The following is a 57,216-nucleotide window of genomic DNA, read 5'->3' as shown; positions in this document are numbered from 1 at the left end:
TACCATGCCGACGCCCGCAGCGCGGGAATCATCAGGGCAGCGTGAGGAGGCAATCGGTGGTGTATCTGCGGGCGGCGATGCTGCTGCTGGTCCTCCTGTGCTGCCTGTCACCCGCTGCCGCACAGCCGGTGCCACCGAGCCCGCGGCAGGTGACGGTGTTCGATGGCCTGCCATCCAATACCGTCAACCGCATGGCCGAGGACCGCTACGGCTATCTGTGGATCGCCACCAACGATGGCCTGGCCCGTTACGACGGGCGCAATTACCGGATCTGGCGCTCGGAGGATGGGCTGCGCGACAACCGCATCTGGACGGTGCTGGTCGATGCGCGCAACCAGCTCTGGATCGGGACCGAGAACGCGGGCCTGGTGCGGATGTCGGCCGACCGCCGCCAGCTGCATTTCTACGACCGCAGCAGCCAGCCGCTGATGGGCACCAACACGGTCTGGAGCCTGGCGACCACGCCGGATGGTTCGATCTGGTTCGGTACCCATGAAGGCGGCCTGTACCGGCTGGACAGCAATGACCGCCTGCAGCGTTTCCTGCCCGAAGCCGACAATCCGCGCAGCCTGCCATCGGCATCGGTGCCCTACCTGGCCACGCTGGCCGATGGCAGCCTGTGGATCGGCACCAAGCATGGCATAGCGCGCTGGACCGGCACCGATTTCGAGCGGGTCGGCGCCGATATCATTCCCAGCCTGCTGATCAATGGCCTGACCAGCGAACCCGATGGCAGCCTGTGGATCAGCACGATGGCCGGCGCCACGGTGCGTCGCCCCGACGGCCGCTTTGAAGCGCTGCCGTGGACGTTGCCGCCGGGCGAGCAGGTGCTCGGCATGATGCTGCGCGATGAGCAGGGCGGGCACTGGCTGGATACCCGCAGCGGCCTGGGCCGTGCCGTGGACGGCCAGTACCAGACCGTGCCGCTGTACAGCGCGGTTGCACGCGGGCCGGTCAGGCCGAACTGGACCGGCGCTTACGAAGACCGCGAAGGTGGCATCTGGCTGGCCAGTACCAACGCCGGCCTGTGGCATCTGTTGCCGCGCTGGTGGCAGTTCTCGGTGTTGTCGCGGTTGGAGGATGACCCCCGTTCGTTGCGCAATGCCTTTGTGCTGGGCACCAGCCCTTCCAGCAATGGCGGCATCTGGACGGTTGGCAGCCACGGTGCGCTGGATCGCTTCGATCCCAAGACCGGAAAGATCGAGCAGCACCGTACCTGGGTCAACGGCATGCACTGGCTCTCGTCGGTGCGTGAAGACCGCCACGGCCAGGTCTGGATCGGTTCGAACGATGCGCTGCTGCGTTATGACCCCAAGCGCCGCGATCTGCGCCGCTGGGGACGTGACGCGGGTGCCGATGCGACCATGGAAGGGGTCGTCGAATCGATGATGACCTGCGACGGCGACAGCCTGTGGTTGATGCTCTCGGCCGGCCTTCAGCAACGCGACCTGGACGGGCGCGTGCTGCGCCAGATGGACAACGGCCAACGGGGCCTGCAGCAGGGCCAGCTCAACCTGGACGTCGAGTGCGGGCCGCAGGACCACATCTGGCTGGCCAGCAGCCGCGGCCTGTTGCAGTGGGTGCCGGAAACCGAGCGTTTCCAGCCGGTGCCGGGGGCTCCCGCGGCGGCGATCCATGCACTGCACGTGGGCGGCGATGGCCAGGTCTGGCTGTCCGAGGATGGCCGCCTGTCGCGTTATCGCTGGAGCCAGGGCCGCCTGGAACGGCAGGCGGTGGTCGGCGCCGAGCAGGGCTATCCGGTGATTTCGGCGTCGGGACTGGTGGTCGACGCGCAGGGCGTGGCCTGGGCCACCAGCGCACGTGGCCTGGTGCGGGTCGGCGCCGATGGGCAGAGCGTGCGCCTGTACGGCGTGCATGACGGCCTGCCCAGCCAGGAATTCCGCGAGCACACGCTGGCGATGTCCGGCGACGGTCATCTGGTGGCCGGCACGCCGGCCGGCGTGGTGGTGTTCGATCCAGAGCAGGTGCGACCCTCGGTGCGACGTGCGCCGCTGGTGATCGAACGGGTCGAGGTGCGCCGCAACGAGCAGGTGTTGGACCTGACCCACGACGCGCCGCTGCAGATCGCCGATGGTGACCGTGACCTGCGCATCGTTGCGCGGCTGCTGTCGTTCGCCGATTCCGCATCCAACACCTACCGCTACCGGTTGGCTGGCTATGACCCGGATTGGGTGGAAGTGGGGCCGGCCGGTGAGCGCCTGTTCTCGCGACTTCCGCCCGGCAGCTATCGCCTGGAGGTGCAGGCGCGGTCGGCCGACCATGTCTGGTCACGGGTGCAGAGCCTGGAATTCCGCGTGCAGCCACCGTGGTGGCGCAGCCTGTCCGGGCTGCTGGTGCTGGCCTCGATCGCGCTGCTGCTGACCAGTTGGTTCGCCTGGCTGTACCGGCGCCGCCTGCAGCGTCGCCATGCCTATCAGCTGGCACTGCACAAGCAGGAACTGGCCGAGCAGGCCTCGGCGGCCAAGACCCGTTTCCTGGCCAACCTCGGCCATGAGATCCGCACGCCGATGACCGGTGTGCTGGGCATGAGTGAACTGCTGCTGGCCTCACCGCTGGACCCGCAGCAGCGCGGCTATACGCAGTCGATCCGCCATGCCGGCGAACACCTGCTGCATCTGGTCAATGATGCGCTGGACCTGGCCCGGATCGAATCGGGACGGCTGGAGCTGCAGTCCAAGCCGTTCGCGCTGAGCTGCCTGCTGCACGATCTGGCAGCACTGATGGGACCGCTGGCCGCGCAGAAGGGCCTGCGTTTCAGCCTCGACAACCAGTTGCCTCCCGGCCTGGAGGCCACCGGTGACGCGATGCGGGTGCGGCAGATCCTGCTCAACCTGCTCTCCAATGCGGTCAAGTTCACCAGTCGAGGCACCATCACCCTTCACGCGCGCTGCGACAGCGAACTACGCGCACTGCAGTTCGAAGTGCGCGACACCGGCCCCGGCATCAGCCAGGAACAACAGCAGCGCCTGTTCCGTCGCTTCGAACAGGCCGACGGCGCGCGCACTGCCGCGCAGTACGGTGGCAGCGGCCTGGGCCTGGCGATCTGCCGCGAACTGGCGCAGGCCATGCAGGGGCGGATCCAGGTCGAGAGCCAGCTCGGTCGCGGTACCTGCTTCGGCGTGAGCCTGCCGTTGCCGATGCGGGTGCAGGCCGGTACCGATGCCGAAGCGACGGATGCAGCGCATCGCGAAGAGGCCGCGAACATGCCGCCGCTACGCGTGCTGCTGGTGGAAGATGACGCCACCGTTGCCGACGTGGTGCGTGGCTTGTTGAATGCGCGGGGCCACGAGGTGGTACATGCCGGCCACGCGCTGGCGGCGCTGCGCGAGATCAGCGCCGGTGACTTCGACGTGGGCCTGCTCGACCTGGACCTGCCGGGCCTGAGTGGTTTCGAGCTGGCCCAGCACCTGCGCAACCAGGGCTACATGCTGCCCCTGCTGGCGGTGACCGCACGGACCGATGCGGACCTTCAGCAGCAGGTGGAAGCGGCCGGTATCGGCGGCTTCCTGCGCAAGCCGGTGACCGGTGAGCTGCTGGTGGAAGCGATCGCCCGGGTGATGGGCAGGTAGGTTCGGCAGGGCCGTAGGCCCTGGTACACGCCGTCGCATGCGCGCTGTCGCTCCCACGCTTCGCTGCGCGAAACGCGGGGCCCCCTTACCAGCACCCATACCCCCGTCGCTTCGCGGCCGCCCCCTGACTCAGGGGGCTCTCCCCCAGACCTGTCCCGGTCGCCCGTAGATCCACGCCATGCGTGGATGCCTTTCGGTTTCAATTCGAAACATTCGATTTCGACGAATATTCATCCACGCATGGCGTGGATCTACCGTGTCGACCAAGGTCGACACCTACCAACAGCCACCGGAATCTGTCAGAGGTGGGGCGGTGTCGGAGTGCGGGGTGTCAGCCGCATGGATGCGGCTGCCAAGCCTACAAGGACGTACTCGCGGCGTCCCCGCACTCCGACACCGCCCCGCCACCCCACGGAATGCCGCTTTGGCTTTGGCCGTTGCCGTTGCTTGCAGCAGGTGCAGCGCCGCAGGCCCTGCCGACCCCCTCACTCCGCGACGTGCTCGACCTGCCGCGGTTCGGGCTTGGTATCGGGCAGCTGCCAGAAGATCATCGTCGACGTCAGCGTGATCGCACCGACGCACAGGAACGTCGCATGCAGGGCGGCGGTGGCATCGGTGCTGTCCAGATGGGTGCCGAACGCGGCCAGCAGGCTGCCCGCAGCGGCGGCGCCGAAGCCGGCGGCGAGCATCATCACCATCGACAGCAGGCTGTTGCCGGAACTGGCGAACTCGCGGTCGAGGTCGCGCAGGGTCACGGTGTTCATCACGGTGAACTGCAGCGAATTGACCGCGCCGAAGAATGCCAATTGCAGCAGCCGCCACGCCAGGTGCTGGCCCGGTGTCATCAGGATGAAGCTGGCCATCGCCAAGCCCACCAGCACGGTGTTGACCATCAGCACGCGGCGGTAGCCGTAGCGCTCGACCAGCTTCACCGCCAGTTGCTTGGACACCATGCCGGCGGCGGCTACCGGCACCATCATCAGGCCGGCGTTCATCGGGCCCAGGCCGAGGCCGACCTGCAGCAGCAGTGGGATCAGCATCGGCATGGCGCTGCTGCCGATGCGCGAGAACAGGTTGCCAAGAATGCCGATGCGGTAGCTGGGCACGCGGAACAGTGCCAGCGAGAACAACGGCGCGGTGGAGTTGGCGGCGTGCAGCCAGTAGCCGACCAGCGCCGCCAGGCCGGCAACGGTCATCAGCATCACCAGCGCGTGCGGCGTACCCAGCCCGGAGATGCCGTCCAGCGCCAGCGACAGCACCACCATCGCGAAGGCCAGCATGATGTAGCCGCGCAGGTCGAAGCGGGTGCGATGGCTGGCGTAATGGTCGGGCATGATCTTCATCGCTGCGATGAAACCGATCACGCCGATCGGCAGGTTGATCAGGAACACCCAGTGCCAGGATGCGATCTCGACCAGCCAGCCACCCAGGGTCGGGCCGATCAGCGGGCCGACCAGCGCGGGAATGGCGATGAAGCTCATCGCGCGCAGGAAGTCCTCGCGCGGTACCGAGCGCATTACCGCCAGCCGGCCGACCGGTAGCAGCATCGCGCCGCCGATGCCCTGCAGCACGCGCGCACCGACCAACTGGTGCAGGTGCTGGGCCAGCGCGCAGGCCAGCGAGCCGAGGGTGAACAGGATGATCGCCACCAGGAAGGTGCGCCGCGTGCCGTAGCGGTCGGCGATCCAGCCGGAGGCGGGGATGAAGGTGGCTACCGCCAGCGCGTAGCTGAACACCACCGACTGCATCTGCAGCGGGCTTTCGCCCAGGCTGGCCGCCATCGCCGGCAACGCCGTGTTGACGATGGTGGAGTCCAGCATCTGCATGAAGATCGCCAGGGACACCAGCCACAGCAGGGGGCGCTGGCGGGTGTAGGTCGATGGCGATGTGGACATGGCGTGCGGCCGGTGCTGCGTGGGGAACGCCATGATCGCGCAATGCGGGTCACGGCGCGATCAACATCGCGCCGTGACTGCCTGCGCAATGCTCAGCGCTGGCTGTGCGCGTGCACGGCGTCGACCAGTACCTGCACGTGCGCCGGGTCCATGTCCGGCGACATGCCGTGGCCGAGGTTGAACACATGCCCCTCGCGCGAACCGCCGTTGCCGGCGGCATAGGTGTCGAGCACGCGTGCGGCAGCAGCGGCGATCGCATCCGGCGAGGCGTACAGCGTGGTCGGGTCGAGATTGCCCTGCAGGGCGACACGACCACCGGTACGGCGCAACGCTTCGTCCAGGTCCAGTGTCCAGTCCAGGCCCAACGCATCGGCGCCGGTCTGCGACAGCGCTTCCAGGTGCAGTCCGGTGCCCTTGCCGAACAGGATCAGCGGCGTGCGCTCGCTGCCCTCGCCGCGCTCCAGGCCCTCGGCAATCCGCTGCAGGTAGCGCAGCGAGAACTCGCGGTACATCGCCGGCGACAGCACGCCGCCCCAGGTGTCGAACACCTGCAGGGCCTGCGCACCGGCCGCGCGCTGCGCACCGAGGTAGGCAATCACCGCCTCGGTGGTCACTTCCAGCAGGCGGTGCAGGGCCTGCGGGTGGTTCAGCGCCATCGCCTTGATGCGCGCGAAGTCCTTGCTGCCGCCGCCTTCCACCATGTAGCAGGCCAGCGTCCACGGGCTGCCGGAGAAACCGATCAGCGGCACCTGGCCGTCCAGCTCGCGGCGGATCAGGCGTACCGCGTCCATCACATAGCCCAGGTCCTGTTCCATGTCCGGCACTGCCAGCCTGGCGATGGCGGCTTCATCACGCACCGGGTGGCGGAATTTCGGGCCTTCGCCTTCGACGAAATACAGCTCCAGGCCCATCGCATCGGGAATGGTGAGGATGTCCGAGAACAGGATCGCCGCGTCCAGCGGGAACCGGCGCAGTGGCTGCAGGGTGACTTCGCAGGCGATCTCCGGGGTCTTGGCCATGGCCAGGAAGCTGCCGGCCTTGGCCCGGGTCGCGCGGTACTCCGGCAGGTAGCGGCCGGCCTGGCGCATCAGCCAGACGGGGGTGCAGTCCACCGGTTCGCGGCGCAGGGCGCGCAGCAGGCGATCGTTGCGGAGAGGGCTGGTCACGATGGGCATTCCTTGGACGAAAGTTGGCAGCGGCGTCAGTCGCCGTGCGAAAGGATCTGGAAGCCGCGATGCAGTTCGGCATCGCGGGCCTTTTCGAAGGCGTGGCGCGCTTCATCGGCCTGCAGGAACAGCTCGCGCCGCAGCTGCGAGCGGCCACCGACGCGGCCGCTCTCGCGCAGCAGTTCCCAACCGCCGAACAGGTCCGGCTGCAGGCTCAGGCGCAGGAAGCGCGGTGCCTGCGCACCGGCATCGGGATGTTGCAGGTAGACGTGCATGGCGCTGATTGTAGCGGGGCCAGGGTGAGCCTCGCCGCAACGCGGTAATGCAGGCCACTGGCCGGCACTGTCAGCATTGGCGAAGCCGGCCAGCGGCCGGCACTACCGGGCTGCGCGCCACGATTGCCGGCCAGCGGCCGGCACTACCGGGCTGTGCGGCAGGATTGCCGGCCAGCGGCCGGCACTACCGGGCTGCGCGGCAGGATTGCCGGCCAGCGGCCCGCATTACCGGACCGACAGCACCTTCAGCACCGCCGCCTCATCCACGTCCGGCACCACCTCGGCACGGCCCATGCCCCGCCACAGCACCAGGCGCAGGCGGCCGGCCACGTTCTTCTTGTCCAGCCGCATGCGGCCGAGCAGGGCCTGCGGGTCCAGTCCGGCCGGGATTGCCACCGGCAGGCCCAGGCGTTCAAGCAGTGCCTGCAGGCGCACGCGGTCGGCGTCGTCGGCCAGGCCGAGATCGGTGGACAGCTTCGCCGCCAGCACCATGCCCACCGCAACCGCTTCGCCGTGGTTCAGTGCATCGCGGCCGGGGGCCGAGTAGCCCTGCTCGGTCTCGATGGCGTGGCCGAAGGTGTGGCCGAGGTTGAGCAGGGCACGCTCGCCCTTCTCGAACGGATCGCGTTCGACAATCGCGGCCTTGTGTCGGCAGCTGCGCGCGATGGCTTCGGCCAGTACCGCATCCTCGCCGGCCAGCAGTGCATCGGCATGGTGTTGCAGCCATTCGAAGAACACCGCATCGCCCAGCGCGCCGTATTTCACCACTTCGGCCAGGCCGGCACGCAGTTCGCGCGGTGGCAGGGTGGCCAGCACGCGGGTATCAGCGATCACCGCGCGTGGCGGGTGGAAGGCGCCGACCAGGTTCTTGCCGGCCGGAATGTCCACCGCGGTCTTGCCGCCCACCGACGAATCGACCATCGCCAGCAGGGTGGTCGGCAACTGCACGCAGTCCACGCCACGCATCCAGCATGCTGCTGCGAAACCGGCGAGGTCACCGACCACGCCGCCGCCGAGCGCGAATACGCAGGCATCGCGGGTGGCACCCAGTGCGGCCAGCGCTTCGATGGCGCGGCCGAACTCGGCCAGGGTCTTGGAGGCTTCGCCCGCGGCCAGCACGTGCTCGCCGATGATCAGGTCGGGACGTGCCGCCAGCAGCGTCTGCTTTACCGACGCCAGATAGCGCGGCGCCACTTCACTGTCGCTGAGCAGCAGCACGTGGCGGCCACGCACGTGCGACGCCAGTGCGGCGCCGTCGGCGTGGGCGCCAGCGCCGATGGTGATGGTGTAGGGGCGGTCGCCGCCAACGGCGACCTGCAGCAGGGCGGGGGAGGTCATGCGGTCAGGTCCTGGCGCTGCCATTGCGAGGCCAGCTTGACCACCAGGTGGGCGGTCGCGTCGGCAGCGGTGTACGGGTCGGTATCGAGGGTGAGGTCGGCCAGCTCGCGGTACAGCGGATCGCGGTGCGCGGCCAGTTCATGCAACACCTGCTCGCGGTCCGGACGCTGCAGCAGCGGCCGGGCCTTGTCGCGGGCCAGGCGTTCCAGCTGCGCGGCCACGCTGACCCGCAGGTAGACCACGAAGCCGCGCTTGGCAATGAGTGCGCGATTGCCGGGATCCAGTACCGCGCCGCCCCCGGTGGAGACCAGCCGGCCGCGCCCTTCCAGCACACGGGCCAGCGCCTCGCGTTCATGGGTGCGGAAGCCGGCCTCGCCGGAATGCTCGAAGAGGGTCGGGATGCTGGCGCCAGCGGCATCGACGATGGCCTGGTCGACATCGACGAAGTCCAGCGTGAAGCGCTCGGCCAGGCGGCGGCCGATGCAGGTTTTGCCGGCGCCCATCGGGCCGATCAGGATCAGGTTCGGAGCAGGATTCATGCCCTCTGATGCTAACACCTCCGTGCCCCGGCCTTTACGTTCTTCACGTCAGGGTGGGCGTTCCTGCGGGGTCCCCCGCGCCAGCTGGAGTACAGGCCATGACGGTCGCCAAGGTCATCGAAATCACCGCCTCCTCGCCGAAGAGCGTGGAGGACGCCGTGCGCAGCGGCTTGAAGAAGGTCTCCGAGACGGTCAAGGGCATCCAGGGCGCCTGGGTCAACGAGACCAAGGTCGTCACCAACGGCAGCGGCGAGATCACCGAATGGCGGGTCAACCTGCGGGTCACCTTCCTGGTGGAATAGGCGCCTTCAGCGCACGTCCTGCACCTGGCGCTGGCCGTCCAGCACCACCACGTGGTCGGCCAGCGCGGGCAGGGCCTGCAGCGCCTGCCGGCTGACCCGCTCGTAGTACTGCACGAAGCGCTCCAGCTGCGGTCGGCTCATGCCGTGCCGGCCCGGCTGTGCCGCCTGCATGTTCTGTTCCTGCTGCCAGCGCCAGCGCGGTACCACCGAGAAGTCCGGTGGCTGCAGGAACCACAGGCAGTCGCAGCGCTGCCACAGCGCCGGGTAGTCGCGGGCCAGGGCCTGGTTGCACCAGCGCCGCCAGCGCCCATCGGGGTCGGCCTCGCGTTCGAGGGCGTTCAGCGGACTTTCCAGCGCCTCTTCATCCTGCGCGGGCGTGCCGAGGAACCAGCCTTCGAATACCAGCAGGTCGAGCGGCAGTTGCAGGTGCGGCCACTGCGCCTCGGGCAGGCGCTCATCGGCGAGCTTGTCGAAGCGTGGCATCGCGAAGGGCTGGCGCGCGGCCACGGCGTCGAGCACGGCGTGGGCCAAGGGCAGATCGTGGGTGCCGGGCGGGCCACGGGTGATCAGCAGCGGGTGTACCTGGCGGGCCAGCCGTTGGCGCTGCGCACGGGTCAGGTAGACATCATCGATCGACAGGGTGGCCGCGTTCAGGCCGCGCGCCTGGGCGCGGGCCACCACCTGCGCGGCCAGCGTCGATTTGCCGCTCCCCTGCAGGCCACTGATCGCCAATACTGGAACCGCCGTGCTGCTGCCCAGCACATCGTCCAGAACCTGCTCGGCCAGTGTTTCGGGGAATCCTTTCACCTGGGGCATATACGCAGCAGCGACCATGCAGCCACAATAGCCCAAACCGTGTGAGAAGAACGCAATCATGAGCGACCTGTACGCCGAAGCCCTGTCCACGTTTGCCGGCCTGTTCGAAGAGGCCAAGCAGAGCCGCGAGGTCGAGCCGAACGCGATGACCGTGGCCACTGCCGATGTCAACGGCCGGCCGTCGGCGCGCACCGTGCTGCTGAAGGCGTTCGACGAGCGCGGCTTCGTGTTCTACACCCACCTCGACAGCCACAAGGGCCAGGAGCTGCAGGCCAACCCGCAGGCCGCGCTGCTGTTCCTGTGGCGCAGCCTGCGCGAGGCGGGCATCCAGGTGCGCATCGAAGGCCGTGTCGAGCAGGTCGCCGACGCCGAAGCCGATGCCTATTTCGCCAGCCGCCCGCGCATGAGCCAGATCGGCGCGTGGGCCTCGCAGCAGTCGAAGACGCTGGCGACGCGTGAGGAATTCGACGCGCGCGTAGCCGAGGTCGAAGCCCGCTTCGAGGGCAAGGACGTGCCACGGCCGGAAGGCTGGAGCGGCCTGCGCGTGGTGCCCGACCGCATCGAGTTCTGGTACGGCGCGCAGTTCCGCCTGCACGAGCGCTGGTGCTACGAGGCCGGTGCCGAAGGGCGCTGGAGCAAGCGACTGCTGTACCCGTGAATGATGCGGCCCGGCTGACGTGTCCTCTGTAGGGCCGAGCGATGCTCGACTCTACGAAAGCGGGTTGTCGTGTTCGGACTGGCCCGCTTCATCTGCGAGAAGGCGGCCAACCGGCACACTCCGATCGATGCCCTCGACTTCCGGAGTTGCCATGCGTTTCTGGCGTTGCCTGTTTGCCGTGCCATCACCGCGCCGTGGCGTGGAGGCGTCCCTTCTGCTGCTTGCCCGCATCGTGGCCGGGGTGATGTTCTGCGTGTCCGGCTGGAACAAGGTGTTCACCGAGGCCGGCCGCGAACGCATGGTGCACACGCTGGTCGATGCCGGCATTCCGTTCCCGGTGTTCAGTGCGCCGGTACTGGGTGCGATCGAATGGATCGCCGGCGGACTGCTGGTGCTGGGGCTGTTGAGCCGACCGTCGGCGCTGCTGTTGGCGGCAATCTGCGCCGTGGCGGCACTGACCGATGGCATCGCGCGCATTCCGGCCGGGCTGAGCGTGCCGGACTGGCTGAGCTGGTTCTTCTACCTCAGCGAAGTTCCGCTCGGGGTGCTGTTGTTGTGGATTGCGGCGGTAGGCAGTGGCCGCTTCGCTTTCGACGCGCGGGGTTCGGTGAGTGCTCCTCGTCGGTAGATCCACGCCATGCGTGGATGCGGTGCTTGACGGAAGAGCAGTGCGAACCAAGGTTCGCACCCACCAGGCGTCGGTTCGAATCCACCAGACAACGAATGGTTACAACCCTTCCGCGCGCAGCCATCGCCATAGCGTAGTGCGTGACACGCCCAGCGCCTGCGCCATGCCTTCACGGTCATTGCGGTGTTCCTGCAACAGCGTTTCCAGCTGCGCACGCGGCGGGCGCTTGCCGTTGCTTTCCACCGGCAGGGTAGGGGTGCCCTCGCGCATCAGCTCCGGTGCCAGCTGCATCAACCGCGCGGTGTTGATCAATTCTTCGCCCGGCTGCCAGTGGATGCGCAGGCGATCCACCAGGTTGCGAAGCTCTCGCACGTTGCCGGGCCATTCGGCGGCGGTCAGCACGGTCATCGCGTCCTCGCCCAGCGGTGCGTCGATGCCGCGCAACTGGCGGAAGAAATGCTGCGTCAGCAGCGCAATGTCACTGCGCCGGGCTCGTAGCGAGGGCAGGGCGATGCGCAGCGCGGCCAGCCGGTAATACAGATCGCGGCGGAAGCTGCCGGCCGCCGCGCGCTGTTCCAGCGACTGCAGGGTGGCAGCGACCACGCGCAGGTCCACCGGGGTCGGTTCGGTGGCGCCCACGCGCAGCACTTCGCGTTCTTCCAGCACCCGCAGCAGGCGGGTCTGCAACGGCAACGGCAGCTCACCGATTTCATCGAGGAACAGGGTGCCGCCGTCTGCCGCTTCGACCAGGCCGACGCGGCCACCCCGGCGCGCGCCAGTGAAGGCGCCATCGCTGTAACCGAACAGCTCGGCCTCCAGCAATGATTCGCTGATCGCACCGCAGTTCAGTGCAACGAAGCGGCCGCGACGACCGCTGGCCGCATGCAGCTGGCGCGCCACCAGTTCCTTGCCGGTGCCGGTTTCGCCGGTGACCAGCACGGTGCTGTCGTGTGGTGCGTACAGCGCGATCTGCGCGCGCACCTGTGCCATTGCATCGCTGTCGCCGAGCAGCTCATGCGCATCGCTGCGTGGTGCGGCACGGCGGCGCGGGGCCGGCCGGTGGCCAGCGGAGCGGGCCAGGGTCTGGGTCAGTTCCAGTGCGTGCTCGAATGCCTGTCGTACCGAATCGGCGGAGTACAGCAGCACGCCGGGCAGCCCGGCCTGCTCGGCGTGATCGATGGCCATGCCAGTGCCGACGATCACCTCGATGCCGTTGGCGCGCAGGTCGGCAATGCAGTCGCGCGCGTCCTCGCGGGTGACAAAGCGCCGATGCTCGATATCCAGGCCGAAGCTCTGCTGGAAATTGCTGAACACCGGTACGTCACTGGCGTGGGTGACCAGGCCGATGCGGCTGGCGATGCGCCGCGCACGTGCCAGCGCTTCCATCAGGTCGAAGCCGTTGGCCTGGATCGGCACCAGCGGCAGGTCGAGCCGGCCGCGCAGCCAGGCGGCGTTGGAGCCGCCGGCAATCACCACGTCGCAGTGTTCACGGCGCAGGCGCTGGCCGATCACCTCCACCGCTTCCTCGAAGCCGAGATTGATCTGCTCGATGCGCGCACGGCGGTCGAACTCGGGAATGACGTCGCCCAGCAGGCCGGTCAATCGCGAGACGCTGACCGTCCAGATCACCGGGCGACCGGGGTCGGCATCGGCATGGCGCAGCGGGGAGCGGGGCAGGTACATGGCGGCAAGGGGCGGACGGGGTGTTTCATGATACATCTGTTTCAATGTTTCATATGTTCCACCTTTGCGGGCCGGTCATCCTCGTGAAATCAATCGCTTGCAGCTTGGCATGGTGCTTGCGCCTACCTATCCGTTCTTCAACCTGGATTGCCGCATGACCGCTTCCGCCCCTTTCTCCGCCGGTGCCCGCTTCCGTGAGGCGCTGGCTGCCGAATCGCCGCTGCAGGTGATCGGCGCGATCAACGCCAACCACGCCCTGCTGGCCAAGCGCGCCGGCTTCCGCGCCATCTATCTGTCCGGTGGCGGCGTTGCCGCCGGCTCGCTGGGGCTGCCGGACCTGGGCATCAACACCCTGGAAGACGTGCTGGTGGACGTGCGTCGCATCACCGACGTCTGCGACCTGCCGCTGATGGTCGACATCGACACCGGCTTCGGACCGAGTGCGTTCAACATCGCGCGCACCGTGAAGTCGCTGATCAAGGCCGGCTCCGCCGCCTGCCATATCGAAGACCAGGTCGGCGCCAAGCGCTGCGGCCACCGCCCGGGCAAGGAGATCGTCTCGCAGGGTGAAATGGTCGACCGCGTGAAGGCCGCAGCCGACGCCAAGACCGATCCGGACTTCTTCCTGATCGCCCGCACCGACGCCATCCAGGTGGACGGCGTGGACAAGGCCATCGAGCGGGCCATCGCCTGCGTCGAGGCCGGTGCCGATGGCATCTTCGCCGAGGCCGCCTACGACCTGGAGACCTACCGTCGCTTCGTCGACGCGGTGAAGGTGCCGGTGCTGGCCAACATCACCGAGTTCGGCGCCACCCCGCTGTTCAGCCGCGATGAACTGGCCTCGGCCGGCGTCGCCATCCAGCTGTTCCCGTTGTCGGCGTTCCGCGCGGCCAACAAGGCCGCCGAGAACGTCTACCAGGCGGTGCGGCGCGATGGCCACCAGCGCAACGTGGTGGAGACCATGCAGACCCGCGAGGAACTCTACGACCGCATCGGCTACCACGCCTTCGAGCAGCAGCTCGATGCCCTGTTCGCCGCCAAGAAATAAGCAGTACCCTGCACCATCAGTTTTCGGAGGGAAAACATGAACGATACGACCGCAACCCCGACCTTCAAGCCGAAGAAGTCCGTCGCCCTGTCCGGCACCGCTGCCGGCAACACTGCGCTGTGCAGCGTCGGCCGCAGTGGCAACGACCTGCATTACCGCGGCTACGACATCCTGGACCTGGCCAACACCAGCGAGTTCGAGGAAATCGCCTACCTGCTGGTGCACGGCAAGCTGCCGACCCGCGCCGAGCTGGTTTCGTACAAGGCCAAGCTGAAGTCGCTGCGTGGCATTCCGGCTGCGGTGAAGGCCGCGCTGGAGGAACTGCCGCCGTCGGCGCACCCGATGGACGTGATGCGCACCGGCGTGTCGGTGCTCGGCTGCGTGGCGCCGGAGAAGGACGACCACAACCACCCGGGCGCGCGTGACATCGCCGACAAGCTGATGGCCTGCCTCGGGTCGATGCTGCTGTACTGGTACCACTGGAGCCACAACGGCCGCGCCATCGACGTGGAAACCGACGATGACTCGATCGGCGGCCACTTCCTGCACCTGCTGCATGGCGAGAAGCCGCAGGATTCGTGGGTGAAGGCGATGCACACCTCGCTGATCCTGTACGCCGAGCACGAGTTCAACGCCTCGACCTTCACCTGCCGCGTCATCGCCGGCACCGGCAGCGACATGTACAGCGCGATCTGCGGTGGCATCGGCGCGCTGCGCGGCCCGAAGCATGGCGGCGCCAACGAAGTGGCGTTCGAAGTGCAGAAGCGCTACGACAACCCGGATGAGGCCGAGGAAGACATCAAGGCCCGCGTCGAGCGCAAGGAAGTGGTGATCGGTTTCGGCCACCCGGTCTACACCGTCTCCGATCCGCGCAACAAGGTGATCAAGGACGTCGCCCGCGAGCTGTCCGAAGAACAGTCGAGCATGAAGATGTACGACATCGCCGAGCGCCTGGAATCGGTGATGTGGGACATCAAGAAGATGTTCCCGAACCTGGATTGGTTCAGCGCCGTCAGCTACCACATGATGGGCGTGCCGACCGCCATGTTCACCCCCCTGTTCGTGATCGCCCGCACCGCCGGCTGGAGCGCGCACATCGTCGAGCAGCGCATCGACGGCAAGATCATCCGCCCGAGCGCCAACTACATCGGCCCGGAAGACCGCGACTTCGTCGCCATCGACAAGCGCGTCTGATCCACCTGCTGTATCCATCCGGCCGGCCGTGCGCCGGCCGGGTGCTTTCGCCGCCGCACCGCCGGCACCCGGCCCGCCCCAAGTACTCCGCCAGCCCATGAATACCGATTACCGCAAGAACCTCCCCGGCAGCGCGCTGGATTATTTCGACGCGCGTGCCGCTGTCGATGCGATCCAGCCCGGCGCCTACGCCACCCTGCCGTACACCTCGCGCGTGCTGGCCGAGAACCTGGTGCGTCGCTGCGATCCGGCCACGCTCAGCGATTCGCTGACGCAGCTGATCGAGCGCCGTCGCGATCTGGATTTCCCGTGGTTCCCGGCCCGCGTTGTGTGCCACGACATCCTCGGCCAGACCGCGCTGGTCGATCTGGCGGGCCTGCGCGATGCGATCGCCGACAAGGGCGGTGATCCGGCCAAGGTCAATCCGGTGGTGCCGGTGCAGCTGATCGTTGATCACTCGCTGGCGGTGGAATGCGGTGGATACGACCCGCAGGCGTTCGAGAAGAACCGCGCCATCGAGGATCGCCGCAACGAAGACCGCTTCCACTTCATCGACTGGACCAAGTTGGCGTTCGAGAACGTGGACGTGATTCCGCCAGGCAACGGCATCATGCACCAGATCAACCTGGAGAAGATGTCGCCGGTGGTCTACGTGCAGGACGGTGTTGCGTTCCCGGATACCTGCGTGGGCACCGACAGCCACACCCCGCACGTGGATGCGCTGGGCGTGATCGCCATCGGTGTGGGCGGCCTGGAGGCGGAGAACGTGATGCTGGGCCGCGCCTCGTGGATGCGCCTGCCCGATACCGTGGGCGTGCAACTGAGTGGTCGCCCGCAGCCGGGCATCACCGCCACCGACGTGGTGCTGGCGCTGACCGAGTTCCTGCGCAAGGAGCGCGTGGTCGGCGCGTGGCTTGAATTCTTCGGCGAGGGTGCGGCGGCACTGACCATCGGTGACCGCGCCACCATCTCCAACATGTGCCCGGAATACGGCGCGACCGCGGCGATGTTCTACATCGACGCGCAGACCATCGACTACCTGCGCCTGACCGGCCGCGAGGAGTCGCAGGTGGCGCTGGTGGAAAACTACGCGCGCACCACCGGCCTGTGGGCCGATGACCTGGCCACCGCGCAGTACGAGCGCGTGCTGCGTTTCGACCTGTCCAGCGTGGTGCGCAACATGGCCGGGCCGTCCAACCCGCACAAGCGCGTGGCCACCGCCGAGCTGGCCGAGCGCGGCATCGCCGACGAAGCCAAGCTGGAAGCGGGCAAGGCCGAGCAGGCCCAGGGCCTGATGCCCGATGGCGCGGTGATCATCGCGGCCATCACCAGCTGCACCAATACCTCCAACCCGCGCAACGTGATCGCCGCCGCATTGCTGGCGCGCAATGCCAATGCGCGTGGCCTGCAGCGCAAGCCGTGGGTGAAATCCTCGCTGGCGCCAGGTTCCAAGGCCGTGCAGCTGTACCTGGAAGAATCCGGCCTGCTGCCGGACCTGGAACAGCTGGGCTTCGGCATCGTGGCGTTTGCCTGCACCACCTGCAACGGCATGAGTGGCGCGCTGGACCCGACGATCCAGCAGGAAATCATCGACCGTGACCTGTACGCCACGGCTGTGCTGTCGGGCAACCGCAACTTCGATGGCCGCATCCATCCGTATGCGAAGCAGGCCTTCCTGGCATCGCCGCCGCTGGTGATCGCCTATGCCATCGCCGGCACCGTGCGCTTCGATATCGAGAAGGATGTGCTGGGCGTGGATGCCGAAGGCAACGAGGTGCGCCTGAAGGACATCTGGCCGAGCGATGCCGAGATCGACGCGGTGGTCAAGGCTTCGGTGAAGCCCGAGCAGTTCCGCAAGGTCTACAACCCGATGTTCAACGTGCGCGTGGAGCATGGCGCCGCAGTCAGCCCGCTGTACGACTGGCGCCCGCAGAGCACCTACATCCGTCGTCCGCCGTACTGGGAAGGCGCGCTGGCCGGTGAGCGCACGCTGGCCGGCATGCGCGCGCTGGCGGTGCTGCCGGACAACATCACCACCGACCACCTGTCGCCGTCCAACGCGATCATGGCCTCCAGCGCCGCCGGTGAATACCTGGCGAAGATGGGCCTGCCGGAGGAAGACTTCAATTCGTACGCCACCCACCGCGGCGACCACCTGACCGCGCAGCGCGCCACGTTCGCCAATCCGAAGCTGTTCAACGAGATGGTGCGCAACGACGACGGCAGCGTGAAGCAGGGTTCGCTGGCGCGCGTTGAGCCGGAAGGCAAGGTCATGCGCATGTGGGAGGCGATCGAGACCTACATGGACCGCAAGCAGCCGCTGATCATCATCGCCGGTGCCGACTACGGCCAGGGCAGCTCGCGTGACTGGGCCGCCAAGGGCGTGCGCCTGGCTGGCGTGGAAGCGATCGTGGCCGAGGGCTTCGAGCGGATTCACCGTACCAACCTGATCGGCATGGGCGTGCTGCCGCTGGAGTTCAAGCCGGGCACCACCCGGCTGACCCTGGGCATCGATGGTACTGAAACCTTCGACGTGGTCGGCGCGCGCACCCCGCGCGCCGAGCTGACCCTGGTCGTCCATCGCCGCGATGGCCAGCAGCTGATCGTGCCGGTCACCTGCCGCCTGGACAGCGACGAGGAAGTGGCGATCTACGAGGCTGGCGGCGTGCTGCAGCGCTTCGCCCAGGACTTCCTGGAAGGCGCCAAGGTGGCGTGAGGCAGCGGCTGGCTGCCTTGTGTCGAGTTGCCGCCATGCTGGCTTCGGCCCGCATGGCGGTGGTCACGAAGGAGAGGGGCGTTGCCCCATCTGCATGGGAACGGCGTTCTACAACATCGCAGGTACGGTCAACACCGCCTTCATCCTGCTGAGCCTGTTGGGTGTGGGTGCGCAGTTGCGCCTGGTGCGCAACCGTCGGGAGCGTGCGGACGCGACTGACAGCGCCACTGCAGTGCTGTCGCTGAATCAATTCACGGTCAGCTTCCTGGCGTACCTGTCCTTCTTCGTCTATGGCTACAGCGTCACGCCGTTCAATCACTTCATTGTCTGGCCGCGCCTGCTCGCGTCGGTGCTGGTCATGGCCATCCTGGTGGAGATCTGGTGCGACCGACGGAGTCGCTCCGCCACGACCAGCGTGTTGGCAGCCGCGCTGCTGCTGATCTGCGCGCTGGCCGGCTTGGCCTGGGGTAACCGGCATGTGGACGAGGGCAGGGTAGTCGCCAGCGCGATGATCGTGGCCATTACTGCCTTGCTGGCGCAGGGCTACACGCATCAGATCCTGCTGATCCTGCGCAATGGCCATACCGGTGCAGTCTCGCTGCGGATGAGTCAGTTGATCCTGCTGATGGACCTGTCCACGATCGTATTTGCCTTCGCCATGGGCCTACGGATGGGATGGCCGTTGCTGCTGCTGGCAGTGGTGAGTGGCAGTACCAAGCTGGTCATCCTGTATCTGTTCCGATGGCAGCAAGGAACGTCCGCGCGGGCGCGGCGAAGTCATGCTGGAGCGCCTGCGTGATGGCGAAGACCTCTTCAAGCAAAGACTGGCGATTTCTGCCCTTGTCGTTGCCTTTGGTGCCTCGCAGACTGTCGCGTGACAGTTCCGCAGTGGAGGTCTGTATGGTCAATGTCAATGTGGTGCTGACTGATGAGCTCAAACAGTTCGTGGACCAGGAGGTCCGTGAAGGCGATTACGCCAGCGCTTCCGAGTACGTTTGCGACCTAATCCGTCAGCGTCGGCGAAGCAAGGCTGAAGACCTGCTACGCCATTTGATTGCGGAAGGCCTTGCTTCGGGGCCTCCGGCTCCTCTGCCTCTGGGGCACTTCCAGAAACTGCTTGAGCGCGCATCGAATCGAAAATGAAGCCAGTACATCCGGCCCACCATAGGGCGGTGCACGGCTCCCCGAGAGTTGTTTCACTGCACACAGGAACCCGATCCATGACCTTCCTTCCCCAACTCCGCATTCCCGCCACCTACATGCGCGGCGGCACCAGCAAGGGCGTGTTCTTCCGCCTGCAGGACCTGCCCGAAACCGCGCAGCTGCCGGGCGCCGCACGCGATGCACTGCTGATGCGCGTGATCGGTTCGCCCGATCCGTATGGCAAGCAGACCGATGGCATGGGCGGTGCCACCTCCAGCACCAGCAAGTGCGTGATCATCTCCGCCGCTTCGGTGCCGGACCATGATGTCGATTATCTGTACGGCCAGGTCTCGATCGACACGGCCTTCGTCGATTGGAGCGGCAACTGCGGCAATCTCAGCACCGCGGTCGGCCCGTTCGCGATTGCCAACGGCCTGATCGATCCCGCCCGCGTGCCGCGTGATGGCCTGTGCACCGTGCGCATCTGGCAGGCCAACATCGGCAAGACCATCATCGCCCACGTGCCGATGCGCGATGGCCAAGTGCAGGAGACCGGCGATTTCGAGCTGGATGGCGTGACCTTCCCGGCCGCCGAAATCCAGCTGGAATTCATCGATCCCTCCGACGACGGCGATGCCGGCGCGATGTTCCCCACCGGCAATCTGGTGGACACCCTCGATGTGCCCGGCGTGGGCAGCTTCGAGGTGACGATGATCACCGCCGGTATTCCGACCATCTTCCTCAACGCCGCCGACCTGGGCTATACCGGTACCGAACTGCAGCCGACGATCAACGAAGACAAGGCAGCATTGCAGAAGTTCGAAACCATCCGTGCGCATGGCGCGCTGCGCATGGGCCTGATCTCGAAACTGGAAGACGCGGCGACCCGCCAGCACACGCCGAAGGTGGCCTTCGTGGCGCCGGCGCAGGACTACGTGTCGTCCAGCGGCAAGGCCATTGCGGCCTCGGCCATTGACCTGCACGCGCGTGCGCTGTCGATGGGCAAGCTGCATCACGCGATGATGGGTACCGCCGCCGTGGCGATCGGCACCGCGGCGGCGATTCCAGGCACGCTGGTCAATCGTGCCGCCGGTGGTGGCGAACGCGAGGCGGTGACCTTCGGCCATCCCTCCGGCACCCTGCGCGTGGGCGCGCAGGCCGGCCGCGTTGACGGCCAGTGGACGGTGACCAAGGCCATCATGAGCCGCAGCGCCCGCGTGCTGATGGAAGGCAAGGTGCGGGTGCCGGCCGAATAGTGCTCTGCTAGCTGCCAACCCTGGTTGGCATGGTGCACGGGCAACCGTGCACCGCAACGAGGAGATCAACGATGTCCAGCAACGCGCCCCCATCCAACGAACGTGCAGCGTGGGATGCGCTGCTGGTGGACATTGTCGATTACGTGCGCGACGCGCGCATCGACTCACCGCTGGCGTTCCAGACCGCGCATCACTGCCTGCTTGATACGCTGGGCTGCGGGCTGGAAGCGTTGTCTTTCCCGGCCTGCAGCAAGCTGCTCGGGCCACTGGTGCCGGGCATCAGCGTGGTCAACGGTGCGCGCGTGCCGGGTACGCACTACGTGCTGGACCCGGTGCAGGCCGCCTTCAACCTCGGCGCGATGGTGCGCTGGCTGGATTTCAACGACACCTGGTTGGCCGCCGAATGGGGGCATCCGTCGGACAACCTCGGCGGCATCCTCGCCGTCTGCGATTGGTTGGGTCGCAACGCACAGGCCCTGCGTCGCCCGCCGCCGACGCTGCACGACGTGCTGCTGGCGATGATCAAGGCGCACGAGATCCAGGGCGTGCTGGCCCTGCAGAATTCGTTCAACCGGGTCGGGCTGGACCATGTGGTGCTGGTCAAGGTGGCCACCACGGCGGTGGTCGCGCACCTGCTCGGGCTGGATCGCGAGCGCATGCTCAATGCGCTGTCGCTGGCCTGGGTCGATGGCCAGGCGCTGCGGACCTATCGCCATGCGCCCAACACCGGCTCGCGCAAGAGCTGGGCGGCCGGCGATGCGACCAGTCGGGGCGTGCGCCTCGCCTTGATGGCGGCCAGCGGCGAGATGGGCTACCCCAGCGTGCTGAGTGCGCCGACCTGGGGCTTCGAGGCGGTGTCGATGCATGGCCAGCAGCTGACGCTGGGGCGGCCGCTGGGCAGCTATGTGATGGAGAACGTGCTGTTCAAGATCAGCTACCCGGCCGAGTTCCACGGCCAGACCGCGGTCGAGGCCGCGATCGCGCTGCACCAGCAGCTGCGCGCAATGGGGCGCCGGATCGAAGACATCGCGCACATCGCGATCCGCACTCAGGAAGCCTGCATCCGCATCATCGACAAGCAGGGCCCGCTGCACAATCCGGCCGACCGCGACCACTGCGTGCAGTACATGGTCGCCATCGCGCTGCTGCATGGGCGGCTGGTGGCCGAGGACTACGAGGACGACGTTGCCGCCGATCCGCGCATCGACGCGCTGCGCGCGAAGATGGCCTGCCATGAGGACCCCCGCCTCAGCGCCGATTACCTGGACCCGGACAAGCGCAGCATCGCCAACGGCCTGAGCGTACGCTTCACCGATGGCAGCGAACTGCCGGAGGTGCTGGTGGAGTACCCGCTCGGTCACGCCCGGCGCCGCGAGGAAGGCATCCCGCTGCTGATGGACAAGTTCCGCCGGCACCTGGCCCACCGTTTCCCGACCACCCAGCAGCAACGCATCCTGGCCGCATCGCTGGACCCGGTGACGCTGGCGGCGATGCCGGTGACCGACTACGTGGACCTGTACCTGCCGGGGTAGGAGCTGGGGTAGTGCCGGCCGCTGGCCGGCATTCGGGTTGCCGGCCAGCGGCCGGCACTACCCGCGCGGGGGCGTTCCTGCCGAATCCGCGTCAACACCTTGACGCGGCGCGCCTATAATGGCCGCCTCGATCAAGGAGTGACGACATGAGCGGTCCGGCGCGGCGGAAGCGGTGGGGATGGGCGGCGGCGGTACTGGCAGGAGGCCTGTTGCTGGGCCTGGCCGGCTGCCGCAACGACAGTGGGCAGTTGCCCAAGGCCAGCGGTGAAGCGATCACCACCAAAGCCGAACAGGTGAAGGAATTCACCCTGCTGCGCGCCTACCCGGACCAGAAGAATGACGGCCTGTCGCTGGCGTTGGAGTTCTCGCGCCCGCTGGTCGGCACCCAGGACTTCGACAAGCTGGTGCGCTTCGAGGAGAAGGTCGGCACCGATGACAGCAGCTGGACGCTGTCCGACGACGGACTGACCCTGCGTTACCCGTTCGTCGAGGCCGGCAAGGAATTCAGCCTGGTGGTCTCGGCCGACCTGCTGGCCGCCGATGGCAGCCGCCTGGGCAAGGAACTGAAGCAGAAGGTGTTCAGCGGCGAGCTGAAGCCGGTGGTCGGTTTCGCCTCGCAGGGCAGCGTGCTGCCGGCCAAGGACAGCCGCGGCCTGCCGGTGGTCTCGGTGAACGTGCCGGAGGTCGACGTCGAGTTCCTGCGCGTGCGCGAGAAGGACCTGCCGACCTTCTTCAGCCAGTACCAGCGCGGCGGCCGCCGTGGCAGCTGGGAACTGAGCAGCGACTACGACCGCAGCCCGATCAACAAGCTGGCCGAGCCGGTCTACGTCAACCGCTTCATCCTCGGTGGCAAGCAGAACGAGCGGGTGCTGACCTACCTGCCGACCCAGGACATCAAGGAACTGCAGGAGCCGGGCCTGTACTTCGCCCTGCTCAAGCGCACCGGTGACTACGAAGGCGAGTTCGATACCGCGTTCTTCTCGGTCAGCGACATCGGCCTGCATACGCGTGCCTACAAGGACAAGCTGTTCGTGCACACCGCCGGCCTGAAGGACGGCGCGCCGCTGAAGGGCATCGACCTGCGCGTGCTGGATGCCAAGGGCGAGGTGGTGCTGAAGGGCAGCACCGACGGCAACGGCAATGCGCTGCTGAACTACACCCTGGATGCGACCCACGTGCTGGTTGCCAGCAGTGGCAAGGACACCAGCTTCCTGCCGTTCAACCAGCCGGCGCTGGACCTGAGCGAGTTCGCCGTGGCCGGCCGTGACAACGCGTGGTTCGACGTCTACGCGTGGTCGGGCCGTGACCTGTATCGCCCGGGCGAAACCGTGCGCCTGTCCGCGCTGCTGCGCGACAACGACGGCAAGCCGGTGAAGGCGCAACCGGTGTTCCTGCGCCTGAAGCAGCCCGACGGCAAGACCTTCCGCGAGACCCGCCTGCAGCCGGGCGACCAGGGCTACATCAACTTCGAGCAGGTGATTCCGGCCGAGGCGCCGACCGGGCGCTGGCAGGTCGAGTTCCGCACCGACCCGGCCAGCAAGGAAGCGATCCAGGGCATGACCCTGCGCATCGAGGAGTTCCTGCCCGAGCGCATGAAGCTGGACCTGGACAGCGCACAGAAGACCCTGAAGCCGGGCGAAGAGCTACGCCTGCAGGCCAATGGCGCCTACCTGTATGGCGCGCCGGCCGATGGCAACCGTTTCACCGCACGCATGGCGGTGGCGGCCGAACAGAAGCCGGTGGACGGCCTGCCGGGCTACTTCTTCGGCGACCCGACCCTGCAGCTGCCGCGCGAAGCCAAGGACGTGATCGATACCACGCTGCCGGCCAATGGCCAGCTGCGCGAGGACGTGGCATTGCCGGAAGAGGCGGCCAAGGCCAAGGCGCCGATTGCGGTGGTGCTGTCCGGCAGCCTGTACGAGACCGGTGGCCGCACGGTCACCCGTACCCTGAAGCGGGTAATGTGGCCGGCCAATGCGCTGGTCGGCGTGCGCCCGCTGTTCAACCCCGATGATGGCGCCGATTCCAACGGCAATGCACGCTTCGAGCTGATGCGCGTGGACGCCGCCGGTAACCCGCAGCCGGCCAAGGGCCTGAAGGTCACCCTGGTGCGCGAACTGCGCGATTACCACTGGACCTTCAACGACAACCGCTGGGACTACGATTTCACCCGCCGCTTCGAGAACAAGGAAACCCGTACCGTCGACGCCGGCAGCAGCGCGGTCGCCTTCGATTTCCCGGTGGAGTGGGGCGAATACCGGGTGGACGTGTTCGATCCGTCCACCGGCCTGACCAGCCGCTATCCGTTCCGCGCCGGCTGGAGCTGGGGCGATGACAACCGCGGTCTGGATGCACGCCCGGACAAGGTCAAGCTGGGCCTGGACAAGACCGGCTACAAGGCCGGTGACACGCTGGAAGTGACGGTGACCCCGCCGCACGCCGGCAAGGGCATCCTGATGGTCGAGACCGACCGCATGCTGTACGTGCAGGACATCGAGGCCAAGCCGGGTTCGACCTTCAAGATTCCGGTCACCGCCGACTGGGAGCGGCACGACGTCTACATCACCGCGCTGGTGTTCCGGGGCGGAAGTGCGCCGAGCAAGATCACCCCGGCCCGTGCCGTGGGCGTGGTGCATGTGCCGATGGACCGCAAGGGCCGCACCGTGGCCGTCGGCCTGGTCGCGCCCAAGCAGATGCGCCCGGAACAGGACCTGCCGGTAACGGTCAGTGCGCCGCAGCTGGCCGGCAAGACCGCGCACGTCACCGTCTCGGCGGTGGACGTGGGCATCCTCAACATCACCCGCTTCCCGGTGCCGGATGCCGGCGCGCACTTCTTCGCGCAGCGTCGCCTCGGCATTGATGCCTACGACATCTACAGCCGGGTGATCGAGAGCTTCGACGGTGGCGCCGGCAAGCTGAAGTTCGGCGGTGACATGGCCTTGCAGGCGCTGCCGCAGGCCAAACGCCCGACCGCGCGCGTGCAGACCGTGGACCTGTTCTCCGGCCCGGTGCAGCTCGACGCCAAGGGCATCGCCCGCATCCGCCTGAAGGTGCCGGACTTCAACGGCACCCTGCGCGTGTCGGCGCTGGTCTACAGCGATGACCAGTACGGCAAGCGCGATGTGGAAACCGTGGTGCGCGCGCCGATCCTGGCCGAGGCCAGCATGCCGCGCGTGCTCGCCCCGGGCGACCGCAGCACCGTGACCCTGGACGTGCAGAACTTCACCGGCAAGCCCGGCCAGTTCAACGTGAAGGTGGAAAGCGAGGGCCCGCTGAACCTGGGCGAGGGCAGCCGCAGCGTGCAGTTGAATGCCGATGCCAAGACCACGCTGAGCTTCCCGCTGTCGGCACGCGAGGGCCACAGCGTGGCCAAGGTGCGGGTGCGCGTGGACGGCAACGGCTTCAAGGCCGATCGCCGCTACGACCTGCCGGTGCGTGCGGCGTGGCCGCAGGTGCTGCGTTCGCAGGTGCGTACGCTCGATCCGCTTGCCGCGGTCAGCCTCGACAACAGCCTGACCGATGGCCTGATGTCCGAATCGGTGAACGCGCGGCTGCTGGTCAGCCCGCTGCCACCGATTCCCTTCGCCAGCGCGCTGCAGGGCGCGCTGAACTACCCATACGGCTGTGCCGAACAGACCACCAGCAAGGGTTACGCCGCGCTGATCCTGGATCAGGCCACGTCGTCGATGCTTGGCGCCGACGGCCTGGATGCCAAGACCCGCCGCGAACGCATGGAAGGCGCGTTCGGTCGCCTGGCGTCGATGCAGGTGGCCAACGGCAACTTCTCGATGTGGGGTGACGACGGCTACGTGAACCCGTGGCTGACCCCGTACATCACCGAGTTCCTGCTCGACGCCAAGGACGCCGGCTTCGCGGTGCCCGACAATGTGCTGCAGAAGGCGCTCAACCGCCTCAGCGAGGACCTGCTGTCCGGTGGCAATCAGTTCTACGGCCAGGAAGACCGCGAGAAGCTGAAGTTCGCCAACCAGGCGTATTCGGGCTACGTGCTGGCTCGGGTGAACCGCGCGCCGCTGGGTACCCTGCGCACGCTGTACGACAACGAGCGCAGCAAGGCGGTCGGCGGCCTGTCGCTGGTCCACCTGGGCGTGGCGCTGTCGTTGCAGGGCGATGCCAAGCGTGGCCAGGCCGCGCTGGCCGCAGCCTTCGCCAAATCCAGCAGCGAACGCCCGTCGTACTTCGGTGACTACGGCAGCGCGATCCGTGATGACGCGCTGATGATCGCGCTGACCCATGAAAACAAGCTGGCCAAGCCAGCGTGGGACGCGCGTGCGGTGGATCTGGGCCGTGGCCTGGATGCCCGCCGCAATGCTGGCTGGATGTGGCTGAGCACGCAGGAACAGGTGGCCATCGCCCGCCTCGGCAAGGCCCTGGCTGCCAACCAGAAGGCGCTGGTGGCCGGTGAGCTGGTGATCGGTGGCAGCACCGAAGCGATCAGCGAACGCAAGCTGTTCGGCCGCAACTTCAGTGCCAGCGAGCTGGCCAGTGGCGTGCGCTTCACCCCACAGGGCCAGCCGCCGATGTTTGCCAGCATCGACGTGGCCGGCATTCCGCGCAGTGCGCCGGCACCGGACAACAGCGTGCTCGGCATCGAGCGCAGCTACTACGGCACCGATGGCAAGCCATGGTCGCCGCGTCCGCTGAAGGAAGGCGAAGCGCTGATCGTGCGCGTCACCGTCACCGCCGATACCACGATGCCCGACGCGTTGCTGACCGACCTGCTGCCGGCCGGCCTGGAGATCGAGAACTTCAACCTGGGCGACGCCAAGCAGTGGGCCGATGTGGTGGTTGATGGCATCACCATCAGCGACCGCGGCGAAGCGGCCGATACCAAGCACGAGGAGTTCCGCGACGACCGCTATGTGGCCGCGCTCAAGCTCTCGCGTGGCAGCAAGGCCAGCGTGTTCTACCTGGTGCGCGCGGTGACCCCGGGTACCTACTCGGTGCCGCCGCCGCTGGTGGAGGACATGTACCGCCCGCAGCTGCGTGGCGTCGGCCGCAGCAACCCGACCACGATCACGGTGGTGCAGCCGTGACCGCGCGGACGGGCCGCGACGGCGCGGCCCGTCCCACTGGCAACCTGCAATGAAGCACACGATGAAGACCCGGCTGGCGGCCCTGCGCCGCTGGCTGCGGCCGCTGTGGCCGTGGCTGCGATGGGGCACGGCGGCCATGCTGGTACTGCTGCTGGTGCTGGATTTCGCCTTCCCGCCACCGCTGCCGAAGCAACGCGATACCAGCACCCTGGTGGTGGCCGCCGACGGCACGCCGCTGCGCGCATTCGCCGATGCCGAGGGCGTGTGGCGCTATCCGGCATCGATCGACAGCGTCTCGCCGCTGTACCTGCAGGCGTTGCTGACCTACGAAGACCGCTGGTTCTGGCAGCATCCGGGCATCAACCCGCTGGCGATCCTGCGTGCCAGCGGCCAGCTGCTGCGCGGCGGCCGCATCGTGTCCGGCGGTTCGACCCTGACCATGCAGGTCGCCCGCATCCTCGACCCGCACACGCGCACGCCCTGGGGCAAGCTCAAGCAGATGCTGCGCGCGGTGCAGCTGGAAGTGCACCTGAGCAAGCGGCAGATCCTGGCCCTGTACCTTGAGCGCGCGCCTTACGGCGGCACCATCGAAGGCGTGGAAGCGGCCAGCTGGGCCTATCTTGGCAAGCCGGCGGCGCAGCTGTCGCATGCCGAGGCCGCGCTGCTCGCGGTGCTGCCGCAGGCGCCGAGCCGGCTGCGCCCGGACCGCCACCCGGAAGCGGCGCAGAAGGCGCGCGACAAGGTGTTGTCACGCATGGCCGAACTGGGTGCGTGGACGCCGGACGAAGTGGAGGATGCACGCATCGAGAATGTGGTGGCGCGCTCGCTGCGGCCGCCGCTGCATGCCGCATTGCTGGCGCAGCGCCTGCATTCGGCGCATCCGGGCCAGGCGCGCATCCAGAGCAGCATCGACATCGGCCTGCAGCGCACGCTGGAAGAACGCGTGGCCAGCTACTTCTCGACGTTGCCGGAACGTACATCGGCCGCGCTGTTGGTGGTCGACAACCAGACCCTGCAGGCGCGCGCCTATGTCGGCACCCTGGCGTTCGGCGATCGCCAGCGGCTGGGCCACGTGGACATGGTGCAGGCCTGGCGCTCGCCGGGCTCTACGCTCAAGCCGTTCCTGTACGCGATGGCGCTGGATGATGGCCTGATCCATTCGGAAAGCCTGCTGGTCGACGCACCGCAGAGTTTCGGCAGCTACCGCCCCGGCAATTTCGACATGGCGTTCAACGGGCCGATCGGCGCCGCCAGCGCGTTGCGGCTGTCGCTGAACGTGCCCTCGGTGGACCTGCTGCAGCGGGTCGGCGCGGCGCGCTTTGCCGCGCGCCTGTCGCACGCCGGCATCCAGCTGCGATTCCCGCCCGGCAGCACGCCCAACCTGTCGTTGATCCTGGGTGGCACCGGCGCGCGCCTGGAGGATCTGGTCGGCGCGTTCGCTGCGCTCAACCGTAATGGCATCGCCGGCCGCGTGCGTTACACCGATGACGAGCCGATGATCGAGCGCCGCCTGGCCTCGCCGGGCGCCAGCTGGATCGTGCGCGAGATGCTGGAGTCGAATCCGCGCCCGGGCTACAGCGTCGGCACCTTCGACGTCGGCGGCCGGCCGCGCGTGGCCTGGAAGACCGGCACCAGTTATGGCTACCGCGATGCGTGGGCGATCGGCAGCACCCGCCACTACACCGTGGGCGTGTGGGTGGGGCGTCCGGACGGCACGCCGCTTCCCGGCCAGTACGGTGCGGTCACCGCGCTGCCGCTGATGTTCGAAGTGGTGGACAGCCTGCCGCGCCAGCGCGGTGACTCGGCTGCCGCACCGATGCCGGCCAGCGTCAGCCAGGAAGACATCTGCTGGCCGACCGGCGAGCGGGCCGAAGGCCTGCCGGCCGCACTCTGCCAGCGGCGGATGCCGGCCTACCTGCTTGAGGGCGCGGCACCGCCGACCTTCCCCGAGCGCGAAGCACGGCGCTGGCAGCCGGGCCGACAGCGCTACCTGGCCGATGCGCGCAGTGGCCTGCGTGTATCGGCCGATTGCAGCGCGCCCCATGAAGAAGTGGCGCGAGAGATCGCGCGCTGGCCGGCGCTGCTGTCGCCCTGGCTGTCCAAGGCCACGCGCGAGGCCTCGCAGCTGCCGCCGCTGTCGCCGGATTGCCGAGATGATGGCCGCGAGGCCAGCGTCGCACTGCACATCGACGGGCTCAATGACGGCGCCACGCTGGCGCGTGCGCCGAATGCCGAACATGGCGTGCGCCTGCAGCTGCGCGCACTGGGCAGCGAGCAGGCGGTGGACTGGCTGCTGGATGGACGCTGGATCGCACAGACCCGTGGCGCGCAGCTGATGCAGCGCGAGTTCGCCGAACCGGGCGCACATACGCTGACCGCGTTGGCGGCAGATGGGGCATGGACGCAGGTGCGGTTCAACGTCCTGCGGTAGGTGCCGACCTTGGTCGAAGCTCGGTGCAACGCCAACGACACCGTCGTGCTCTGGTAGGTGCCAACCTGGGTTGGCACGCGGCAAAGGCGCCCACCAAGGTGGGCATCTACCAGATCATTCCCCGATCCACCCATCCAGCAGGTCGGCGAATTCGTCGGCGTGTTCCTCTTCCTGCGCCAGGATCTCTTCGAGGATGCGCTTGGTGGTGGTATCGCGGTCGCCGATGAAGTTGATCATCTCGCGGTAGCTGTCGATGGCGATGCGCTCGGCCACCAGGTTCTCGCGGACCATGTCGCGCAGGTCGCTGCCTTCCTTGTACTCGGCATGCGAACGCGCGGTCAGCGTATCGGGGTTGAAATCGGGTTCGCCTCCGAGCTGGACGATGCGTTCGGCCAGCTTGCCGGCATGTGCCTGTTCCTGCTGTGCATGTTCGAGGAACTCGGCTTTCACCGCGTCGGCCAGCATGCCCTTGGCCATGAAGTAGTGCCGGTAGTAGCGCAGCACGCACACGTACTCGGTGGCCAACGCGTCGTTGAGCAGCTTGATCACCACCTTGCGGTCGGCACTGTAGCTGTCGGTGATCGCGCCGTCCTCGATATTGCGCCGGGCACGGTCACGCAGAGTCTTGCGGTCGCTGATGCCGGGAACCTTCGCGGCGGGCTTGCTGGCTTTGGCTGGCTTGCTGGACATGGCTGGCCGTTTCCTCTTGCGGTGGGGAATCAGGTGGGCAGGTGCTCCAGCACGTACTCGGCTGAAGAGACTTCGAACTGGCCGGGCTGTTCGATCCAGGCCGCGCGCACCACGCCATCGACCACGTACAGCGCGAAGCGGCGCGAGCGGATGCCCATGCCCGAGGCACTGGCATCCAGTTCCAGGCCGAGCGCGCGGGTCAGTTCGGCATTGCCGTCGGACAGCATCAGCAGGCCGTCAGGCACGCTTTGGTCGGCGGACCAGGCCTTCATCACGAAGGGGTCGTTGACCGCCATGCAGTAGACGTCGATGCCGCGCTGGCGGAACGCCTCGAACTTCTCGACGTAGCCGGGCAGGTGTCGGGCCGAACAGGTCGGGGTGAACGCACCGGGCACGGCAAACAGCACCACCTTGCGCGCGTCGAACAGCGAATGCGTGTCGAGCGTTTCGATGCCCTCGCGGATGCGCTTGAGGGTCACTTCCGGGATGCGGTCGCCAACGTGGATGGTCATGGTGAACTCCTTGCAGGGGCAGGCTAGTGGCCCGCATGGGACAGCGACGTCAAGACATTGGAAAACCGGTGTGCAGGCCCCATCTTCAGGCTTTGCCGGACGGCCTTCCAGCCATAGCCTGGGGCAGGGGGATGGCAAGCGCATTGCGCAGGATCAGTCGGCCTCACCGGGGCCGCACGAGCAGCGGCGTAGCATCGCCGGCGCGTAGAATGAACCCGGGGCGGCGCCACCGGCGCGGCCGAAGCGAATCGAGGTAGCTGGATGGAATTCAAGGATTACTACGCCACCCTGGGGGTGGAACCGAGCGCGGGCGAGGCGGAGATCAAGACCGCCTACCGCCGGCTGGCACGCAAGTACCACCCGGACGTCAGCAAGGAGGCCGGGGCCGAAGACAAGTTCAAGGCGGTCAACGAGGCCTACGAGGCGCTGCGCGATCCCGAGAAGCGCGCGGCCTATGACCAGCTGCGCGCGCAGGGCTACCGCCCCGGTGAGGAATTCAACGTGCCGCCGAACTATGGCGGCGCCGGTGGCTTCAATTTCGAGGAAGTGTTCGGCGGTGGCGGCCCCAATGGCGGCTTCAGCGACTTCTTCGAAAGCCTGTTCGCGCGCCAGCGCGGTGGGGCGGGCGCGGGCCCCGGCCCGGGCTTCAGCAGCCATGGCCACGCGCCCAATCGTGATACCCGCGCCAAGCTGTCGGTCCCGCTGGAGGCGGCGTACAACGGTGACAGCCTGCGCATCACCGTCAACGGCAAGCAGCTTGACGTGCGCGTGCCCAAGGGCATCCGTCCCGGCCAGGTGATCCGGCTGGCGGGGCAGGGCAACCAGGGCGGCAACCTGCTGCTGGAAGTGGAGTACGCCGCGCACCCGCAGTTCGAGGTCGATGGCCGCAACATCCTCTACACGCTGCCGGTCACGCCGTGGCAGGCCGCGCTGGGCACCAGCATCAGCGTGCCGACCCTGGGCGGTGCGGTGGAGCTGAAGATTCCGGCCGATTCCGATGCCGGCCGCAAGCTGCGCCTGCGCGGTCGAGGCCTGCCGGGCAATCCGGACGGCGACCAGATCGTTGAAATCGAGATCGTGGCCCCCGCCGCGACCGACGAGGCGCAGAAGAAGGCCTATCGGAACCTGGCCAAGGCCTTTGGCGAAAGCATTTGAAGGTAGTGCCGGCCGCTGGCCGGCACCCACCAAGCAAAAGCGTGCCAACCAAGGTTGGCACCCACCGGAGCAGGCTTCAGCCCTGCCCGGCGAACACGCGCTCCAGCACTTCGGACAGTTCGTCTTCCGAGAACGGCTTGGTGATGTAGGCCTTGGCGCCCTGGCGCATGCCCCACATGCGGTCGGTGTCCTGGTCCTTGGTGGTCACCAGGATCACCGGAATGTGCCGGGTCGCCTCGTCGCGGGCGAGGGTGCGGGTGGCCTGGAAGCCGTTGAGGTTGGGCATCACCACGTCCATCAGGACCAGGTCGGGCAGCTCGGCCTTGGCGGTTTCGACCCCGGCGGCGCCATCGGTGGCGGTCAGGATCTGGTGCCCGAGCTTCTCGACGATGCGCTGTATCCCCAACAGCTGCGACGGTGAGTCGTCGACAATCAGAATGCGTGCCATGTTGTTCCCCATGTAATGCCCGCAGTGTAGTGCGGGCACATTACCGGCGGGAGGGGCGCGCGTGCCGTCCGTCGCCTGCCTGCGACGTTCAGTCGATCCGCACCACGGTGCGGCCCAGCGAACCACCGGCCAGCATCCGTGCGAACACCGCTGGCAGGCCATCGAGGCCGACCTCGGCGGTGCAGATGCGGTCCAGGTGCTGCGGCTTCCACTCGCTGCCCAGGCGTGCCCACACTTCCTCGCGCAGCGCGCGTGGTGCGTTCGCCGAGGACACGCCCAGAAGCGACACGCCGCGCAGGATGAACGGCATCACCGTCATGTCCAGCGTGGGGCTGGCGGCCAGGCCGGCGCTGACCACGCTGCCATAGGGCACAGTCTGTGCCAGCAGGCTGGCCAGCATCGGGCCACCGGCGTTGTCGAGGCCACCGCCGAAGCGCGCCGACTGCAGCGGGCCGGTGTCGGCCAGCGCCGCGCGCGGCAGCACCTCGCTGGCACCGATGCCGCGCAGGAAGTCAGCCTGGTCTGGCTTGCCGCTGACCGCGTGCACGCTGTAGCCAGCCCGGCTGAAGATCGACAGCGCCAGCGCACCGACGCCACCACTGGCGCCGGTGACCGCCAGCGGGCCGAAGTCCGGGGTCTGGCGGTTGTCCTGCATGCGCAGCAGGGCCAGCGCCGCGGTGAAGCCGGCGGTGCCCAGCACCATCGCCTCGCGCGGGCTCAGCCCGGCCGGCTGCGCGATCACCGCGCGCGACTCCAGCCGCACGTACTGGCTGTAGCCGCCGTCGCGGGTCTCGCTGAGGCCGCAGCCGGTGGCCAGTACCGCGTCGCCTTCACGCCAGTCCGGGTCGGTGCTGGCGACCACGGTGCCGGCCACGTCGATGCCGCCCACCAGCGGGAAGCGGCGCAGGATCTTCCCTTTGCCGGTGCCGGCCAGGGCGTCCTTGTAGTTGACCGAAGACCAGTGGGCGCGGATCAGCACCTGGCCGGGGTTGAGGTCGTCGACACTGAGCTGGGCCAGGCCACTGCGGTAGCCGGCGTCGTCGTTTTCGATGCGGAAGGCGGTAAACGGGGTGGTGGGGGCCATCGGCGTTGCCTGACTTCGAGGAAAACGCCACCTTACCCCGTTGCCCCCCTTTCGATCCTGCCGATCCGCCCCATCTTGTATGATCGGTAATGGTTTCACGGCTGGCGCCGCGGGAAGGGCCCGCGCCGCAGCCCACATCTTGATGGAGCGTGCATGGCCTGGAATACACCCGGCGGCAACAAGGGCGGACAAGGCCCCGAGGACAATCGACGCGGGCCGTTCGGGTCGCGCGGCGGTGGCAATGGTGGTGGCTGGGGCGGATTGCCCGGGCCGCTGAAGGACCTGTTCGACGGCGGCATCATGCGTTGGGTGGTGGCAGCCGTGGTGCTGCTGGTGCTGTTCTCCAGCTTCCAGCTGATCGGCGAACAGCAGCGTGGCGTGGTGCTGCGCTTCGGCCAGTTCTCGCGCATCCTGCAGCCCGGCCCGAACTTCAAGCTGCCGTGGCCGATCGAATCGGTCACCAAGGTCAACGCCACCGAGATCAAGACCTTCTCGATCCAGGTGCCGGTGCTGACCCGCGACGAGAACATCGTCAACGTCTCGCTGAACGTCCAGTACCGCATCGACGATCCGCAGCAGTACCTGTTCGGCACTGTTGATGCCAACCAGGTGCTGGAGCAGTCGGCGCAGAGCGCCGTGCGCGAGGAAGTCGGCCGTGCCGACCTCAACGCCGTGCTGAACAACCGTGGCCCGCTGGCCGTGGCTGCCGAGGAGCGCCTGCAGGCGCTGCTGAAGGCGTTCAAGACCGGCCTGACCGTGACCGGCCTGACCCTGCAGGACGCCCGTCCGCCGGAGGAAGTGAAGCCGGCCTTCGACGAGGTCAACGGCGCCCAGCAGGTCAAGGAACGCCTGATCAACGAAGCCCAGGCCTACGCCGCCAAGGTCGTGCCGGAAGCCCGAGGCCAGGCCTCGCGCGCCCGTACCACTGCCGAAGGCTACAAGCAGGCCGTGGTGTCCAAGGCCGAGGGTGACGCGCAGCGCTTCAGCCTGTTGCAGGCCCAGTACAAGGACGCCCCGGAAGTGACCCGCAAGCGCCTGTGGCTGGAGACCGTGCAGCAGGTGCTGAGCGAGAACCGCAAGGTGATTGGTGGCGATGGTCGCCAGCTGATCTACGTGCCGATGACCGGCGATACCCGTCCCACCACGTCGGCCCCGCCCGGCATTACCAACCCGGAGGTGGTGATGCCGTCGCTGCCGGGTACGGCGGTGGAACAGTCCCGCGATCCGGGCCGGCCGGTAGGCCGCCCGACCGGGCGACCAAGCGGCCGTGAGGAGGGCAGCCGATGAAGAGTCCAATCTGGATCGCCGTGATCGTGGCGGTGGTGCTGGGCCTGCTCGGCTCGGTGTACGTGGTCCGTGAGGACCAGACCGCCATGGTCCTGAACCTGGGCAAGGTAGTGCGTTCGGACATCAAGCCGGGCCTGCACTTCAAGGTGCCGGTGGTGGAAACGGTGAAGGTCTTCGACCGCCGCTTCCAGGTGCTCGACACTGCCCCGGCGCGCTACTTCACCGCCGAGCAGAAGGACGTCAGCGTCGACTTCTTCGCCATCGGCTACATCTCCAACGTGGGTGACTACTTCCGTGCCACCGGCGGCGATCCGCGCATCGCCAATGCCCGCCTGGCCCCGATCATCACCGACTCGCTGCGCAACCAGATCAACTCGCGCACCCTGCAGCAGCTGGTCTCCGGCGACCGCAGCGAGCTGATCGCCGAGCAGCTGAAGGGGATCAACGAGGCCGTGGCCGGGCTGGGCATGCAGATGATCGACCTGCGCATCAAGCAGGTGGACCTGCCGACCGACAGCCAGGTGATCAACGACGTGTACGAGCGCATGCGTGCACAGCGCAAGCAGGAAGCGGCCAAGCTGCGTGCGGAAGGCGAGGAACAGTCGCTGACCATCCGCGCCCAGGCTGACCGTGACAGCACCGTGCTGATCGCCGAGGCCGAGCGCGATGCACAGCGCCTGCGCGGTGAAGGTGATGCCGATGCGGCCCGCATCTACGGCAAGGCCGGCTCGGCCGACCCGTCTTTCTACGCGTTCTACCGCAGCCTGGAGGCCTACCGTGGCTCCATGACCGACGGCAACGGCGTGATCGTGCTCGACAAGAACGACCCGTTCCTGCAGTACCTGAAGAACGACCGCTGAGGTCGCAGGGCATTACCCCACGGGGCCCGGCCAGATGCCGGGCCCCGTGCTTTTTCCGGAGTCCCCCCATGAAAGATCTGTTCGCCGCCGTCTGCCTGGTGGCGGTGCTGGAAGGCCTGTTCCTGTTCGTCGCGCCGATTGCCTGGAAGCGCATGGCCGAGCGCCTGCTCGACCTGCCCAGCCCGGCCCTGCGCAGCTTCGGCGGGCTGGTGCTGCTGGCCGGCCTGAGCCTGCTGTGGTGGGCCCGGCATTGAAGGCCCGGCACGGCCGCCTGCGTTCACATGCGTGGCCCGGCTCTGGTAGATGCCAACCTTGGTTGGCATTGCCGGCCAGCGGCCGGCACTACCGGGTGGGGGGGCTGGCCGTCAGGCACATACGTGGCCCGGCTCTGGTAGATGCCAACCTTGGTTGGCATTGCCGGCCAGCGGCCGGCACTACCGGGCGGGGCGCCTGACCGGCCGGTGAAGCCGCCCGTCGGAAAGGTGGCACCCGACCCCGGAAACCCGGATAATGCACAAAAGCCGGACGGGCCTCCCCGTTCGGCTTTTTCCGTGTCTGGGCCTTCCATCGCCGGCGCTCCCCGTTTGGAGCCGCCTTCCAGGTGCTGGCCAGCCCCGCCACGGTTTACCCGTCCGCGGCCCCGATGGCCGCAACAAATCGAGGAGCCCGTCATGGGTCAGTCTGTCGTAGTGTTGGGTGCCCAGTGGGGCGATGAAGGCAAGGGCAAGATTGTCGATCTGCTCACCGAGGAAATCGGCGCCGTGGTGCGCTTCCAGGGCGGCCATAACGCCGGCCACACCCTGGTCATCAATGGCAAGAAGACCGTCCTGCACCTGATCCCGTCGGGCATCCTGCGTGACGATGCGCTGTGCCTGATCGGCAACGGCGTGGTGATCTCGCCGGCCGCGCTGCAGAAGGAAATCGCCGAGCTGGAAGCCTCCGGCGTGGAAGTGCGTTCGCGCCTGAAGATCTCCCCGGCCGCGCCGCTGATCATGCCGTACCACATCGCCCTGGACCAGGCGCGCGAACGCGCTGCCGGCGGCAAGGCGATCGGCACCACCGGCCGTGGCATCGGCCCGGCCTACGAAGACAAGGTGGCGCGTCGCGGCATCCGCATCGCCGACCTGCACTACCCGAAGCAGCTGGAAGAACTGCTGCGCACCGCGCTGGATTACCACAACTTCGTGCTGACCAAGTATCTGAACACCGATGCGGTCGACTTCCAGAAGACCTTCGACGAAGCACTGGCCTTCGGCGAGTACGTGCAGCCGATGAAGTCCGACGTGGCCGGCATCCTGCACGACCTGCGCAAGCAGGGTAAGCGCGTGCTGTTCGAAGGCGCGCAGGGTGCGCTGCTGGACATCGACCACGGCACCTATCCGTACGTCACCAGCTCCAACACCACCGTCGGTGGCGCGCTGGCCGGTTCCGGCGTTGGCGCCGATTCGATCGACTACGTGCTGGGCATCGCCAAGGCCTACGCCACCCGCGTCGGCGGCGGCCCGTTCCCGACCGAACTGGACGACGAAGTCGGCCAGGGCATCCGTGACCGCGGCGCCGAGTACGGTGCCTCGACCGGTCGCCCGCGTCGCTGCGGCTGGATGGACATCGTTGCGCTGAAGCGCGCCGTGGCCATCAACGGCATCAGCGGCCTGTGCATCACCAAGCTGGACGTGCTGGACGGCATGGAAAAGCTGAAGGTCTGCATCGCCTACGAATACAACGGCAAGCGCACCGAGTACGCGCCGCTGGACGCGCAGGGCTGGGAAGACTGCACCCCGGTCTACCTGGAGTTCCCGGGCTGGAGCGAGAACACCCACGGCATCACCAACTGGGACGAGCTGCCGCCGGCCGCACGTGCCTACCTGCGTTCGCTGGAAGAACTGGCCGGTTGCCCGATCAGCATCGTCTCCACCGGCCCGGACCGCGACCACACCATGGTCCTGCAGGACCCGTTCGCCTGAGGTAACGCTGTTCAGCTGAAAAAAAGAGCGCCGCGACTCCCTGTGGGGTCGCGGCGCTTTGTTTTGGGCCGGTTTCATCTGTCGGCAGCCCGTGCCGGTTCCAGTAGTGCCAGCCCATGGCTGGCAGAACCGAAGCCACCAACATGTCGCGTCCAGCACGCCAATTCGGCCGACCACGTCAAATTCTCCCAAGCCACACATCCCTCATGCTCCCCGCATACAACTTCTGGTAAGCGATAAACGTCACGCGCCATTCTGAAGTGAGGGTTGTTCGCGTCACCGCACGTCGCTCTCGTCCGCGCACCAGCACAGTCGCGCCTATTCCTGTCGCATCCACCATTCCCCGGGCATGCAACACTTCGCCCTGCGCTCTCGATTCATCCGAACCTTTCGGATTTTTCTCATTGAATCGAACATGCAGGCGTAGACACCATGGCGTGCCACCGGAAAAGGGTGGCCGGGCATCCAAACCCGCGATATGTGCTGTAAGCGCTTGCCAGCCGGCACCGTCCTGAAACGGTGCCGACTGGCAATCCGTCGGCCTTTATGGCGGGCGGTGCGTGGGGGTCTTCGGACCCGCCGGTCTAGCACGTATCCCGGTTTGGAACCCGCACCGTCCGCCACCCCGCTTCCGCGCGGTGGCGCTGTTAAGTACAGCCACGGAAGCCGACGCCATGACCACTCGCAAGACCCCGCCGTTCCATGTTGTTGAGCCCATCAACGACGATGCGGATCCCGCCGACGATCTCAGCACGTTCCAGGGCTGCCTCACCCGCATCCGTGATGGCGAAGGCTCCGATGGCATGTTGTGGCCGGAGGAGGCCCTGTCCGACGGACGACGTCAGTCCCTGGCGCGGATCGACCGTGCGGCCGTGGGCATCCTCACCGCGGTGGAGATGCTGCACGCGGCCAACCGTTGCGCCACCATGGCGACGCCGCGCAGGCACCTGGACGAAGGTGTGGTGGAAGGGCTGTTCTTCGCCTGCCGCGAACTTGCCGAGCTGGTCTGCAGGGAAGTCAGGCCGGCCTGACTCCTTCCGCATGCGCGATGCCCAGCCTCGCCATCTGGCGAGGTACCGGGTGGGGTCACGCGCTGCTTTGCGCCGGCACTGTAGGCACGTGCAGTTCTGCGCTACGTTGTGGCCAATGCCAGCAGGGATGCAGCGCGATGACCGGGGGTTCGGCATGAAGGGCGAGACGGTCGCACGGGTGGCCCTGTGGCTGCTGTGGAGCCTGTGGGCGCTGGCCTGCATCGTGCTGCTGCTGGGCGCAGCCGCCAACCACCTGGCCTCGCGCACGCAGACCCTGCCACTGGTGCTGCAGCCGGGTGCCACGGCCGAGATCACGGTCTATCGCTTCATCGACGATCCCTTGCGCCTGCGACTGCGCTATGCCGATGACGGCGCCGATCCTTTGGTTGACCCCGAGCTGCGCCTGCGCGCGGAAACCCCGACCGATCGCAATGAGTTCCGCGCGGACACGCGCTCAGCTGCAGAACCGACCGAGGTCATTCGTGCACTGGAATCGGTCGAGCCCGACCGCTTCGCCGCCTCGTACTTCGGCTATGGCCGGGGTGATGCATTGCCGCGCGGGCGTTCCTGGCTGCGGCTGACCGTGCTGGCGGTCGACCCGGCGCTGGCCGGCCGTGCGGCCTCGGTGGACCTGCTGCCGCCGATGGACGTGCTGAAGCTGACCGACCTGGACTACCTCTGGCTGTGGCCGTTCTTCTTCTGGCAGCCGGTGGCGCTCCTTTTACTGATTGCCGGTGGCGGACTGGCGGCCGCCAGCATCGCGCTGCGGCGCTGGCGACGCCGTCCTCCAGCCCGGTAGCGCCGGGCCATGCCCGGCAGTGCACTTGCCAGATACCCAATATGGGCATAATAATGCCCAATATGGGTATTCCCGCCGCCAATCCGTCTCCCGTCGGCCCTGTCGGGCTGGCCGATGCGCTCTTCACCCAGACCCAGCAACGGGTGCTGGCCCTGCTGTTCGGGCAGGACAGCCGCGATTTCAGCATCTCCGAGCTGATCAGCGGCAGCGGTGCCGGCTCGGGCGCCGTGCAGCGCGAGGTGGCCAAACTGGTCGCAAGTGGACTGGTCGAGCAACGCAGGGTCGGTCACCAGAAGCGCTATCGCGCGTATGCCGGCTCGCCCATCCATGCCGAACTGGTGTCGCTGGTGCACAAGACCATCGGCCTCGCACAACCGCTGCGCGAGGCGCTGCAACCGCTGCAGGATCAGATTGCGCTGGCCTTCGTCTTCGGTTCGGTGGCCAAGCACACCGACAGCGCACACAGCGACATCGATCTGATGCTGATATCCGATACGCTGGGCTACGCTGACTTGATGGCCGTGCTCGATCCGCTGGAAGATCGCCTGGGCCGGCCGGTGAACCCCACGCTGTACACGCATGACGAACTGAAGGATCGCCTGCGCAAGGGCAATGCCTTCCTGCAGCGCGTACTGGAACAGCCCAAGGTCTGGGTGATTGGAGGAATGGATGACCTCGCCATTGCAGAATCTGGTCGGGCCGGGTAAACCGCTCACCGTCGAACCACCCGATCCACGCGAGATCGAAGGGCTTCAGCGCTCGGCTCTTGCGCGGCTGCGCGATGCGCGCAATGGCACCCTGTCGCTGGAAAGCCGCTTCGATCTCGCCTACAACGCCGCGCACGCGTTGAGTCTGGCTGCGTTGCGTGCGCAGGGCTACCGGCCCAGCAACCGCTACATCGTGTTCCAGTCGCTCAAGCACACGCTGGGTGTTGGTCCGGAGGTATGGCGCGTGATCGACAAGTGCCACCAGCAGCGCAACATCGCCGAGTACGAGGGCGAACTGGATGTCAGCGGGCGCTTGGTGGAAGACCTCATCATCGCCTGCGAAGCGGTGCGTGTTGCCTCAGGCCTCTGAGTGCAGCGAGTGCCGAAGCGTCAGCGCCCCGCCCGCAGCAGCGGATACGGATTGATCGATTCGCCCTTCCACCACTGCTTCTCCGGCCCCAGCACATGTACCTCGAAGTGCAGGTGCGGGGCCTCGGCGCTGGCATTGCCGGTGCTGCCGACGTAGCCGATCACCTCGCCGCGCTTGATCACCTTCTTTTCCGCCAGCCCATCGGCATAGCGTTGCAGGTGCGCGTAGTAGTAGCACCAGCGTCCGCTGGGTTCGAACTGGTAGATCGTCAGGCCGCCGCGCTTGCTGTCGAACAGCTTTTCCACTGTGCCATCAGCCACGGCCAGCACCGGCGTCCCGGCGTCGGCCATGATGTCGATGGCATCGTGTACGCGCCCTTCGCTGCGTGCATCGGTGAAGGTGTCGCGCAGCTGCGAGGCTTCGATGCCCTGTACGGGCAGCAGCAGGCCGGTTGGCGTGCCGCTCGCGTTGGCCGACGGTGCCACCGATGCGGAAGGCGCTGCATCCACCTGCGCAGCTGCAGGCGCCTTCACCGGCGTTGCAGCGACTGTGGGTTGCGGGGCAGGCTGGGCAACGGCCACCGGTTGAGCCACATCCCGGCGCAACCACCAACCTGCACCCAGGCCCAGCAGCACGCCCAGCACAATCAGCTGCGAAAGACGCATCGGCTCACTCCTGCATCACCACGGGTACCGAGGTATCCACTGCATCGGCTACGCGCAACGCATCCCAGTTGGTCATGCGCACGCAGCCATGCGATTCGGTCTTGCCGACATGGCCGGGTTCAGGCGTACCGTGCAGGCCATAGTGCGGCTTGGACAGGTCGATCCAGACCCGCCCCACCGGGTTGTTCGGGCCCGGCGGCAGCGTTGCCTTTTTCTCGCCCTTGCGCGCATCCCAGAACAGTTTCGGGTTGTAGTGGAACGGCGGGTCGCGATACACGCCGAGGATCTTCCATTCACCGATCGGCAGCGGGTCGTGCTGGCTGCCCGAGGACACCGGCACCTGCGCAATCACCTTGCCCTGCGCATCCAGCAGCTGCAGCGTGGAATCGGATTTGTCGACCACCACTTTGGCCGCCTTCGGCAGCGGGGCCGGGGCGATGTTCGGCACCTGGATGAGGTTGCCGGCCTTGCCCAGGTCGACGCCGGGGTTCAATACCTTCAGCAGTTCGGGCGAGGCATGGAAGCGTTCGCCCAGTGATTCTTCCACGCTGCCGTAACCCAATGCCTTCAGCTTGGCCTGTGCGGCAGGTCCCTTGGGCACCGGCTGGAACGGACCTGCCACGTCCTCGGCGGTCAGCGTGTAGCTGGCCAGCGGCGCGTTGGCATCGGCCTGCAGTGCCTTCCAGGTGGCCTCGTCCAGCTCGCCGGTCACCGTCAGGCCATGGGCGGCCTGGAAGCCGGACACTGCGCGGCGCTGGTTGCTGCCGACCTCGCCGTCAATCTGGCCCGGCGAGAAATTGGCCCGGTCCAGCAGTACCTGCGCGTGCAGCGGCGAGCGGGCTGCGATGTCCGGTCCTGCCTTCTCCGCGATGGGCGCCGGCAGCTGGGCCGGCGGCGGTACCTGGGCGAAGGCGGGCGAGATCAGCAATGACAGGGCGAGCAGGGCGGGGCGGGGTACGGGCATGGAGGTCTCCGGCAGATGGCAGCTCCACCCTGCCCGCAGGGGCTGCGTAGCCGCCGTGAAAGCGAACTGATGCCGGCATGAGCAGAACGGCGCGGCCACGCGGCGGAGCCTTGCCGCAGAAGCGCGCCACGTGGCCTCACCAAGGTGAACGGCTGCCGACGACTGCAGGTGTTGTCGATCAAGAATGCCGGTGGCCCGGCCGATACGGGCGCATCCCCCCGTTTTGGATGTACCGATGAACTACTTGAGGAATGTCAGGGTTGCCTGGCGTCTTGGGCTGGGCTTTGGCCTGTTGCTGCTGCTGGTTGCCGCCGTGGTGGCGACCGGCGCCACCGCCAGCGTCGTGCAGAAGCGCGCGATGCAGCAGGTGGTCGATGTCAGCGTGGCCAAGGTGCGGTTGCTGTCGCAGATGCTCGACGCCAACAACCAGATGATGGTGGTGCGCCGCGAGATGCTGATCCGCCAGGGCGATGACCGTGGCCACGACGAGCAGCGCATTGCCGATCTGGTCAAGCGCTACGAGGCCAGCTGGTCCGCTTACCAGGCGCTGCCCAGCGATGCCGACGGCAAGGCCATCGCTGAAACCATCGCAGCCAAGCGCGCCATCGCCCGCCCGCTCAACAAGCAGACCAGCGAGTTGATGGAGCAGGGGGACTATCCCGGCGCCGTGGCGTTGACCCTGGGCCCGGTGCAGGAAGCGGCCAATGGCTGGAACAAGGCGCTGTCCGACGGTGTGGACTTTGAAGAGAAGGAAAGCCGCAGCGCCGCAGCCGAGGCGATCCGCCTGGGCGAGCGCAGCCTGCTGCAGCTGCTGGTGCTGGGCGGCGTTGCACTACTGGTTGGCATTGCTGCCTCGGTGATGATCGGGCGCAGCCTGACCGGTCCGCTGGCGCGCGCAGTGAACCTGGCCGAGCGACTGTCCAAGGGCCAGCTGGACCAGGAATTCCGCCTGGGTGGACGTGACGAACTGACCCAGCTGGGCGAGGCGATGGCCAGCGTGCGGCAGAGCGTGCAGGCGGCCATCGGCGCGCAGTTGCGGATGGCTGAGCAGCACGAGGCCGGCGCGATCCGCTATCGCATGGATGCCAGCGCGTTCCCCGGCGATTTCGGGCGCATGGTGCAGGCCACCAACAGCCTGGTTGAATCGCACGTGCAGGTGCAGCTGCTGATGGCCGAGGTGATGCAGCGCTACGCCATCGGCGATCTGAGCCGCGACCTGCCGGATTATCCGGGCGAGAAGGGCACGCTGACCCGCACCCTGGCGGCGGTGAAGCAGAGCCTGATGGCGATCAACGCGCAGATCGATGAGCTGGCCCGTGCCGCGCGCGCTGGTGATTTCAGCATGCGCGGCGATGCTGCCGCGTTCCAGTACCAGTTCAAGGCGATGGTCGAGCACCTCAACGGCATGATGGCCAGTTCGCAGGCCAGCATCGCCGATGTCTCCGACGTGCTGCGCGCAATTTCGCACGGCGATCTGACCGCACGCATGGACGGCGAGTACGACGGCGTGTTCGCCCGCATGCGCGACGACGCCAACACCACCACCGCGCAGCTGACCGGCATCGTGCGCGGCATCCAGGTGGCGGCCGACAGCATCAACAACGCGGCGCAGGAACTGGCCGCCGGCAACAACGACCTGTCGCGCCGCACCGAGCAGCAGGCGGCCAATCTGGAAGAGGCCGCTGCATCGATGGAGGAACTGACATCGACCGTGCGCCAGAATGCCGAGCTGGCCCGCCAGGCCGACAGCGAAGCGCATGCGGCCGGTGCCGCCGTGCGCGAGACCGAGCAGGCGATGGCACAGATGGCCTCGGTGATGGGCGAGATCGACCAGTCGTCGGCCCGCATCTCGGAAATCTCCACGGTGATCGACGGCATCGCGTTCCAGACCAACATCCTCGCGTTGAACGCGGCGGTGGAAGCCGCACGAGCGGGCGAGCAGGGCCGTGGTTTTGCCGTGGTCGCCAGTGAAGTGCGCACGCTCGCGCAGCGTGCCGGTGTCGCGGCGAAGGAGATCAAGGAACTGATCGAAGACGCTGCCGCCAAGGTGAAGAGTGGCCTGGCGGTGACCGTTGAATCCGAAGCCGCAATCGCGCGCGTGGCCCAGGCCAGCTCGCGCACCACCCAGTTGATGAGCGACATCGCAGCGGCCAGCAAGGAACAGGCGGCCGGTATCGAGCAGGTCAACCAGGTGGTGGTGCAGATGGACCAGGTGACCCAGCAGAATGCCGCCCTGGTGGAGGAAGCCACCGCTGCCAGCCGCGCGCTGGAAGAACAGGCGCATGCACTGACCACGTCGGTGTCGGTGTTCAAGGTGGAGCAGGGCGAAGTGGCTTCGGCCGTGGCGCGTCGCGCAGCCTGAGCAGGCTGCTGAACCCGTGACAGGAATACGGCCGCCCTGGGCGGTCGTATTCCCATTGCCTGCCCAGACAGGTGGACAACGGCCATCATTGTTCAAGGGCACTGCCGAGCATGGCCCCCACGGCATACAGCGCGACCAGGGTAGGGGGCATCACCAGCGGGTAGACAGTCGACCAGGTCTTTCCGGAAAGCCACTCACCCATGCCGATGACGTTGAGTGCTGCGGTCTGCCGGGACCACCAGCGTAGCGCCGCGTGTGCCGCCGTGCACTTCCTTGGGCCGAGCCAATGCGTGAAGCTGCAGGCAGGGAGCCGTGCGAAGAAACCTGAAGGGTGATCAACGTGATGAATGCCGTGATGCTGCCGGTCGTGATGCTGCCAGGCCTGGATGGCACCGGCCTGCTGTCGGCGCAGTTCGTAGAGGCAATGCAGGCGCGGGGCATGCAGATGCAGGTACTGCCGATGCCCGCGCAGGGGCCGCAGGACTACACCACCTTGGCGTCGATCCTGCGCCCGCAGCTTCCAGCATCTCCTTTTGTGCTGCTGGCCGAGTCGTTCGCCGGTCCATTGGCCATCGAACTGGCGGTGGCCGGGCTACCTGGATTGCATGGGTTGGTACTGAGTACGACCTTCGCACGGCGGCCGGTGCCGCTGCCTGCGGCGAGCGCACGGATACTGGCCCCGGCATGGCCGTTGCCGCCACTCGCGTTGATGGCCCGGTTGCTGCTGGGGCAATGGCGGACGCGCGCGAAGCTGCGTGAGCTGGGCCTGGCAATCGCGCAGGTGCCGGCTGCAACCCTGCGCCAGCGTGCCGCGACGACGCTGCGGGTGGATGTTCGTGCACTGCTGCCGGAGCTCGTGTTGCCGACGCTGTGCCTGCATGCCCGGCAGGACCGCCTGCTGTGGCCACCCAGCGTGGCCGAGCTGCAGGCCTTGTTGCCCGATGCCCGCCATGTGTCGTTGGAGGGGCCACATCTGCTGCTGCAGGCGCGCGCCGACGCAGCTGCAGCCGAAGTTGCCGCGTGGATGAGGACGCTGTCGCCCTGATCGAAGGGTTCAGCCGCGCGCGCGGGTACGTGCTGCTTTCTTCGCCGCCACCTTGCGCACGGTCTTCTTTGCCGCGCGGGTCTTCGCCGCCTTCTTCGCGGCAGCACTGCGTGAGGCGGTGGTGCTGGCCTTCTTGGCCACCGTTTTCTTTACAGCCTTCTTCGCCGCCGCCTTGCCGGTCGGCGCCTTCTTCGCCGTGGTTTTCTTCGCAGTGGCCTTGCTGGCGGTTTTTTTCGCCGGTGCCTTCTTCGCCACCTTGCGCCCGCTGCCACTGCGCTTGCCACCCCCATCCTGCTTGTTCACGGTGGCCCAGGCGATGCGCTCGGCAGTCCCTTCGCTGGCACCGCGCTGGCGTTCGCTCTCTTCGATGTGCTCGGCCTGACGCTTCTGCTTTTCGGTATAGGCGGACTTGTCACCACGGGGCATGGCCGGGTCTCCGGTGGGGGCTGGGCCCCACGGTGGCCCCTCCGGCGTTAAGCGCAAGTCCCGCAAGGGTGATCGCCCCGGCAAGGGCGCCTCGGCTATGCTTGCCGCATGCGAGTCGAGCCCGCCGACATCGAAGCCCTGTTCGACGCCATCCCGGATGTGCTGTTCTTCATCAAGGACCGGCAGGGACGCTACACCCACGTCAACCAGACCATGCTGCGGCGGCTGGGCCTGCGCGCGCGCAAGGATGTGATCGGGCGCACTGCGGCCGAGATCTACCCGACCGGGCTCAGTGCGGACTATGTCGACCAGGACGCCCGCGTGCTGTCCGGCGAGGTGATCGAGAACCTGATGGAGCTGCACCTGTTCGCCAACCGCGAACCGGGCTGGTGCCTGACCTGCAAGCGCCCGCTGGTGGTTGATGGGGCCATCGAAGGTTTGATCGGCATTTCCCGCGACCTGGGCCAGAAGGACAGCCTGGGCAGCCAGTACGAGCAGCTGCGGCTGGCCCTGGCCCATCTCAACGCGCACTACGCCGAAAACGTGCGCATGCAGACCCTGCTGGACATCACCGGCTTCTCGCTGTCCAAGCTGGAGCGCAGCTTCCGCAAGGTGTTCCAGATGACCCCGCAGCAGGTGCTGACCCGGCTGCGGATCCAGATGGCGATGCACCTGCTGCATGGCGACGACAGCATCGCCTGCATCGGCCAGGCCTGCGGTTTCAGCGACCAGAGTGCCTTTACCCGCAAGTTCAAGGCTGAAACCGGTTTCTCGCCGCGTGCCTATCGTGCCCGTATCGGCGGCAATGTCGGCGAGCCGGCGCTGGCCTGAGCCGCGTGCTGCGCTGTGCCTATCCCGGCGGGCGCGGGACAGGGTAAGGTGTCGCCCCTGTAGCCCGCCGCCAGCCCCGCCGATGCCCAATTCGATTCCGACCGCTTCACCGTCCCGCCTCGGACATTCGCTCAAGCCCCGCCAGCTGATCATGATGGGGCTGGGCAGCGCCATCGGCGCCGGCCTGTTCCTGGGTTCCGGCGTGGGTGTGCAGGCGGCCGGTCCGGCGGTGCTGGTGTCCTACCTGGTGGCCGGCGCGCTGGTGATCATCGTGATGAACGCACTGGGCGAGATGGCGGCGGCCAAACCGACCAGCGGTGCATTCTCGGTGTATGCGGCCGATGCCATGGGCGCCACCGCCGGCGCCACCGTCGGCTGGCTGTGGTGGGTGCAGCTGGTGATCGTGATCGCCGCCGAGGCGGTGGGTGCGGCCGGCCTGCTGGCCACGGTCTGGCCGGCGATACCGGTACCGATGGCGGCGCTGGCCTTCATGCTGTTCTTCACCGCGATCAACCTGCTCGGCGTGAAGAATTTCGGCGAGTTCGAGTTCTGGTTCGCCATCCTCAAGGTGGTGGCGATCCTGGCGTTCATCGCCATCGGCGTCGCGCTGCTGATGGGCTGGCTGCCGCAGGTGACCTCGCCGGGCCTGAGCAATTTCACCGAACACGGCGGCTTCGCACCGAAGGGCCTAGCCGGCATCGGTGCGGCGCTGCTGGTGGTGGTGTTCGCCTTCGGCGGTACCGAGATCGTCGCCGTCGCCGCTGCTGAAACCGAAGACCCCGAGCGCAGCATCGCCCGTGCCATCCGCACCGTGGCCTGGCGCATCCTGGTGTTCTACATCGGCTCGCTGAGCGTGATCATCGCCGTGGTGCCGTGGACCAGCGAAGCGCTGAAGTCGCCGTTCGCCGCGGTGCTGGATATTGCACGTATTCCGGGTGCGGGCACCGCGATCACCCTGATCGCGGTGATCGCGTTGCTGTCCGCGCTCAATGCCAACCTCTACGGCGCCTCGCGCATGATGTATTCGCTGGCGCAGCGCCGCGAAGCCCCGGCCGTGCTCGGCTGGACCGATCCGCGCCAGGTGCCGGTGGTCGCCGTGCTGGCCAGCGTGCTGTTCGGCTTCGCCGCCACGGTGATGGAGCTGCTGTTCCCGGACCGGGTACTGCCGGTGCTGCTGAACATCGTTGGTTCCACCTGCCTGCTGGTGTGGACGCTGTCGCTGGTCTCGCAGCTGGTGCTGCGCCGGCGCGCGGATCGCCTGGGCACGCGCCTGCCGTTCCGCATGGCCGGTTTCCCGTGGCTGACCTGCTGCGCGCTGGCGATCCTGGCGTTGATCTTCGGCCTGCTGCTGAGCGAATCGCATACCCGCCTGCAGTTCCTGTCGATGGTGGCACTGACCGCCAGCATCGCCGCTGGCAGCGCCATTGCCCGGCGCATGCGCGAGGCGTGATGGAAGGTGCCGGCCAGCGGCCGGCGCTACCACGGGGGCTGCACATCCGCCGTGCGATGCTGATCGTGTGGGCCGTCACCGGCCCGTCGAACAGGAGTTCCGCATGCTGCGCAGCCGTCCGTTCATGATGTTCACTGGCCAGGCCGAAGCCGCCCTGGCCCTGTATGCCGAAGCCTTTGCCGATTTCCGCCTGCTGGCGATGCAACGCCACCCGGAGGGCCCCGGTGCCGGTGTGCCCGGACAGGTCCGCCAGGCGATCTTCCTGCTCGGTGGCACCCACTACCTGTGCTTTGACAGCCTGGACGTGCACGACTTCACCTTCACCCCGTCCATCTCGTTGTTCGTCGAGTGTTCCGGCGCCGAGCAGTTCGAGCGCGCGGCACGCGTGCTGGGCGAAGGTGGGCACTGGCTGATGCCGGTGGGCGACTACGATTTCAGCAACCGCTATGGCTGGGTACAGGACCGCTTCGGCGTGTCCTGGCAGTTGAGCCTGGGGCAGATGCCGGACCCGTGATCGGATGTTTGTGGGTGTGGGCCTGGGTCCACACACCCTTATGAAAACGGCCCGCTTGCGCGGGCCGTTTTCACTTCCGATGGATCGAGGGCTTACGCCTCGACTTCATGGTCCTTGTAGGCATCGACCGGGATGCAGGCGCACATCACGTTCTTGTCGCCGTACACGTTGTCGACACGCGCCACCGGCGGCCAGTACTTGCTCTGCTTCAGGCTGGCCAGCGGGAAGGCGGCCAGTTCGCGCGGGTAGGCGTGGGTCCACTCGCTGGCGGTCACTGCGGTGGCAGTGTGCGGTGCGTTCTTCAGCGGGTTGTCCTCGCGGTCCAGGCGGCCGTCTTCGATCGCGCTGATTTCCTCGCGGATCTGGATCATCGCGTTGATGAAGCGATCCAGTTCGTGCAGCGATTCGCTCTCGGTCGGTTCGACCATCAGCGTGCCGGCCACCGGGAAGCTCAGGGTCGGGGCGTGGAAGCCGAAGTCGATCAGGCGCTTGGCCACGTCCTCGGCACCGATGCCGCTGGTCTTTTCCAGCGGGCGCACGTCGAGGATGCACTCGTGCGCCACCAGGCCGTTGCGGCCGGTGTACAGCGTCTTGAAGTGCGGGGCCAGGCGCTTGGCGATGTAGTTGGCGTTGAGCTGCGCGACCTGGGTAGCCTTGCGCAGGCCGTCGCGGCCCATCATCGCGATGTACATCCAGCTGATCGGCAGGATCGAGGCGCTGCCGAAGCTGGCCGCGCTGACCATGCCGACCGGGCCGTTGTAACCCAGCTTGCCCGGCAGGAACGGTGCCAGGTGCTCCTTGACCGCGCACGGGCCAACGCCCGGGCCGCCACCGCCGTGCGGGATGCAGAACGTCTTGTGCAGGTTCAGGTGCGAGACGTCCGAACCCCACTTGCCCGGCTTGGCTACGCCCACCAGGGCGTTCATGTTGGCGCCGTCGGTGTACACCTGGCCACCATGCTGGTGGATGATCTCGCAGATCTCCACCACCTCTTCCTCGAACACGCCGTGCGTGGACGGGTAGGTGATCATGATCGCGGCCAGGCGGTCGCTGTACTTCTCGGCGTTCACGCGGATGTCTTCGACATCGACGTTGCCGTTGGCATCGGTCTTGGTCACCACCACCTTCATGCCGCACATCTGCGCCGAGGCCGGGTTGGTGCCGTGGGCCGAGTCCGGGATCAGGCAGATATCACGATGGCCTTCGCCGCGCGAACGGTGGTAGGCGCGGATCGCCAGCAGGCCGGCGTACTCGCCCTGCGCACCGGAGTTCGGCTGCAGGCTGACCGCGTCGTAGCCGGTGCACTCCACCAGCATCGCTTCCAGCGTGTCGATCAATTCCTTGTAGCCCAGCGCCTGGTCGGCCGGCACCAGCGGGTGGATCTGCGAGAACTCCGGCCAGGTCACCGGGATCATCTCGGCGGTGGCGTTGAGCTTCATGGTGCACGAGCCCAGCGGGATCATCGTGCGGTCCATCGCCAGGTCCTTGTCGGCCAGCGAGCGCAGGTAGCGCAGCAGTTCGTGCTCGCTGTGATGGGTGTTGAACACCGGGTGGGTCAGGAACGCGGACTGGCGCAGCAGGCCGGCCGGCAGCGCGTCGGCGGTGCTGGCATCGAGCGCGTCGACATCGGCCTGCGCACCGAACACGGCGGCCAGGGCGACGATGTCGGCGCGGGTGGCGGTCTCGTCCAGGCTGATGCCGACCGAATCGTTGTCGATCGCGCGCAGGTTGTAGCCGGCGGCGCGCGCCTTGGCGTGGATCTCATCGGCATGCACGCCGGTGACATGCAGGGTGTCGAAGAAGTCGCCACCGACCTGCACGCCGGCCGTGCGCAGTGCCGCGGCCAGGATCGAAGCCAGGCGGTGGGTGCGACGGGCGATGCGGGTCAGGCCTTCCGGGCCGTGGTACACGGCGTACATCGACGCCATCACCGCCAGCAGCACCTGCGCGGTACAGATGTTGGAGGTGGCCTTCTCGCGGCGGATGTGCTGCTCGCGGGTCTGCAGGGTCAGGCGGTAGGCCGGGTTGCCCTGGGCATCCACCGAAACGCCGATCAGGCGGCCCGGCATCGAGCGCTTGTAGGCGTCACGGCAGGCCATGAACGCGGCATGCGGGCCACCGAAGCCGAACGGCACGCCGAAACGCTGGCTGTTGCCGACCACGATGTCCGCGCCCCATTCGCCAGGGGCGGCCAGCAGGGTCAGTGCCAGCAGATCGGTGGCCACGGCCACCAAACCGCCGCGCGCGTGCACGGCATCGACCAGCGCCTTGTAGTCGCCGACCTGGCCGAAGGTGTCCGGGTACTGCAGCAGCAGGCCGAAGGCTTCCGCTTCCAGCGCTTCGGCCGGGGTGCCGACGCGCAGTACGATGCCCATGGGCTCAGCGCGCGTGCGCAGCAGTTCCAGCGTCTGCGGGTGCACGGCGTCGTGCACGAAGAAGACGTCCGACTTCGACTTGGCCGAACGCTTGGCCAGGGTCATCGCTTCGGCCGCGGCGGTGGCTTCGTCCAGCAGCGAGGCGTTGGCGATTTCCATGCCGGTGAGGTCGGCGCACAGGGTCTGGAAGTTGATCAGCGCTTCCATGCGGCCCTGCGAGATTTCCGCCTGGTACGGGGTGTAGGCGGTGTACCAGGCCGGGTTTTCCAGGATGTTGCGCAGGATCACGTTCGGCGTGTGGGTACCGTAGTAGCCCTGGCCGATGAAGCTGCGCAGCACGGTGTTCTTGTCGGCGATCGCGCGGATCTTCGCCAGTGCCTGCACTTCGGTCATCGATTCCGGCAGCGCCAGCGGCGCCGGCGACTTGATCTTGGCCGGCACGATGGCATCGGTCATCGCATCCAGCGACGCGTGGCCGACGACGTCGAGCATCTGCGCGATCTCGGCATCGTTGGGGCCGATGTGGCGCTCGACGAACGCGTTGTGGTGCTCGAGCTCACGCAGGGAAGGGGTGTTCTGGGACATGGCGAAGGATCCGTCAGGAAAGGGCACACGCACGGGTACAAGCCGCCGGTTGGCGGTCTGCGGGGCGCCCCTCTGTCCTTTTGCCTGAGAGTTTGGAAGTGCGGCTGGCCGCAGCTTCGTGCCCCTTCGGCGCCGGATCGAACCGGTCTCTCCAGAGTTGTGTTGCGGGTGGTATCGGGCCTGAGCGATTACGGGCGTTGCGCCTTCGGCAGCGGTGTTCCGCTTCTCCCACCGTGTTGCCCGCCGATTATAGCCCGTTGCGGGCCCGTGGACCGCCTGCAGCGGGTGCGGCGCGCCTGAATGGCCGATGGCCCGGCCGTGCGTTTTGTGCACCGCTGCATGGCGTCGGGCGCAATCCCCACCTATGATGGCGAGATACCCGAATTCATCTGGCGCCGTCCCTGCTGCAGCGGGACCGGCGCCCGCCGTGCGTGCCCCGCACGGCCCTGCCGGACGCCTTCGCCATGACCGCCGCTGTTGCTCCCTCCACCCGCCGCATGGCCCTGCTGCTTGCCGGCCTGGCCATGTTCGGCCCGTTCTCGATCGACACCATCTTCCCGGCCTTCCCGCAACTGGCCCAGCGCCTGGCGGTGGACGAGGTGGCGGTACAGCAGACCATCAGCGTGTACCTGCTGTTCTACGGCCTGATGAGCCTGGCGCACGGCCCGCTGTCCGATGCCTGGGGCCGCAAGCGGGTGATCCTCGGCGGCCTGGTGGTGTTCGTCGGCGCCTCGATCGGCTGCGCGCTGTCCACCGACCTGAGCACGTTGCTGGCGTTCCGTGCGCTGCAGGGCCTGTCGGCGGGTGTCGGCATGATCGTCGGCCGCGCGGTGATCCGCGACCTCTACCACGGCCACGATGCGCAGCGGCTGATGAGCCAGGTGTCGATGCTGTTCGGCATCGCCCCGGCGATCGCGCCGATCATCGGCGGCTGGATCCTGCTCAGTGGCGCGGGCTGGCCGCTGATCTTCTGGTTCCTGGTGGTGTTCGCACTGGTGCTGCTGGCGGCCACCGCGCGCTTCCTGCCGGAAACCCATCCGGCCGAGGCGCGGGTGCCGTTGTCGCCGCGGGTGCTGCTGCGCGACTACGTGCGCATCGGCTTCAACCCGCGTTTCCTGCGCCTGGCGCTGGCCGGCAGCATCGGCTTCGGCGGCATCTTCCTGTACATCTCCTCGGCGCCGGTGTTCGTGATGCAGCACCTGCATCTGGGCGAGGGCGGCTTCGCCTGGCTGTTCATTCCCACCATCGGCGGCATGACCACCGGTTCGTTCCTGTCCGGGCGCATGGCCGGGCACACCACGCCCACCCGCCAGGTCGCCATCGGTTTCGCGCTCTGCGCACTGTCGGTGCTGCTGAACGTCGGCTACGTGGCGCTGTCGCCGCAGTTCGTGCTGCCGTGGGCGGTGCTGCCGATTTTCCTGGGCGGCATGGGCATGGCGCTGATCTTCCCGATCCTGGCGCTGGCGGTGCTGGACATGTACCCGCATCAGCGAGGCCTGGCGTCTTCGCTGCAGGCCTTTGCGCAGCTGATGATCAGCACCGTGGTGGCGGGCGTGGTATCACCGCTGCTCAGTGCCAGCCCGTTGCACCTGGCACTGGGCCAGGCCGCCTTTTTCGCCATCGGTTTCGTGTTCTGGTACTGGGAACACCAGCGTGAACGCGTGGCGCAGGCAGCCTGCACGGACCATTGAGCAGCGCGCAGGGGTAGGGCAGGGCGCGATGCCCGCAACCCTTGCGGTGGAACACCACCGGATTAGGCTGGGGACTCCAGCCAGCCGGTGCAGGGTGCACGACAGCCAGCCGATCCAATGTCGTTGCATGAGGTTCCCCCATGGCTGCGCAGCAGATCTACCGCCTGTTCGAGGTGGCGCTGAAAGAGCGCCGCGTGCTTTCCCCTTCGCTGGACCGCATGGTGTTCACCGGTGCCGACGTGGCACGGATGAAGACCGAAGGCCCGGACCAGCGCATCAAGGTGTTCTTCCCCTTGCCCGGGCAGGACGTGCCACAGGTGCCCAGTGGCGAGGACTGGTACCCGCGCTATCGGGCCCTGCCTGACGACCAGCGCCCTCCGATGCGCACCTACACCATCCGCCAGCTGCGCGCTGAGCAGGGCGAGGTCGACGTCGATTTCGTCATCCACGGCGTGACCGGGCCCGCCTCGCGCTGGGCGATGCATGCACGGCCGGGCGACCGGGTGGTGCTGCTGGCCCCGGACGCCGACTGCGCCGACAGCAGCGAAGGCTGGGAATGGAAGCCACCGGCCGGTGTCGGCCAGGTGTTGCTGGTTGCCGACGAAACCGCGTTGCCGGCGGTGGCCGGTATTCTCGAGGAACTGGCGGGGTTGGCCGATCCGCCGCGCACGCTGGCGCTGCTGGAAGTGGCGCAGGCCGGCGACGCGGTGCCGCTGAAGGCGCCGGCCACGGCCGAGCTGGTCTGGTTGCCGCGTGGCCAGGCGGCGTACGGGCAGCCGCTGCTGCAGGCCGTACAGGCACGGCTGGCGGCGGCCTCGGGCGTGGCTGCCGGCGACGCGCTGGAGGAGATCGACGTCGATACGCAGATCCTCTGGGAGCAGGCCGATAGCCGCGTGGCGGGGCCGCTGTACGCCTGGGTCGCAGGTGAGGCCGGGGCGGTGATGGCGATCCGTCGACATCTGGTCCGCGACTGCGGGCTGGATCGTCGTGCAATCACCTTCATGGGCTACTGGCGGTACGGCAAAGTGCTGGACTGAGGGGGTGTGAAACGGCCCGGCGAGCGGGGTGCGCTATCCTTGCGCCCCCCTTCGCAGCGGTACCGCACCATGTCCACCAGCTCCAAGACCCGCCGCGACCAGCGCCGTCGCCAGGAAAAGCAGGCCGCCAACAAGGCCGCTGCCCAGGCCTCGCCGGTGGAGCCGCATGCCGAACTGCGCGACGCGCAGCGCACCCTGCTGGCCGGGGTCGTGCGCCGTGACGGCGAATGGGTGCTGGGCATGGACGGCCGCATTGCTGGCCACAGCGAGAGCGCTGCGCACGTGCTGGCGCTGATCATGCAGGCCGGTGAACTGCACGAGCGCAAGGGCACGCCGGTGCGTCTGGTGTACTCCGATGCGCTGCGTGATGCTGCGCAGGCCGAAGCGAAGGAGAAGGGCCAGACCTTCGAGGAGTTCAAGGCCGAGCTGGCCGCGGCGATGGCGGCGAAGAAGAACAGCTGACAGGCATTTCGGTAGAGCCGGCCGCTGGCCGGCTGCCGGATGGAATTTCACCGCGCTGTTGCCGGCCAGCGGCCGGCACTACCAGAAAGGGGCGGATCCTCGCGGACCCGCCCCTTCTTTCATTTTGCCGCCGGGGCCGCGTTGGCCTGCCAGCCGCACATCTGGCCTTCGTTCTGCTGCTTCAGCCACTCGTTGACCGGGGTGAAGTACTCGATCATCGGGCCGGCATCGAGCTTGTCGGTGCCGGTCAGTTCCTTCAGCGTGGCCTGCCACGGCTGGCTGGCACCCTTGCTCAGCATCGCCCAGTACTTCTGGCCGGCTTCCTTGTTGCCGTAGAAGGTGCACTCATGCAGCGGGCCCTTGTAGCCGGCGGCATCGCACAGGCCCTTGTAGAACTGGAACTGCAGGATGCGCGCCAGGAAGTAGCGGGTGTACGGGGTGTTGCCCGGCACGTGGTACTTGGCACCCGGATCGAAGAACTCTTCGCCACGGGTGCTGGCCGGGGCCACGCCCTGGTACTTCGCCTTCAGGTCCCACCACGCCTTGTTGTAGTTGTCGGCGGTGATCGAACCGTCGAACACGCCCCAGCGCCAGCGATCGATCATCAGCCCGAACGGCAGGAAGGAGACACCCGAAAGGGCCATGCGCATCTGGTTGTTGATGACCGCCTCGCGGCTCTCGGTCGGCGCATCGACCAGGCCGATCGAGCTGAGGTACTTGGGCGTCATCGCCAGCACGATGGTGTCGCCGATTGCTTCATGGAAGCCATCGTTGGCACCGCCCTGGAACAGCGGCGGCAGCGGGTTGTAGGCCAGGTCGTAATAGATGTGGCCCAGCTCGTGGTAGATGGTGGTGAAGTTCTCTTCGTTCGGCTTGATGCACATCTTGGTGCGCACATCGCCTTCCATGTTCATGTCCCAGGCGCTGGCGTGGCAGACCACGTCGCGGTCATCGGGCTTGATGAACTGGGTCTTCTCCCAATACGACTGCGGCAGCGACGGCATGCCCAGCGACACGTAGAAGTCCTGCGCGCGCTCGGTCATCTGCTTGGCGGTACGCAGTTCGGCCTCGCGCTGCGCCTTGTACTGCGCGGCCACGTTGGCGTCCTTGCCGGCCTTGGCCAGCGCTGCGCTCAGGTTGGTCTGGTACTGCTTTTCCAGCGCCGCGGTGATATCCAGGCTGCCGGCACCCGGGTACGGTTCCAGCTGGTCCCACAGGTTCGACCAGTCCTGCTGCCACATGTTGCCCAGCAGGTGCGCGGCGATCAGGCCATTGCCCACTTCGGCCTTGTCCTTGCCGTAGGTCTTGTCCAGCTTCCCGCGTGCGTAGCAGTGCAGCTGCTCGTACATCGGCTTGACCTGTTCCCACAGGCGGTCGGTTTCCGGGCCGATCTGCTCCGGCGGCATGTCGTAGCCGCTGCGCCACATCTGCCCGGCATCGGTGAAGCCCATGCCCTTGGCGCCTTCGTTCACCAGGCCGACAAACTTCTGGTAATCGCCGCGCATGCTCTTGGTGGTGCTGTGCCAGCCCTGCCAGGCATCGAGCTGCTTGTCGTAGTCGCGGCTGCGCGCCAGCACCTGCTCCAGCTCGCCCAGCTGGCGGCAGGAGTTCGGATCGTTGGCGTCGGTGCAGTACTTGCCGGCACCGTAGCTGCCTTCCATGCGGGTGGCGATCTGGGTCAGCTCGGCCAGCTTGGCCGGGTCGCGCGGCGCCGGCATCGAGGACATCAGCTTCAACAGGTGGATCGCACGCTTGCTGTCCTCGCTCATCGGCTTGCCGTCAAACTTGGCGGCCTGTTCGATCCAGCTGTTGAGCTGGGTCAGCGAGCGCTCGTTGGCCTTGGCCGCGATGCGTTCCGAATCGCTGTTGATGTAGGTGGAGGACAGCCACTGCGCCGAGGTCATCTCCGGGTAGGCGGCCTTGAATTCGGCATTGATGCGGGCCACGAACTGGTCGGCGGTTTCGCCGGCCGGTGCGCTGGGGCTGGCAGTTTCGGCGCCGGGCGACGGTTCCTTCTTGCAGGCGACCAGGGCCAGCGTGGCGGCGGCGATTGCCGAGGCCAGGAGGAGATGGCGGTGTTTCACGGGCGGTCCTTGGGTGGTGAACGACGGCCGAAGGCTAGAGGTCAGTTGCTGTCACCGCAAGTGGCGGAAGTCGGTTGGGTTCGGCAGGGCTGCGCCCTGCACCCGCAGAAGCAACGGCAAAGGCCGAAGCAACATCAAAAGCGGGCTATCCGTGGGATGGCGGGGCGGTGTGGGCTTGCAGGACACGCCGTAAACCCATCCATGGGGGCTCGATGGCGCCATCCATGGCGCCAACGGTCCTGCAAGCCCACACCGCCCCACCTCTGACAGATCGCGGCGGCCGTTGGTGGGTGTCGACCTTGGTCGACACATCTGTCAGGTATCGAAAATCAAATTTGAATCAGATCTACCGTGTCGACCAAGGTCGACACCCACCAGAGCAGACTGCCGTTCCAACAGATCGCGGAAAACTGTCGAAGGCGGGGTGGGTCCGGTGGCGGGGGCGTGAGCCGCATGGATGCGGCGACCGAGCCTTATCTGATCGGAATCTGGCAGCGTAGGTGTCGAGAGCCGGCGTGGGCCGCCGTGTGAGCCTGGATCTCGACGATCGCCAT

46 protein-coding genes and 1 riboswitch are annotated in these 57,216 nt (G+C 67.3%); of the genes, 30 read left to right on the top strand and 16 right to left on the bottom strand.

The features are described from left to right. Positions 1 to 56: 56 nt before the first annotated feature. Positions 57 to 3,590, top strand: a complete 3,534-nt coding sequence (locus ACMZPQ_RS08800) for an ATP-binding protein (RefSeq protein ID WP_197583828.1) — start codon at positions 57 to 59, stop codon at positions 3,588 to 3,590. 485 nt (positions 3,591 to 4,075) lie between these two features. Here ACMZPQ_RS08800 and mdtD read toward each other — a convergent pair whose 3' ends face one another. From mdtD to ACMZPQ_RS08775, 5 genes are all read right to left on the bottom strand, one after another. Continuing rightward, positions 4,076 to 5,485, bottom strand: a complete 1,410-nt coding sequence (mdtD, locus tag ACMZPQ_RS08795) for a multidrug transporter subunit MdtD (RefSeq protein ID WP_197583184.1) — start codon at positions 5,483 to 5,485, stop codon at positions 4,076 to 4,078. 92 nt (positions 5,486 to 5,577) lie between these two features. Further along, positions 5,578 to 6,660: a uroporphyrinogen decarboxylase gene (gene hemE / locus ACMZPQ_RS08790; RefSeq protein WP_197583183.1), complete on the bottom strand. Its 1,083-nt coding sequence runs from the start codon at positions 6,658 to 6,660 to the stop codon at positions 5,578 to 5,580. 26 nt (positions 6,661 to 6,686) lie between these two features. Then, positions 6,687 to 6,926: a WGR domain-containing protein gene (locus ACMZPQ_RS08785; protein ID WP_019660053.1), complete on the bottom strand. Its 240-nt coding sequence runs from the start codon at positions 6,924 to 6,926 to the stop codon at positions 6,687 to 6,689. A gap of 225 nt (positions 6,927 to 7,151) precedes the next feature. Then, positions 7,152 to 8,264, bottom strand: a complete 1,113-nt coding sequence (aroB, locus tag ACMZPQ_RS08780; protein ID WP_197583182.1) for a 3-dehydroquinate synthase — start codon at positions 8,262 to 8,264, stop codon at positions 7,152 to 7,154. Continuing rightward, on the bottom strand, positions 8,261 to 8,803 hold the full coding sequence (locus ACMZPQ_RS08775; protein WP_197583181.1) for a shikimate kinase: 543 nt from the start codon (positions 8,801 to 8,803) through the stop codon (positions 8,261 to 8,263). Before ACMZPQ_RS08775 ends, aroB begins: the two co-directional genes overlap by 4 nt. A 98-nt stretch (positions 8,804 to 8,901) precedes the next feature. On the opposite strand from ACMZPQ_RS08775, the gene ACMZPQ_RS08770 reads away from it, so the two are divergent. Next, positions 8,902 to 9,105 carry a dodecin family protein gene (locus tag ACMZPQ_RS08770; RefSeq protein ID WP_005410663.1) on the top strand — a complete coding sequence of 68 codons (204 nt, stop codon included), beginning with the start codon at positions 8,902 to 8,904 and terminating at the stop codon, positions 9,103 to 9,105. Positions 9,106 to 9,111: 6 nt separating this feature from the next. Here ACMZPQ_RS08770 and ACMZPQ_RS08765 read toward each other — a convergent pair whose 3' ends face one another. Then, positions 9,112 to 9,939 carry a kinase gene (locus tag ACMZPQ_RS08765; RefSeq protein ID WP_197583179.1) on the bottom strand — a complete coding sequence of 276 codons (828 nt, stop codon included), beginning with the start codon at positions 9,937 to 9,939 and terminating at the stop codon, positions 9,112 to 9,114. A 40-nt stretch (positions 9,940 to 9,979) separates the two neighbouring features. Between ACMZPQ_RS08765 and pdxH the strand changes: the two genes are divergently transcribed. Together pdxH and ACMZPQ_RS08755 are read left to right on the top strand one after the other, a co-directional pair. Then, positions 9,980 to 10,579, top strand: coding sequence for a pyridoxamine 5'-phosphate oxidase (gene pdxH / locus ACMZPQ_RS08760; RefSeq protein ID WP_197583178.1), 600 nt, complete (start codon positions 9,980 to 9,982; stop codon positions 10,577 to 10,579). Between the two features lie 151 nt (positions 10,580 to 10,730). Beyond that, a complete protein-coding gene (locus ACMZPQ_RS08755; RefSeq protein ID WP_197583177.1) occupies positions 10,731 to 11,207 on the top strand; it encodes a DoxX family protein in 477 nt (158 codons plus the stop codon). A gap of 99 nt (positions 11,208 to 11,306) precedes the next feature. Here ACMZPQ_RS08755 and prpR read toward each other — a convergent pair whose 3' ends face one another. After that, positions 11,307 to 12,890, bottom strand: coding sequence for a propionate catabolism operon regulatory protein PrpR (gene prpR / locus ACMZPQ_RS08750; protein ID WP_197583175.1), 1,584 nt, complete (start codon positions 12,888 to 12,890; stop codon positions 11,307 to 11,309). 154 nt (positions 12,891 to 13,044) lie between these two features. Between prpR and prpB the strand changes: the two genes are divergently transcribed. The 9 genes from prpB to pbpC all read left to right on the top strand — a co-directional run bounded on the left by prpB (position 13,045) and on the right by pbpC (position 29,264). Beyond that, a complete protein-coding gene (gene prpB / locus ACMZPQ_RS08745; protein WP_197583174.1) occupies positions 13,045 to 13,938 on the top strand; it encodes a methylisocitrate lyase in 894 nt (297 codons plus the stop codon). A 36-nt stretch (positions 13,939 to 13,974) separates the two neighbouring features. Next, positions 13,975 to 15,132, top strand: a complete 1,158-nt coding sequence (gene prpC, locus ACMZPQ_RS08740; RefSeq protein ID WP_008265338.1) for a bifunctional 2-methylcitrate synthase/citrate synthase — start codon at positions 13,975 to 13,977, stop codon at positions 15,130 to 15,132. 97 nt (positions 15,133 to 15,229) lie between these two features. Then, entirely contained in the window at positions 15,230 to 17,848 is a 2,619-nt protein-coding gene (gene acnD / locus ACMZPQ_RS08735) for a Fe/S-dependent 2-methylisocitrate dehydratase AcnD (protein WP_197583173.1), read from the top strand. Between the two features lie 94 nt (positions 17,849 to 17,942). Then, positions 17,943 to 18,647: a hypothetical protein gene (locus ACMZPQ_RS08730; protein WP_197583172.1), complete on the top strand. Its 705-nt coding sequence runs from the start codon at positions 17,943 to 17,945 to the stop codon at positions 18,645 to 18,647. Then, on the top strand, positions 18,647 to 18,991 hold the full coding sequence (locus ACMZPQ_RS08725) for a type II toxin-antitoxin system ParD family antitoxin (RefSeq protein WP_312646301.1): 345 nt from the start codon (positions 18,647 to 18,649) through the stop codon (positions 18,989 to 18,991). Before ACMZPQ_RS08730 ends, ACMZPQ_RS08725 begins: the two co-directional genes overlap by 1 nt. A gap of 77 nt (positions 18,992 to 19,068) precedes the next feature. Then, positions 19,069 to 20,247, top strand: coding sequence for a 2-methylaconitate cis-trans isomerase PrpF (prpF, locus tag ACMZPQ_RS08720; protein WP_197583171.1), 1,179 nt, complete (start codon positions 19,069 to 19,071; stop codon positions 20,245 to 20,247). A 71-nt stretch (positions 20,248 to 20,318) separates the two neighbouring features. Next, complete coding sequence (locus tag ACMZPQ_RS08715; RefSeq protein WP_197583170.1) at positions 20,319 to 21,779, top strand: bifunctional 2-methylcitrate dehydratase/aconitate hydratase; 1,461 nt, start codon at positions 20,319 to 20,321, stop codon at positions 21,777 to 21,779. 146 nt (positions 21,780 to 21,925) lie between these two features. Further along, positions 21,926 to 26,833, top strand: a complete 4,908-nt coding sequence (locus ACMZPQ_RS08710; protein ID WP_197582157.1) for an alpha-2-macroglobulin family protein — start codon at positions 21,926 to 21,928, stop codon at positions 26,831 to 26,833. Positions 26,834 to 26,882: 49 nt separating this feature from the next. Then, a complete protein-coding gene (gene pbpC, locus ACMZPQ_RS08705; RefSeq protein WP_197582156.1) occupies positions 26,883 to 29,264 on the top strand; it encodes a penicillin-binding protein 1C in 2,382 nt (793 codons plus the stop codon). Between the two features lie 114 nt (positions 29,265 to 29,378). Here pbpC and ACMZPQ_RS08700 read toward each other — a convergent pair whose 3' ends face one another. Then, positions 29,379 to 29,954, bottom strand: a complete 576-nt coding sequence (locus ACMZPQ_RS08700) for a ferritin-like domain-containing protein (RefSeq protein ID WP_008264790.1) — start codon at positions 29,952 to 29,954, stop codon at positions 29,379 to 29,381. 29 nt (positions 29,955 to 29,983) lie between these two features. Then, the gene (locus ACMZPQ_RS08695; RefSeq protein ID WP_197582155.1) at positions 29,984 to 30,466 is read right to left on the bottom strand and encodes a redoxin family protein; all 483 of its coding nucleotides are present in this window, start codon (positions 30,464 to 30,466) and stop codon (positions 29,984 to 29,986) included. Between the two features lie 261 nt (positions 30,467 to 30,727). Here ACMZPQ_RS08695 and ACMZPQ_RS08690 point away from each other — a divergent pair, with 261 nt between their 5' ends. Further along, on the top strand, positions 30,728 to 31,621 hold the full coding sequence (locus ACMZPQ_RS08690; protein WP_008265225.1) for a DnaJ C-terminal domain-containing protein: 894 nt from the start codon (positions 30,728 to 30,730) through the stop codon (positions 31,619 to 31,621). 76 nt (positions 31,622 to 31,697) lie between these two features. On the opposite strand, the gene pilH is transcribed toward ACMZPQ_RS08690, so the two are convergent. Continuing rightward, a complete protein-coding gene (gene pilH / locus ACMZPQ_RS08685; RefSeq protein ID WP_005410644.1) occupies positions 31,698 to 32,069 on the bottom strand; it encodes a twitching motility response regulator PilH in 372 nt (123 codons plus the stop codon). Positions 32,070 to 32,157: 88 nt separating this feature from the next. Then, positions 32,158 to 33,153: a YhdH/YhfP family quinone oxidoreductase gene (locus ACMZPQ_RS08680; protein ID WP_197582154.1), complete on the bottom strand. Its 996-nt coding sequence runs from the start codon at positions 33,151 to 33,153 to the stop codon at positions 32,158 to 32,160. 153 nt (positions 33,154 to 33,306) lie between these two features. Between ACMZPQ_RS08680 and hflK the strand changes: the two genes are divergently transcribed. The 8 genes from hflK (at position 33,307) to ACMZPQ_RS08640 (ending at position 40,171) form a co-directional block, all read left to right on the top strand. Continuing rightward, positions 33,307 to 34,440, top strand: coding sequence for an FtsH protease activity modulator HflK (gene hflK / locus ACMZPQ_RS08675; protein WP_197582153.1), 1,134 nt, complete (start codon positions 33,307 to 33,309; stop codon positions 34,438 to 34,440). Then, entirely contained in the window at positions 34,437 to 35,300 is an 864-nt protein-coding gene (gene hflC, locus ACMZPQ_RS08670) for a protease modulator HflC (RefSeq protein WP_010482785.1), read from the top strand. The genes hflK and hflC overlap by 4 nt, the downstream gene beginning before the upstream one ends. Before the next feature lie 68 nt (positions 35,301 to 35,368). Next, a complete protein-coding gene (locus tag ACMZPQ_RS08665; RefSeq protein ID WP_106468837.1) occupies positions 35,369 to 35,554 on the top strand; it encodes a DUF2065 domain-containing protein in 186 nt (61 codons plus the stop codon). 417 nt (positions 35,555 to 35,971) lie between these two features. Then, a complete protein-coding gene (locus ACMZPQ_RS08660; protein ID WP_006463282.1) occupies positions 35,972 to 37,264 on the top strand; it encodes an adenylosuccinate synthase in 1,293 nt (430 codons plus the stop codon). 674 nt (positions 37,265 to 37,938) lie between these two features. Next, positions 37,939 to 38,295, top strand: coding sequence for a hypothetical protein (locus ACMZPQ_RS08655; RefSeq protein ID WP_197582152.1), 357 nt, complete (start codon positions 37,939 to 37,941; stop codon positions 38,293 to 38,295). Positions 38,296 to 38,449: 154 nt separating this feature from the next. After that, complete coding sequence (locus tag ACMZPQ_RS08650; RefSeq protein WP_197582151.1) at positions 38,450 to 39,094, top strand: hypothetical protein; 645 nt, start codon at positions 38,450 to 38,452, stop codon at positions 39,092 to 39,094. Between the two features lie 62 nt (positions 39,095 to 39,156). Continuing rightward, positions 39,157 to 39,801 carry a nucleotidyltransferase domain-containing protein gene (locus ACMZPQ_RS08645; RefSeq protein ID WP_312646171.1) on the top strand — a complete coding sequence of 215 codons (645 nt, stop codon included), beginning with the start codon at positions 39,157 to 39,159 and terminating at the stop codon, positions 39,799 to 39,801. Beyond that, the gene (locus ACMZPQ_RS08640; protein ID WP_197582149.1) at positions 39,764 to 40,171 is read left to right on the top strand and encodes a hypothetical protein; all 408 of its coding nucleotides are present in this window, start codon (positions 39,764 to 39,766) and stop codon (positions 40,169 to 40,171) included. The genes ACMZPQ_RS08645 and ACMZPQ_RS08640 overlap by 38 nt, the downstream gene beginning before the upstream one ends. Positions 40,172 to 40,191: 20 nt before the next feature. Here the strand turns inward: ACMZPQ_RS08640 and ACMZPQ_RS08635 are convergent, their stop codons facing one another. Then, positions 40,192 to 40,836: a peptidoglycan DD-metalloendopeptidase family protein gene (locus ACMZPQ_RS08635; RefSeq protein ID WP_197582148.1), complete on the bottom strand. Its 645-nt coding sequence runs from the start codon at positions 40,834 to 40,836 to the stop codon at positions 40,192 to 40,194. A gap of 4 nt (positions 40,837 to 40,840) precedes the next feature. Beyond that, entirely contained in the window at positions 40,841 to 41,800 is a 960-nt protein-coding gene (locus ACMZPQ_RS08630) for a L,D-transpeptidase family protein (RefSeq protein ID WP_197582147.1), read from the bottom strand. A 235-nt stretch (positions 41,801 to 42,035) separates the two neighbouring features. Here ACMZPQ_RS08630 and ACMZPQ_RS08625 point away from each other — a divergent pair, with 235 nt between their 5' ends. Both ACMZPQ_RS08625 and ACMZPQ_RS08620 read left to right on the top strand, forming a co-directional pair. Then, positions 42,036 to 44,162 (top strand): methyl-accepting chemotaxis protein, encoded by a 2,127-nt coding sequence (locus ACMZPQ_RS08625; protein ID WP_197582146.1) that lies wholly within the window; start codon positions 42,036 to 42,038, stop codon positions 44,160 to 44,162. Positions 44,163 to 44,505: 343 nt separating this feature from the next. Continuing rightward, positions 44,506 to 45,207: an alpha/beta fold hydrolase gene (locus ACMZPQ_RS08620; protein WP_197582158.1), complete on the top strand. Its 702-nt coding sequence runs from the start codon at positions 44,506 to 44,508 to the stop codon at positions 45,205 to 45,207. Between the two features lie 9 nt (positions 45,208 to 45,216). Here the strand turns inward: ACMZPQ_RS08620 and ACMZPQ_RS08615 are convergent, their stop codons facing one another. Next, positions 45,217 to 45,633, bottom strand: a complete 417-nt coding sequence (locus ACMZPQ_RS08615) for a hypothetical protein (protein ID WP_197582145.1) — start codon at positions 45,631 to 45,633, stop codon at positions 45,217 to 45,219. A 108-nt stretch (positions 45,634 to 45,741) separates the two neighbouring features. Between ACMZPQ_RS08615 and ACMZPQ_RS08610 the strand changes: the two genes are divergently transcribed. From ACMZPQ_RS08610 to ACMZPQ_RS08600, 3 genes are all read left to right on the top strand, one after another. Further along, positions 45,742 to 46,464, top strand: coding sequence for a helix-turn-helix transcriptional regulator (locus ACMZPQ_RS08610; RefSeq protein ID WP_008267851.1), 723 nt, complete (start codon positions 45,742 to 45,744; stop codon positions 46,462 to 46,464). An 82-nt stretch (positions 46,465 to 46,546) separates the two neighbouring features. Continuing rightward, the gene (locus ACMZPQ_RS08605) at positions 46,547 to 47,914 is read left to right on the top strand and encodes an amino acid permease (protein ID WP_197582144.1); all 1,368 of its coding nucleotides are present in this window, start codon (positions 46,547 to 46,549) and stop codon (positions 47,912 to 47,914) included. A gap of 103 nt (positions 47,915 to 48,017) precedes the next feature. Further along, positions 48,018 to 48,428: a VOC family protein gene (locus tag ACMZPQ_RS08600; protein ID WP_197582143.1), complete on the top strand. Its 411-nt coding sequence runs from the start codon at positions 48,018 to 48,020 to the stop codon at positions 48,426 to 48,428. Positions 48,429 to 48,520: 92 nt separating this feature from the next. Here the strand turns inward: ACMZPQ_RS08600 and gcvP are convergent, their stop codons facing one another. Next, positions 48,521 to 51,388: an aminomethyl-transferring glycine dehydrogenase gene (gcvP, locus tag ACMZPQ_RS08595; protein ID WP_197582142.1), complete on the bottom strand. Its 2,868-nt coding sequence runs from the start codon at positions 51,386 to 51,388 to the stop codon at positions 48,521 to 48,523. Positions 51,389 to 51,450: 62 nt separating this feature from the next. Further along, positions 51,451 to 51,553: riboswitch (glycine riboswitch) on the bottom strand. A gap of 299 nt (positions 51,554 to 51,852) precedes the next feature. On the opposite strand from gcvP, the gene ACMZPQ_RS08590 reads away from it, so the two are divergent. The 3 genes from ACMZPQ_RS08590 to ACMZPQ_RS08580 all read left to right on the top strand — a co-directional run bounded on the left by ACMZPQ_RS08590 (position 51,853) and on the right by ACMZPQ_RS08580 (position 54,578). Next, positions 51,853 to 53,079 carry a multidrug effflux MFS transporter gene (locus tag ACMZPQ_RS08590; protein WP_197582141.1) on the top strand — a complete coding sequence of 409 codons (1,227 nt, stop codon included), beginning with the start codon at positions 51,853 to 51,855 and terminating at the stop codon, positions 53,077 to 53,079. Between the two features lie 140 nt (positions 53,080 to 53,219). Further along, complete coding sequence (locus tag ACMZPQ_RS08585; protein WP_197582140.1) at positions 53,220 to 54,116, top strand: siderophore-interacting protein; 897 nt, start codon at positions 53,220 to 53,222, stop codon at positions 54,114 to 54,116. A 69-nt stretch (positions 54,117 to 54,185) separates the two neighbouring features. After that, positions 54,186 to 54,578: a hypothetical protein gene (locus ACMZPQ_RS08580; RefSeq protein WP_197582139.1), complete on the top strand. Its 393-nt coding sequence runs from the start codon at positions 54,186 to 54,188 to the stop codon at positions 54,576 to 54,578. Positions 54,579 to 54,697: 119 nt separating this feature from the next. Here ACMZPQ_RS08580 and ACMZPQ_RS08575 read toward each other — a convergent pair whose 3' ends face one another. Then, positions 54,698 to 56,662, bottom strand: coding sequence for a M2 family metallopeptidase (locus tag ACMZPQ_RS08575; RefSeq protein ID WP_197582138.1), 1,965 nt, complete (start codon positions 56,660 to 56,662; stop codon positions 54,698 to 54,700). Positions 56,663 to 57,216 lie beyond the last annotated feature (554 nt).

This window comes from Stenotrophomonas maltophilia (genome assembly GCF_047497515.2).
Taxonomy (GTDB): Bacteria; Pseudomonadota; Gammaproteobacteria; order Xanthomonadales; family Xanthomonadaceae; genus Stenotrophomonas.
The sequence above is the reverse complement of the archived record's forward strand: the minus strand, read 5'-3'. Positions and strand labels throughout refer to the sequence as shown.

Coding starts and splice junctions, on each gene's coding strand:
- ACMZPQ_RS08775 (WP_197583181.1), bottom strand. CDS start 8,803: ATGAATCCTGCTCCGAACCTGATCCTGATCGGCCCGATGGGCGCCGGC.
- hflK (WP_197582153.1), top strand. CDS start 33,307: ATGGCCTGGAATACACCCGGCGGCAACAAGGGCGGACAAGGCCCCGAG.
- ACMZPQ_RS08635 (WP_197582148.1), bottom strand. CDS start 40,836: ATGCGTCTTTCGCAGCTGATTGTGCTGGGCGTGCTGCTGGGCCTGGGT.
- hemE (WP_197583183.1), bottom strand. CDS start 6,660: ATGCCCATCGTGACCAGCCCTCTCCGCAACGATCGCCTGCTGCGCGCC.
- ACMZPQ_RS08700 (WP_008264790.1), bottom strand. CDS start 29,954: ATGTCCAGCAAGCCAGCCAAAGCCAGCAAGCCCGCCGCGAAGGTTCCC.
- ACMZPQ_RS08765 (WP_197583179.1), bottom strand. CDS start 9,939: ATGGTCGCTGCTGCGTATATGCCCCAGGTGAAAGGATTCCCCGAAACA.
- acnD (WP_197583173.1), top strand. CDS start 15,230: ATGAATACCGATTACCGCAAGAACCTCCCCGGCAGCGCGCTGGATTAT.
- ACMZPQ_RS08730 (WP_197583172.1), top strand. CDS start 17,943: ATGGGAACGGCGTTCTACAACATCGCAGGTACGGTCAACACCGCCTTC.
- pdxH (WP_197583178.1), top strand. CDS start 9,980: ATGAGCGACCTGTACGCCGAAGCCCTGTCCACGTTTGCCGGCCTGTTC.
- ACMZPQ_RS08645 (WP_312646171.1), top strand. CDS start 39,157: ATGGGTATTCCCGCCGCCAATCCGTCTCCCGTCGGCCCTGTCGGGCTG.
- prpC (WP_008265338.1), top strand. CDS start 13,975: ATGAACGATACGACCGCAACCCCGACCTTCAAGCCGAAGAAGTCCGTC.
- ACMZPQ_RS08770 (WP_005410663.1), top strand. CDS start 8,902: ATGACGGTCGCCAAGGTCATCGAAATCACCGCCTCCTCGCCGAAGAGC.
- ACMZPQ_RS08715 (WP_197583170.1), top strand. CDS start 20,319: ATGTCCAGCAACGCGCCCCCATCCAACGAACGTGCAGCGTGGGATGCG.
- ACMZPQ_RS08695 (WP_197582155.1), bottom strand. CDS start 30,466: ATGACCATCCACGTTGGCGACCGCATCCCGGAAGTGACCCTCAAGCGC.
- pilH (WP_005410644.1), bottom strand. CDS start 32,069: ATGGCACGCATTCTGATTGTCGACGACTCACCGTCGCAGCTGTTGGGG.
- ACMZPQ_RS08690 (WP_008265225.1), top strand. CDS start 30,728: ATGGAATTCAAGGATTACTACGCCACCCTGGGGGTGGAACCGAGCGCG.
- prpF (WP_197583171.1), top strand. CDS start 19,069: ATGACCTTCCTTCCCCAACTCCGCATTCCCGCCACCTACATGCGCGGC.
- ACMZPQ_RS08585 (WP_197582140.1), top strand. CDS start 53,220: ATGGCTGCGCAGCAGATCTACCGCCTGTTCGAGGTGGCGCTGAAAGAG.
- ACMZPQ_RS08680 (WP_197582154.1), bottom strand. CDS start 33,153: ATGGCCCCCACCACCCCGTTTACCGCCTTCCGCATCGAAAACGACGAC.
- aroB (WP_197583182.1), bottom strand. CDS start 8,264: ATGACCTCCCCCGCCCTGCTGCAGGTCGCCGTTGGCGGCGACCGCCCC.
- ACMZPQ_RS08615 (WP_197582145.1), bottom strand. CDS start 45,633: ATGCCCCGTGGTGACAAGTCCGCCTATACCGAAAAGCAGAAGCGTCAG.
- hflC (WP_010482785.1), top strand. CDS start 34,437: ATGAAGAGTCCAATCTGGATCGCCGTGATCGTGGCGGTGGTGCTGGGC.
- ACMZPQ_RS08710 (WP_197582157.1), top strand. CDS start 21,926: ATGAGCGGTCCGGCGCGGCGGAAGCGGTGGGGATGGGCGGCGGCGGTA.
- gcvP (WP_197582142.1), bottom strand. CDS start 51,388: ATGTCCCAGAACACCCCTTCCCTGCGTGAGCTCGAGCACCACAACGCG.
- ACMZPQ_RS08630 (WP_197582147.1), bottom strand. CDS start 41,800: ATGCCCGTACCCCGCCCCGCCCTGCTCGCCCTGTCATTGCTGATCTCG.
- ACMZPQ_RS08655 (WP_197582152.1), top strand. CDS start 37,939: ATGACCACTCGCAAGACCCCGCCGTTCCATGTTGTTGAGCCCATCAAC.
- prpR (WP_197583175.1), bottom strand. CDS start 12,890: ATGTACCTGCCCCGCTCCCCGCTGCGCCATGCCGATGCCGACCCCGGT.
- ACMZPQ_RS08755 (WP_197583177.1), top strand. CDS start 10,731: ATGCGTTTCTGGCGTTGCCTGTTTGCCGTGCCATCACCGCGCCGTGGC.
- ACMZPQ_RS08650 (WP_197582151.1), top strand. CDS start 38,450: ATGAAGGGCGAGACGGTCGCACGGGTGGCCCTGTGGCTGCTGTGGAGC.
- ACMZPQ_RS08625 (WP_197582146.1), top strand. CDS start 42,036: ATGAACTACTTGAGGAATGTCAGGGTTGCCTGGCGTCTTGGGCTGGGC.
- mdtD (WP_197583184.1), bottom strand. CDS start 5,485: ATGTCCACATCGCCATCGACCTACACCCGCCAGCGCCCCCTGCTGTGG.
- ACMZPQ_RS08605 (WP_197582144.1), top strand. CDS start 46,547: ATGCCCAATTCGATTCCGACCGCTTCACCGTCCCGCCTCGGACATTCG.
- ACMZPQ_RS08580 (WP_197582139.1), top strand. CDS start 54,186: ATGTCCACCAGCTCCAAGACCCGCCGCGACCAGCGCCGTCGCCAGGAA.
- ACMZPQ_RS08665 (WP_106468837.1), top strand. CDS start 35,369: ATGAAAGATCTGTTCGCCGCCGTCTGCCTGGTGGCGGTGCTGGAAGGC.
- ACMZPQ_RS08660 (WP_006463282.1), top strand. CDS start 35,972: ATGGGTCAGTCTGTCGTAGTGTTGGGTGCCCAGTGGGGCGATGAAGGC.
- ACMZPQ_RS08600 (WP_197582143.1), top strand. CDS start 48,018: ATGCTGCGCAGCCGTCCGTTCATGATGTTCACTGGCCAGGCCGAAGCC.
- pbpC (WP_197582156.1), top strand. CDS start 26,883: ATGAAGCACACGATGAAGACCCGGCTGGCGGCCCTGCGCCGCTGGCTG.
- ACMZPQ_RS08610 (WP_008267851.1), top strand. CDS start 45,742: ATGCGAGTCGAGCCCGCCGACATCGAAGCCCTGTTCGACGCCATCCCG.
- ACMZPQ_RS08590 (WP_197582141.1), top strand. CDS start 51,853: ATGACCGCCGCTGTTGCTCCCTCCACCCGCCGCATGGCCCTGCTGCTT.
- ACMZPQ_RS08725 (WP_312646301.1), top strand. CDS start 18,647: ATGGCGAAGACCTCTTCAAGCAAAGACTGGCGATTTCTGCCCTTGTCG.
- ACMZPQ_RS08785 (WP_019660053.1), bottom strand. CDS start 6,926: ATGCACGTCTACCTGCAACATCCCGATGCCGGTGCGCAGGCACCGCGC.
- ACMZPQ_RS08620 (WP_197582158.1), top strand. CDS start 44,506: ATGAATGCCGTGATGCTGCCGGTCGTGATGCTGCCAGGCCTGGATGGC.
- prpB (WP_197583174.1), top strand. CDS start 13,045: ATGACCGCTTCCGCCCCTTTCTCCGCCGGTGCCCGCTTCCGTGAGGCG.
- ACMZPQ_RS08640 (WP_197582149.1), top strand. CDS start 39,764: ATGACCTCGCCATTGCAGAATCTGGTCGGGCCGGGTAAACCGCTCACC.